Raw genomic sequence first — 57,671 nt, 5'->3', positions numbered from 1 at the left:
GCCGCGCAGCGACAGGTAGTTGTCGGCCATCACTTCAATAAAGGGCAGCGACAATTGCCGCTGCAGGATCTGTTGCAAATGGGGCTCGCGCACGCTGAAGCTCACAGCCTGCGCCGCCACCTGTGGTAAAGCGGTCATTAAGATTTATCCACCCCTTTGGCTGGCTTTACTTTGGCCACTTTACCGCCCAACTTTTTACAGGTGCCTTGGGGCACATACACCCACTCGTTGGGGCTGTTATCGCTCGTGGCGTAGCCCGCACAGCCGTGGCTGCCATCCAGCGAGCCACAATCGTTCATCCCTTTTTGGGCCACACCGGCGCATTTTTCCCACGCCTTCGGTTGATCCGGCACAGCTTGAGCGCTGCCAGCAGCCAGCAGTAAGCCTACTGAGATCAAGCCAGCGATACTTTTATTAACGGTTTTACCTTGGTCCATGTTGCTCTCCAATGGTGACAATAAGCCGAGTTCAATCCGTAATGGATTGCAGTAAAAGAAAGGCAAAGAGGCCATTGGCTTTCTGGTTTACTTGGATCGTTCGCTTCCATCGATAGTGCAAAGGGTTCTGAAAGAACTGCTGGGAAGTGATGTTAAGGGATGCGGAGAACGCTCACCTTTTGAAACACTTCTCTAACATCTGCGGCTAAGTGTCTGGTTATACTTGCCGCAAAAAATAGCTGGCCGTTGCGATGAACCTAACCCGCACCTCATTAAAGAACCCCGCCGCTGTCTTGGTGATCGTGGCCTTGATCCTCGTATTTGGGCTGCTTAGCGTCTTTAAGCTGCCGATCCAGCTCACTCCCGATATTGAACAACCCCAGATCACCATCTCGACCGGGTGGCGCAGCGCGGCACCGGAAGAGTTGGAATCGGTGATCATCGAGCCCCAAGAAAACGTAGTGAAAAACACCCGTGGGGTGGTGGACGTAACGACCTCGATCAACAGTGGTTTTGGCAACATCACTCTGACCTTTGATGTTGGCACCGACATGCAGCAAGCGATGTTGGATGTGATCAACAACCTAAACCAAGCGCCACCGCTGCCGTTGGACGCCTCAGAGCCACGGGTTGGGGTAGGCGGTGGCCGCGATGGCCCCAATGCGGCGTCATTGTTGGTGCGGGTGCTGCCGGATAACCCAGATCAAGAGATCGCCAATTACCAAAAGCTGATTGAAGATGTGGTGGAGCCACGGCTGGCGCGGATCCAAGGGGTTGGCCAAGTTAATTTGAATTCCCAACGCCCCCAAGAGCTGCGGATCAACTTTGATCCTTACAAAGCGGCAGCGATGGGGGTGACCGTTAACCAGATCAGCAGCACCATTGCGCGGGCTACGGACGTATCCGGTGGCTTTGCCGATGTGGGACGACGCCAATACACGGTGCGGTTTGTCGGCCAATATGATGCGCTGAACTTAGGCGAGATGATCATTGGTTATCACGGCGAACGGCCCATCTATTTGCACGATGTGGCCACCGTTGAGCAAACCTTGGTTGACCGCTCGGGGTTCAGTTTACGCAACGGCAGCCCCGCTTATTACATCACCTTAAGCCGAGGGGCCGACGCCAACACGGTGGCGTTGCTGGATGAGGTAAACCTTGCCATTAGCGAGTTAAACCAAGGGCCTTTGGCGCAAGCGGGGTTGGCGATTGACCTGAGCTTTGATTCCTCGGTACACATTAAAAACGCGCTTAAATTAGTGCAAAGCAATCTGGGCTTAGGAGTGCTGCTGGCACTGAGCATCTTATGGCTATTCTTGCGCGGCTTACGCACCACCTTAGTGATCGCCACCACCATTCCGATTTCGATCATGGTGGCGTTTTTAGGACTGAGCCTATTTGACCGCAGCCTGAATGTTATCTCGCTGGCGGGATTGGCGTTCTCCGTTGGTTTGGTGCTGGATGCCGCCATCATTGTGCAAGAGAACATCGAGCGGCTCAAAGCCAACGGCATCAATGGCCATCAGGCGGTGCTAAAAGGTGCGGTGCAGGTCAGTGGCGCCTTGTTCGCATCAACGGCAACCAGTGTCGCGATTTTTCTGCCCATCCTATTTATGGCTGGGATCGAAGGGCAGCTGTTTTCTGATTTGGCGTTAACCTTGGCCATCGCGGTGATCGCCTCCTTAGTGGCGGCCATTACCGTGCTGCCCATCGCCAGTAAATATTGGCTGAGTGCGACCCCAACAGCGGATCCCTTTGCCCATTATTGGCTGCGGCTAACCAATCTGGTGATGGCGCTGACCAACAACAACGCCAAGCGCATCGGCTGGATCGCGGCGTTGTTGGGCGGCTCGGTGTTGATCACCACGATGTTGTTGCCTAAAACCGATTTTATGCCGCGGGCACCAACCGATGGTTTCTTCTTTAACATCAGCTTACCGCCCGGTGGCAACTTGGCGTTTGTTGATAATGAGATGGCCACCTTGGTGCGACAACGCATTGAACCGCACCTCAGTGGCGACAAGTTGCCTAAGATCAAAAGCTACAACTTTTACTCCTTTGGGGCGGGCTTCAGCGGCGGCTTTATCTACGCCGATGATCCCACCGAAGTGGAAGCGTTGATGGCGTTGGTGCAGGAGCAGATCTTGGCGGATCTGCCCGACACCAATGTGTTTTTGTTTCGTGGCTCGATGATCAACGTGACCGGCGGTGGCAATGGCCGTTCGATCAGCATCAACATTCAGGGGCCCGAGCTGGAAGAGCTGATCGACACCGCCGAAGTGGGGCTGGCTGCCATTGGTGAGCATTTGCCTGGGGTCAGTGCTCGGCCGCAACCGGCCCTGTCGATAGCGGAGCCAGAGCTGCAGCTTATTCCCAACGATCGCCGCATCACCCAAGCGGGTTTTAATCGCCGCGAGTTGGCCAATACGGTGCGGGCTTATACCGATGGGCTGTTTGTCAGTGAGTACTTTGACGGTAACGAGCGGATGAACGTGATCTTACGTGGCAGCGCTTGGGCGACCCCAGATGAGCTGGCGGCACTGCCGCTGCACACGCCTCTGGCTGGCATTCAAACGGTGGGTGAACTGACCGAAGTGGTGCGTACCGTTGGCCCAACCCAGCTGCGCCGAGTGGACGGTGAGCGCACCATCACCTTGGAGATCTCACCGCCGGCGAGTCTGTCGATGGAGGAAGCCTTAACGGTGTTGCAGCAGCAAATTTTGCCGCAGATGCAGGCGGTGTTGCCGCCACAGGCTTCAATTAAGCTGTCGGGTAACGCCAATAAGATGGCCGCGGCCATCAACGACATGATGGTTAATTTTGGCTTAGCGTTACTGATCTTATTTCTGTTGATGACCGCCTTGTTTAAATCCGCCAAAGACAGCGCCTTGGTGCTGCTGGTGATGCCACTGGCGGTGGGGGGCGGGGTGCTGTCGCTGGCGTTGTTGAATCTGGTCAGCGTTCAGTCACTGGATCTGTTGACCATGATCGGCTTTATCATTTTGTTGGGGTTGGTGGTGAACAACGCCATATTGCTGGTGGATCAAACCCGGCAGGCCGAGCGACAAGGGCTGGACCGAATTGCCGCTGTTACCCAAGCGGTACGCATCCGTGCGCGACCGGTGTACATGAGCACCCTCACCAGTTTGTTTGGCATGTTGCCATTGATGTTGATGCCCGGCGTTGGCGCTGAAATCTATCGCGGTCTGGCCACGGTCATTGTTGGCGGCATGGGGATCAGCGCGCTGTTTACGCTGATATTACTGCCCAGTTTGTTGCAGCTTGGCGCCACTGTTTCGTCATCCCAATCACACCGTGAAGTAGTGACGCCACTGCTGGTTAATCAATAGGACGGAACCATGAAAAAGTATCCCTTAGCCGCTTTGGCGCTGCTGTTAAGCAGTACTGTGTTGGCGGCCGATGAGCCGCTTAAACCGGTGCAGATCGCGGCGGTAACCAGCACCATCATCGCGCCCACGGTAAAGCTGTTGGGCACCGTAGAGAGCCGCAGCGAAGTGGCGATCACCGCTGGGGTGAATGGCCAGCTGACCTGGGTGGTTGAGCCGGGGCGTTTTGTTGCAGCGGGGGAAACCTTGGTGACGATGGACACCTTTCCGCTGGAGCTGGCGCAACTCGAACAGCAAGCCAAGATCAAACGAGAGCGGATCAACCTGCGCTTTTTGAAACGGGAATTAGAACGTTTAGAAACCCTGCAAGCGGACAACAACGCAGCGGAATATCAGCTGGATGAGAATCGAGCCAAGTTTGAACTGGCCAGCGCCGATCTGGAAATTGCCCAGTTGAAGCTGAAACAGATTAACGATGAGCTGGCTCGAGCCAACGTCAAAGCGCCCTTTGCTGGGGTGATCACCGAACGGCTGCACCGGGCTGGTACCGATGTGAACCGCGCCGAAACCTTGCTGCGGTTGTTGGATACCGAACACCTCGAAGTGCACCTGTTTGTGCCAGTAAAATACCTTAGCAAGATCCGCAAGGGCGAAGCGTTGTTGGTACTGGGGGAGCAGTATCAAGCCGAGGCAGCCATCAGCGCGGTGATCCCGGCGGCGGATCGGCGCTCACAAACCTTCGAGCTGCGGCTCAGCCTTGATGATCGCGCCATTGCCCATTGGACCAGTGGCCAGCTTGTGAAGGTGGCGATCCCAGTGAACGACGCCAGCCAAGCGTTAACGGTGCCGCGAGATGCGCTGATTTTACGCCGCCAAGGTGCCTTTGTGATGCGGATCGACAGCGATAACATCGCCCACAAATTGCCGGTGACGGTGGGGGATGGCCAAGGCGATCGCATTGCCATCAGTGGCGAGCTGCAAGAGGGGGACAGCGTGGCCATTCGTGGTGCCGAGCGATTAAAAGATGGGCAGAAGGTTACGGTGCAGGGGGCAAGCTAAACCTTAGTTGAGATCGGCGTAAGCAAAGCGGTTACGACCTTGTTTTTTGGCCTGGTACAGCGCTAAATCCGCCGCTTTGAACAGCTGCGCTTGCTCCAAATCGGGTTGTGGGATCTGGGTTGCAACGCCAATGCTAACGGTAACGATGGGATCGGGGCCAACGTCTTGGTGGGGGATCTGCAGCTTATTGACCGCCTCGACTAACTTTTCCGCAATGCGCTGGGCGGCGCTTGCGGGGGTGTTGGCTAATACCAGCACAAACTCTTCGCCGCCGTAGCGTGCCATTAAATCACCGGGACGTTGGGCAAATTGGCTCAACAGGCCGGCGATCTGCTGTAAGCAGCGATCCCCCTGTTGGTGGCCATAGCTGTCGTTGTACCATTTGAATCGGTCGATATCGAGCAGCAACAGCGACAGCGGCTGCTGCTGGCGGGCACCACGCCGCCACTCTTGGTCAAAAAACTGGGTAAAGTGACGGCGGTTGGGCAAGGTGGTTAGGCTGTCCTGCAGAGTGAGCTCGCGCACCTGCTGTTCGGTATTTTTTTGGGCGGTGATGTCGCAATGGCTTACCAGCACCAAGCGTTGCCCTTGCCACTCCATCGGGTTGGCGGTCAGCAGATACCAGCGCTGTTGCTGCTCGCTGTGAAAACAGTATTCGTGCTGAAATTGCTCCTGTTCCCCCGCCAACAAGCGCTGCAATTGCGGCACCACCACTTCATTGTTGTTGAATAATTTCCAGTAACTGTACCCCAGCCAGTGATGCTGTTCATTGATGCTATCGGCAAACTGGATCCACGCTTGATTGACAAAGCGGATGGTGCCGTTGTGATCAATGATGGCGATGTGATGCTCTATCGCATCTAACGCCTTGCGGTAAAATGGTTCCGTGGTCGGCACTGGGTATGGATCCCTAATGAGTTGGTTACAAGCAACAGTGTTTAACATATTGCCGGAACGGAATAGGTAACTGCACTGATATGAATCACTTTTTTTATAGTAGTCAATAATTTTGTGAACACCGACAGTGGTATTCGATAGAGTTTGGCGCTTTTGCGGTACACTTGCGCTGATTTTTTTGGAGGGTTTACGTGCAACAACATCAACGATGGATGGCCCATGCCATGGCCTTGGCGGCCAAAGCGGAACAGTTGGGCGAGGTACCTTGCGGCGCAGTATTGGTGTTGGGTGAGCAGATCATTGCTGAAGGCTACAACCGCTGTATTACTGATAACGATCCCACCGCGCATGCAGAGATCCAAGTGCTGCGCCAAGCTGGCAAGGTGCTGGATAATTATCGCCTGCTGGATACCACGTTATACATCACCTTAGAGCCATGCCCGATGTGCGCCGGTGCGATTGTGCACGGCCGTGTTGGCAAGGTGGTCTTTGGGGCGCCGGATCTCAAAACTGGGGCGGCGGGCACAGTGATGAATTTGCTGGATGATCCACGCTTAAATCATTGGCCAGAAGTGATTGGTGGGGTGATGCAGGCTGAATGTGGGGAACAGTTAAGTGCCTTTTTCCGCCGCAGAAGAGCGGAAAAGAAGGCACTGAAACAGGCTCAAAGATCCGGGCTAGGATCGGAATCTTCAAACTCGTAGCTGCTATTAAACAGCTTGCTGCGGTGCACCACGCGTAAATGGGTGCGCTTGCGGCACTGGCGGCGTCGCTCGCTCAAACTTGTGCTTGCTAATCGTTTGCGTCTATTTCGCATTATCAACAAACCTCCTTTTCAATTATCGTCTTGGCTAAGACGCGATCCTGCCGAGTCCATATGACAGTGCAGGTCGTAACTCATGACACCTCGATGACATCCGTCAAAGTGATGCAATTATGAGACCATGCTCGTAATTTTGCCGCTGTGGGTCAAGGTAAATTGCTAAAAATACAGCGAATATCGTGATCGGCTCAGGCGATTCTGCTGGTTGCATTGAAACTTGCCCCGATGTTGTGATGGGGCTCACGCGCGCCAATGCGATGGGTTTGATGGCAGCAGTCCAGTGGCGACAAACCGTTCACCCCGTTGAGGCGGATTCACGCGTAGCTGACGCGAACGTCAGCTACTGAGTGTAGCCCGGTGATGGCGTTATTGTGGTGCTAATGAGGTAGCTGCAGCGGGAGACAGTTCAGCCGGTTGTGGCGGGGTGTCGGGCTGCTGCTGGGCATCTAGCCACACTAAGGTGTCGTAATAACGACGAATGTTTTCAACATAATGGGTGGCTTCGTCACCGCGAGCGTAGCCGTATTTACTGCGTTGGTAATACTTCTTTTGGCGCAGCAACGGCAGGTGCTTCTTCACGTCGCGCCAGCTGTTGGGATCTTGCCCTTGGCGTTGAGTCAGTACCCGTGCATCCTCGAGGTGGCCTAGGCCAATATTGTAAGCGGCTAAGGCAAACCAGATCTGCTCATCCTGTGGAATGTTGCGGGGCAAGCGGGTCAGCAACTGCTGCAGGTAATCGCTGCCGCCACGAATGCTTTGCTCTGGATCCAGCCGATTGCTGACTTTCATCCGCTTGGCTGTTGGTAAGGTCAGCATCATCATCCCGCGTACCCCAGTGGGCGATTTTGCTTTGGGATCCCAATGGGACTCTTGATAAGCCACCGCCGCCAACTGGCGCCAGTCTTGCTCACCAGCGTGGCGCTTAAATAGCGCTTTATAGCGTGGCAGCACGTTATCTACCGCGCGCATAAAGGCCACGGTATCAACGTAATCAAAGCGTTGTACGTGGCTGAAGTATTTGTCTTCTAATCGTTGCAGCCGCCCTGATTTTAGCTCGCTGTCCCAAAAGTCCAGCATGGCGCTCAGCAGCCAGCCGTTGCGCGCTTGATCCAAGGCCCAGCCTACCGGTTGTGCTGGGCCAATGCTCAGCCCTTGTCGTAACGAGGGGTAGTAGCGTTGGGCTAATGCCAGCGCGGTGGAATCGGCGATGGTGTAATCCAAGCTGCCATCGGCCACTAACCCCATTAACTCTTGGCTGTCGTACTCTGCCGATTGGCGCCAGTGTATCTCTGGGTTTTGGCGGCTCAGTTGCCGCAGTTTTTCAGCGTGGCTGGAATCCTTGACCACCAACAGCTCGCCGCGAATTTTGCTGAGGCTTTTAGGCGGTCGTTGGCCTTGGCGATACACCAGTACCGGAGTGACCTGATACAGCGGCGGGCTGAAGATCCACTGCTGTTGGCGCAGGCTTGTGCGGGTTAATCCCGCCGCCATGATGTCGATATCGCCGCTCTGATAGGCTTGAAACAGTGTTTCCAGTGATGAGAACGGCGTGATTTTTATCGGTGTATTAATGAATTGACCGAACTGAGTGGCCAATTCGTAATCAATGCCCACGGGCCCTTGGCCGCGCACTTGATAGCTGGCGGGGCCGGATAAGGTGCCAAAACGTACCACCACGGGCTTTTCCGCTGCGTTAGTGCTGGCTGGCGCGCGGTTATCGCCACAACCAACAAGCATGGCGAGGGTGATTAAGGCAGCAACCTGAGCAAATACGGTGCTGATTTTTTTACAGTTTAGAATTTTTGTGATCTCGTCATCAGTTTGCCTAAGGGTGTTATGGCAAAGGCTTTTCCCTATAATACCGCCACCTCAACCCCTACCTTGCATCATAACTATATAAAGGTGAATTGACGTGATTGAGATCCTACGCGGTGCGCCGGCTTTATCGGCGTTTCGGATCACCAAGCTAATGGACGCTTGCCGAGACGCGAACCTGCCAGTAACTGACCTCTACGCTGAACATTACCACTTCGCACACCTGTCTGCCCCTTTGTCCGGCGCCCAAGCCGAGCAACTTGCCAAGATCTTAACCTACGGCCCTAAGCTAGAAGAGCATGAACCTGCAGGCAAACTGCTGCTGGTTGTGCCTCGCCCTGGCACCATTTCGCCGTGGGCATCTAAGGCAACCGACATCGCCCACAACTGTGGGTTGGCGTCGGTACAACGTCTTGAGCGTGGCTTAGCATGGTATGTCGAACTGACGGCAGAGCTGAACGAACAACAACAAAAACAGCTGCTTGGTTTAATTCACGATCGCATGGTGGAAGCGGTATTGCCGAGCTTCGACGCTGCCGCGGTATTGTTTGAGCAAGCGCAGCCAAAACCGGTGTCGTCAGTCGATATCTTAGCCGGTGGCCGCGATGCGCTGGCACAGGCAAACGTAACGCTGGGTTTAGCACTGGCAGAGGATGAGATCGACTACTTGGTGGAAAACTTCCGCAAGCTGGGTCGCAATCCCAACGACATCGAACTGTACATGTTCGCTCAGGCCAACTCTGAGCACTGTCGGCACAAGATCTTCAACGCCGATTGGACCATCGACGGCGAACAGCAGCCTAAATCGCTGTTTAAGATGATCAAAAACACCTTTGAGTCCAACCCTGAGCAGGTGTTGTCGGCTTATAAAGACAACGCTGCAGTGATGGTTGGCTCCAACGGTGGCCGCTTCTTCGCTGATAGCGATGGCAGCTACCGCTACCACCAAGAGCCGGTCCACATTCTGATGAAAGTGGAAACCCACAACCACCCGACGGCGATCTCGCCATACCCTGGGGCCGCGACTGGTTCTGGCGGCGAAATTCGCGATGAAGGCGCCACCGGTCGCGGTTCTAAGCCTAAAGCGGGCTTAACCGGTTTTACCGTTTCCAACCTCAATATCCCTGGTTATCAACAACCGTGGGAGCAACATGACTCGATCAAGGGGTACGGCAAGCCAGAGCGGATTGTGTCGGCGCTGGACATCATGACCGAAGGCCCTCTTGGCGGCGCAGCGTTTAACAACGAATTTGGCCGTCCGGCGCTGAACGGTTACTTCCGTACCTACGAACAGCAGGTGGAAAGCTTTAACGGCAACGAAGTGCGCGGTTACCACAAGCCAATTATGTTGGCTGGCGGCTTTGGCAACATTCGTGAAGATCATGTGCAAAAAGGCGAGATCCCGGTTGGCGCTAAGCTGATTGTATTGGGTGGCCCGGCGATGAACATTGGCCTGGGTGGCGGGGCGGCTTCGTCTATCGCCTCTGGCCAGCAAGCGGAGGATCTCGACTTTGCTTCGGTGCAGCGGGAAAACCCAGAGATTGAACGCCGCTGCCAAGAGGTGATCGATCGCTGTTGGCAGCTGGGGGATGACAACCCCATCGCCTTCATTCACGATGTGGGCGCGGGCGGCTTATCCAACGCCATGCCAGAGCTGGTGGATGATGGTGGCCGTGGCGGCAAGTTCCAGCTGCGGGATGTGCTGTCTGATGAAGCGGGCATGTCGCCACTGGAGTTATGGTGTAACGAATCGCAAGAGCGTTACGTGATGGCGGTGGCACCGGAAAATCTGGCCACCTTTGAAGCAATTTGTCAGCGGGAACGAGCGCCGTTTGCGGTCATTGGTGAAGCGATTGAAGAGCGCCACCTGACCGTGGCAGACAGCCATTTCGACAACACCCCAATCGACATGCCGATGGACGTGTTGCTGGGCAAAGCGCCGAAGATGCACCGCGATGTGCGTTCCGCCAGCGCCAATAGCCCCGCGTTGGACTTAAGCGGCGTCAGCGTCGCCGATGCGATTCGTCGAGTCTTACGCTTACCGGCTGTGGCAGAGAAAACCTTCTTGATCACCATTGGTGACCGTTCGGTTACCGGCATGGTGGCACGGGATCAAATGGTGGGACCGTGGCAGATCCCAGTGGCCAACTGTGCCCTGACGACCGCGACCTTAGACAGCTACCACGGTGAAGCGATGTCGATGGGTGAACGCACCCCATTGGCGTTGATCAACCACGGCGCGTCAGCGCGGATGGCGGTGGGTGAATCCCTAACCAACATGGCTGGCGCGCAAATTGGCAGCCTTGAGCACGTTAAGCTGTCCGCCAACTGGATGGCCGCAGCGGGTCACCCCGGTGAAGACGCGGGTCTGTACGAAGCGGTAAAAGCGGTTGGCGAAGAGTTATGTCCCGCCTTGGGTTTGACCATTCCGGTGGGCAAAGACTCGATGTCGATGAAGACCTCGTGGCAGCAAGATGGCCAGCAGAAGTCGGTAACTTCGCCGCTGAGCTTGGTGATCACCGCCTTTGGCCGGGTCGAAGACGTTCGCACTAACGTTACCCCGCAGCTGCGCACCGACGCCGGTGACACCATGCTGCTGTACGTTGATGTGGCCGCAGGTCAGCAGCGCTTGGGCGGTTCCGCCTTGGCGCAGGTGTACAACCAGCTGGGCAACCAAGCGCCGGACGTTGATGATGCTGCGCGCTTAAAAGGCTTCTGGTTGTTGATGCAGCAGTTGGTGGCCAATCAGCAATTGTTGGCCTACCACGATAAGGGCGATGGCGGCTTGCTGGTGACGCTGGCGGAGATGGCCTTTGCTGGCAACATTGGGATGGATGTGGACTTAGAAGGCCTAGGCGCCGATCCGCTGGCCCTGCTGTTTAACGAAGAGTTGGGCGCGGTGATTCAGATCCGCAAGCAAGACTTTGAAGCGGTGATCTCTGCGGCCATCGTCCATGGCTTAGACAACTGCATTCACGCCATTGGTCAGCCGCAGCCGGGTAACGAGATTGTGATCCGTCAAGGCGAGCAGGAACTGCTGCGGGAAGCGCGCACCGAGCTGCGTACCATCTGGGGGGAAACCACCTACCAGATGCAGGCGCTGCGGGATAACCCCGAGTGCGCCAAAGAGGAGTTTGAGGCCAAGCACAACCCGAACGATCCTGGATTATCGGCCAAGCTGAGCTTCAACCCAAGCGAAGACGTGGCAGCGCCATACATCGCGAAGGGCAGTGCACCGAAAGTGGCGATTTTGCGTGAGCAGGGGGTTAACTCCCACGTTGAGATGGCGGCGGCGTTTGATCGCGCTGGCTTTGATGCCATCGACGTACACATGAGCGACATCCTTGAAGGTCGGCTGACCTTAGAGCAGTTCCAAGCGTTAGTGGCCTGTGGTGGTTTCTCTTACGGGGACGTGCTGGGTGCTGGTGAAGGCTGGGCGAAATCAATTCTGTTCAACCCTCGTGCTCGTGAGCAGTTCCAAGGCTTCTTCGAGCGCAACGACACGCTCTCTTTGGGGGTGTGTAACGGTTGTCAGATGTTGTCGAACTTGAAACAGATCATTCCAGGTACGGATCTGTGGCCGCACTTTGTGCGTAACCGCTCGGAGCGCTTTGAAGCGCGGTTCTCGCTGGTGGAAGTGCAAGATAATCCATCGAAGTTCTTGGCGGGCATGGCCGGCAGTGTGATGCCAATTGCGGTATCCCACGGTGAAGGCCGTGCCGAGTTCGCTGATTCGGCGGCATTCCAAGCCACCGATAGCTCGGGCACCGTGGCGCTGCGTTACCTCAATAATCAGGGCCAGATCGCCTCGGCATACCCGGCTAACCCGAACGGTTCGCCCGCGGGCATTACCGGCTTAACCAGCCGTGATGGTCGCACCACGATTATGATGCCGCACCCAGAGCGGGTGTTCCGCACCGTAACTAACTCGTGGCACCCACAAGAGTGGGGCGAGGACAGCCCGTGGATGCGGATGTTCCGTAACGCTCGGGTTGAGTTGGGCTGATCTAACGTTACTCCATCGTGAGTTTGCTAAAACACCGCTTCGGCGGTGTTTTTTTATTTTTATTAGTAAAATGATTGCCTTGCGTCAATTTTCAGTGGTGGCTTGAGATAAACTGAGCTCCCCTACTGTTTACGAGTTTTGCCATCATGAGCCTGTTTTCGGCCCTGTTTCGCTGGCTAGCCCCTTCGACTCAAGCTGAAGTGCCACCGCCGTTGAATCACACCGCCACTGACGACCCTTTTTTGCAAGACAGCAATTATCGGCCTAGCGCAGCGGCGCTGAATGACCCCGCGGTGGTGAGCGGCGGCAATGTTGCGCCAATCGAAACGGATCCGATTGAAGATATCTGGGCCGATCTTGGCAGTAGCAGTGCTGACATGGGCAGTGATGAGCCGCTGTTGATGGGCTCAATGGGCATTAGCGACAACGAGATGAGCATTAACCCGAGTACGGGGCTGCCGATGCTGGATGGGATCGGCAGTGTGGATGTTGGCGGCAATGCCTTTGGTTGCGGCAGCGATATTGGTGTGAGTGACGGCATGGGCATTGGCATCGATGATGGCTTTAGCGCAAGCGATTGTTCCAGTAGCGACCTATTTTCTTCCGATTTTGGCAGTTCAGACTTTGGTGACTCCGATATTGGCGGCTTTGATGACAGTTTCTCCAGTTCGGATCCTTGGTAATGGTTGCATTGGGGTAAAAAATAAGCGGGCGGCAAATTGGTGGATTGAAGCCGCTTGTCGCCACTCTTCGGCCATGACACATTTGGCCTAACTAGCAGAGATAAAGGATGATCCTTAAGTGATTAGCTTGGCATCACGCTGATCATTAGGACGTAGTTTCATTTATGGGAAGTATTGAAGTTGCGGTGCGACAAGCCAAACAGATTGAAGCACAGTTAGAACGCCACTTTGGCGCGGAAGGACGAGGCTTGCATGAAAAGCTCTCCAGCTGTGAATCGAAGTTACCGTCAGTGTTGGTGCGGCAAATTCGTTGGATAGCGACGCTGCGTAACAAAGCGGTGCACGAAGATGGGTTTGAACTGGATGATGTGGCCGAATTTGAGCGGCGCTGTACTCACGTATTACAGCAGCTGCAACAGCTGAAAGCGCCAGAGCCATCGGTTGCGGCGTCATCAGCAGCATCGGCAGAGGCATCAGCAAAGGCATGGGCGGCGGCACGCGGTGACACCAACCCGCCACGACAGCCGAGCAAGCTAAAGCGGGTTATTGGCGCGGTGCTGTTGTTGCTGCTGTTGGTGGTTGCCAATAACCAATGGCAGCAGCACCAACGCGCAGAAGCGCGGGCTGAAGCGCGTTATCAAGCACGGTTGGATGCCAGAGTTGCCGCGGCCAAAAAAGCCAAAGCCGAAAAGGCGGAGAAAGCAGCGCAAGCGGCGCGGGCAGCCGAAGCTGCGACCGCTAACAGCAATACCAACAGCAACGTGGCGTTGGCGGCGAAGCCACAAGGCAGCAATAACGGCCGGGTATCGGTGGCGCTTAATGGCGGCAGTTTGGCGGAGAAGGCAGAGCAGGCACGCAATGAAGTGCGTGATGCCAAGCAGCAATTGCAGCAACAGCTGCAGCAAACGTTGGTGGATGGCACCCAGTTAACCTTGGGGGAGTTAGCGATAAAGCCGAACGCCGATGGCAGCGTGGACTTGTGGTTGCCACTGCAATGGCAATCCAACCCGAAGGCGCTGTTGGCAGAGCTGAATCGCTATTTCTGGGATTATAAGAAGCGCACCATCAACGGCGGCAAGGTCGATTTTTCTGATCACATGGGCAACGACAGCGTTGGCATTAAGATCCTGTCGATGTGGAATCGAAAAGACAACGTTAAGCGCCCTTATAGCGAGGATCTCTTCAGCTGGTTAACTCAGCACCAAGTAAAATTGGTTGCCTCTGTTGCCGGTAAACAAGGGCAGATTGTGCTCGCTACTGGGCGGCGTTGCAGTGTTTCTTGCAGCGGTGTTGGCGATGATCAATTTCAGATCCACACCAGCAGCAGTAAAAATGGGCCGCTGATCATGCGGAAGGACAGCAATCCGCTGGTGATCAAATCGATCCCCAAAGCGGCGTTACTGCAGGCGAAACAACTGCAAGTGCAGTTGGTGCTGAGCCACAACAACAACGTGGTGGCCAGCAGCAACCAGCCCCTAGTGCGATCGCTGGCGGCGGAGGAGATGAACACCTTGGTGGGCAACAGCGAGCAAGCCTTTGCCACCGGACAGCAGCAGATCACCAAGCTGCAGCAATTGATGCTGAACCAAACCCAGTTGGAGTTGGGCGAGATAGCCATCAAACCCGCCAAAGCCGGCTTTTCGGATGTGGTGGTGCCACTAAGCTGGCGCATGCAGCACAAGCCAATCTTAGCCATCCTCAATCAATATTTTCATGGTTACAAAGGCGCTGCTTTCAGGTACAGCAAGGTCGATTTCTCTGATCATATGGGCAGTAAAAGCTGGGGCGTGAAAGTGGTGGAATACCAAAATCGCGATGAAGCGCAAAAGCAGCCGTTCAGTGCGCGCTTGTTGCAGCAGTTAATGCAGCAGCAAGTGGTGGCCACGGTGTCTATCGGTAATCACCAAGCGCAAATCACCTTGGCGTCAGGCATGCGCTGCAGCGTCTCTTGCAGCCTTGGGGGCGATGACCAATACCACATCCAATTTCAAGCTAAGCCCGGCGAGAAAGGGCGTTTATCCAGCTACCGCGAAAACAACCCATTGGTGATCAAAAACGTGCCCAACGAGTTGCTGCAGCAAGCCAGTTCGGTTGATGCTGCGCTGGCATTGGTTCCGCTGCGATAACTGAAGCAAAGTCGTGGTTCGCATTAGCGTGAACGTGAACGCCTGCGGCAGCTAACGTCGACTGGTTAACTGCTGCTGACTACAGCCCACCAAACCCTCTACATAAGGGGTTTGCTGGGCTGTTTTTTTGTGTCGGTTTCAGCGTCATTGTTCCCTAAACTTCCTTGGTCTTACTCCAAATAAATCGTTTGTGTCTAGGCTTATAGCGAGAAAAAAGCCACAAGGATGTGAGTGATGGAGCAAGTGATTGTCAGCCGTGTTGATGGCGATGCCTTTTTTATTGAGCAAGCCAGTGGCGAGCTGCACCCGCTACGAGCTGGGGCGGTATTAAGCCAAGGGGATCTATTGATGACCAGTGCCAACGCCGAAGTGGTGTTGGTGCAATCGGATCAACCACCGTTGTTGATAGGCCCAAACCAGCACCTGCCGATTGCTCTGCCCGAGAGTCAACGCCCGTTGACGTTGGCCGAACTGATGGCCACGGAACTCACTGTAGAACAGGTGCAGCAAGCGCTGCTGGCGGGTAATGATCCTTCCAATATTATTGCGCCTCCTGCCGCCATTGAGCTCTTGTTAGCCAGTGCCCACAACAGTGGTTTAAGCGTTGGCCGCGACGGTAAATCCACCTTAGCGCAAGCGGGGCACGACACCCGCTATGGCCGCACGGAGCCGAACAACGATGAACGTGATGGGGCGGATCCGGCTGGAGCCAGTGCCAGTACGGCCAGCATTAAGCCGCTGCAGTTTCAATTGGTTGAAGGGAACCGCAGCCAAGGCAACTTGAATGCAGATACCGGCGCGAAAGGGGCGGGCTACGATCAGCTAATAACGGTTGCCGGTAAGCCGCTGGTGGAGTGGCCATTGGTGACGGATGGTGAATTTATTGGCGCGCGCTTGGTTGATCTGCCAACCGGTGAGTTATTTATCTACCCCGATGGCAGCTACTTTTTTGTGGCATTTGATAGCAGTGACCACACCCTGAACGATGCCTTACAGCAGACGCCGATTGAGCTGCAGTTTCAAGATGGCTTTGGCAGCATTGCCACCACCACCTTAATCATTACTGTGAATGACGGGGTGGATCCCCAAGGAGACAGCATCGTCCTGAGCGTGGATGACGACGGCGAGCAGCACAGTGAGCAAACGCTGTTGATCCAGCAAGGGGCGGATCCCCTTGATCTAAACAGTTTCGGCTTCGATGTGGCGGCGCTGTTGCAGCAGCTGCAAGCCTTACCGCTGAGCAGCGCAGGGGTAGCGCTGGATCTGGATAACATTGAGTCGGTGGGCAATGTCATCACGCTGTTTGATCTGCAGGGCAATCCGCTACTGAGCCTGTCGATTGTGCAGCAAGCCATCGTTAATGGGGGGGATTTAGCCATTACGATTGCATTGGATCTGCATGCCCCCTTAGATCACCCCAACGGCAGCGATGCCATCGACTTTAATGTGGTGATCAGTGGTACCGATATCGATGGTGATCCCGTCAGTGCCACAGTCGCGATGACCTTGCTGGATGCGATGCCAGAAGCCGCCGATGTCAGTGCCGCAGTAATAGAGGCTGAAGGCGGCAACAGCGTCAGCGGTAATTTGTTGGCTAACACCAACTTCAGCGCCGACGGTGCCGCCGCGGCAGGGGGCGTTACCGTGGTGAGCGGGGTGGTGTTAGCGGAGCAAACCCCGCTTGCCTCTGGCGCTTACGCTGGCTTTATTGAAGTGGCGGTGGATAACGGCACCCTGTACGTCAAAACCGACGGAAGCTACCTGTTTGTGGCTGATGACAACCTGGATCACGGCAGCGTTGATACCGACATTAACTTTGATGTGCCGTTTACCGTGGAAGACTTCGATGGTGACGAGTCCAGCGCCAACCTCAACCTGACCATCGTTGATGGTGCTGCGCCGACCGCGGAAACCGTTGCTGCGACGGTCAGTGACAGCGGCAGCAGCGCTCGTTCTGAAGATCTGGTCGAACTGCGAATTGAGCGCGGCTCTGATGAACTGGATGTTGCCAGCTTTGAGTTTGATACCGGTGCCATTTCTGCTGCCATTGCGGCGCTGAATTTAACCTCCGGCGGTGTTGCAGTGGATGGCAGTAACTTCACCTTAGTCGGCAGCATCCTAACCATTCTCGATGCCAACGGTGCGCCAGTGTTAGAGCTTGTGCTGGGCTCGCCCACCGATGATGGCGGCGACTTAGTCTTCCCCGTTATCGTTACCTCATTAGCGCCGCTGGATCACGACGGCGACCGCCTCACTTTGCCAACCTTCATTGCTGGGCAAGACACGGATAACGATCCGGTGCAGGCGCAAATTGACATTACCGTTACCGATACCGCGCCTATTGCCGCTGATGTCAGTGCTTCCGTGGTTGAAGCGGAAGGCGGCAACAGCGTCAGCGGTAATTTATTGGCTAACACCAACTTCAGCGCCGACGGTGCCGCTGCGGCAGGGGGCGTTACTGTGGTCAACGGCGTGGTATTGGCCGAACAAACACCTATTAGCTCTGGCACTTACGCTGGCTACATCGAAGTGGCGGTAGACAACGGTACCCTGTACGTCAAAACTGATGGCAGCTACCTGTTTGTGGCTGATGACAACCTTGATCACGGCAGCGTTGATACTGACATCACCTTTGATGTGCCCTTTATCGTGGAAGACTTTGATGGTGACGAGTCCAGCGCCAATCTCAATCTGACCATTGTTGATGGCGAGGCGCCGACCGCCGCGACCGTTGCTGCGACCGTCAGTGACAGCGGCAGCAGCGCTCGTTCTGAAGATCTGGTCGAACTGCGAATTGAGCGCGGCTCTGATGAATTGGATGCTGCCAGCTTTGAGTTTGATACCGGTGCCATTTCTGCTGCCATTGCGGCGCTGAATTTAACCTCCGGCGCGGTGGCCGTTGATGGCAGTAATTTCACCTTAGTCGGCTCAACCTTAACCATTCTCGACGCCAACGGTACGCCAGTGTTAGAGCTGGTATTGGGCTCGCCCACCGATGATGGCGGCGATTTACTGTTCCCGATCACCATCACCTCATTAGCGCCGCTGGATCACGAAGGCGACAGCCTCACTTTGCCAATCTTCATTGCTGGGCAAGACAGCGATAACGATCCGGTGCAGGCGCAAATTGACATCACCGTTACCGATACGGCTCCAGAAGCCGCTGATGTCAGTGCCTCCGTGGTTGAAGCGGAAGGCGGCAACAGCGTCAGCGGTAATCTGCTCAGCGATGGGGTATTAGCCACTAACTTCAGCGCCGACGGTGCCGCTGCGGCAGGGGGCGTGACCGTGGTCAACGGCCTGGTATTGGCCGAACAAACCCCGCTTGTCTCTGGCCCTTACGCAGGTTACATCGAAGTGGCGGTAGACAACGGCACCCTGTACGTCAAAACCGACGGCAGCTACCTGTTTGTGGCTGACGACAATCTGGATCACGGCAGCGTCGATACCGACATCACCTTTGATGTGCCGTTTACCGTGGAAGACTTTGATGGAGATGAATCCAGCGCCAACCTCAATTTGACTATTGTTGATGGTGCGGCCCCGACCGCCGCCACCGTTGCTGCGATCGTCAGTGACAGCGGCAGCAGCGCTCATTCTGAAGATCTGGTCGAACTGCGAATTGAGCGCGGCTCTGATGAACTGGATGCTGCCAGCTTTGAGTTTGATACCGGTGCCATTTCTGCTGCCATTGCGGCGCTGAATTTAACCTCCGGCGGGGTGGCCGTTGACGGCAGTAATTTCACTCTTGTCGGCTCAACCTTAACCATTCTCGATGCCAGCGGTACGCCAGTGTTAGAGCTGGTGCTTGGCTCCCCCGCCGACGACAACGGCGATTTACTGTTCCCGATCACCGTTAACTCATTAGCGCCGCTGGATCACGACGGCGACAGTCTCACTTTGCCAATCTTCATTGCTGGGCAAGACACGGATAATGATCCTGTGCAGGCGCAAATTGACATCACCGTTACCGATACCGCGCCTATTGCCGCTGATGTCAGTGCCTCCGTGATTGAAGCGGAAGGCGGCAACAGCGTCAGCGGTAATCTGCTCAGCGATGGGGTATTAGCCACCAACTTCAGCGCCGACGGTGCCGCTGCGGCAGGGGGCGTGACCGTGGTCAACGGCCTGGTATTGGCCGAACAAACCCCGCTTGTCTCTGGCCCTTACGCCGGTTACATCGAAGTGGCGGTAGACAACGGCACCCTGTACGTCAAAACCGACGGCAGCTATGTGTTTGTGGCTGACGACAACCTGGATCACGGCAGCGTCGATACCGACATCAACTTCGATGTGCCCTTTACCGTGGAAGACTTCGATGGTGACGAGTCCAGCGCCAACCTCAATCTGACCATCGTTGATGGTGCGGCCCCGACCGCCGCCACCGTTGCTGCGATCGTCAGTGACAGCGGCAGCAGCGCTCATTCTGAAGATCTGGTCGAACTGCGAATTGAGCGCGGCTCTGATGAACTTGATGTTGCCAGCTTTGAGTTTGATATCGGTGCCATTTCTGCTGCCATTGCGGCGCTGAATTTAACCTCCGGCGGGGTGGCGGTGGATGGCAGTAATTTCACTCTTGTCGGCTCAACCTTAACCATTCTCGATGCCAGCGGTACGCCAGCGTTAGAGCTTGTGCTGGGCTCGCCCACCGATGATGGCGGCGACTTAGTCTTCCCCGTTACCGTTACCTCATTAGCGCCGCTGGATCACGACGGCGACAGCCTCACTTTGCCAATCTTCATTGCTGGGCAAGACAGCGATAACGATCCGGTGCAGGCGCAAATTGACATTACCGTTACCGATACGGCTCCAGAAGCCGCTGATGTCAGTGCCTCCGTGGTTGAAGCGGAAGGCGGCAACAGCGTCAGTGGTAATCTGTTGGCTAACACCAACTTCAGCGCCGACGGAGCTGCGACCGCCGGTGGCGTTACTGTGGTCAATGGCGTGGTGTTGTCCGAACAAACCCCGCTTGTCTCTGGCCCTTACGCCGGTTACATCGAAGTGGCGGTGGATAACGGCACCCTGTACGTCAAAACCGACGGCAGCTACCTGTTTGTGGCTGACGAAAACCTGGATCACGGCAGCGTTGATACCGACATCAACTTTGATGTGCCGTTTACCGTGGAAGACTTTGATGGCGATGAATCCAGCGCCAACCTTAATCTGACCATTGTTGATGGTGCTGCGCCGACCGCCGCCACCGTTGCTGCGACCGTCAGTGACAGCGGCAGCAGCGCTCGTTCTGAAGATCTGGTCGAACTGCGAATTGAGCGCGGCTCTGATGAACTGGATGCTGCCAGCTTTGAGTTTGATACCGGTGCTATCACCAGTGCCATTGCGGCGCTTGGGTTAACCAGCGGCGGGGTGGCCGTTGATGGCAGTAACTTTATCCTGATCGGTTCAACTTTAACCATTCTTGATGCCAACGGCACGCCAGTGCTGGAATTGGTATTGGGCTCGCCCACCGATGATGGCGGCGACTTAGTCTTCCCCGTTATCGTTACCTCATTAGCGCCGCTGGATCACGACGGCGACAGCCTCACTTTGCCAATCTTCATTGCTGGGCAAGACAGAGATAACGATCCGGTGCAGGCGCAAATTGACATCACCGTTACTGATACCGCGCCCGTTGCTGCCGATGTCAGTGCCTCCGTGATTGAAGCGGAAGGCGGCAACAGCGTCAGCGGTAATCTGCTCAGCGATGGGGTATTAGCCACCAACTTCAGCGCCGACGGTGCCGCTGCGGCAGGGAGCGTGACCGTGGTCAACGGCGTGGTATTGGCCGAACAAACCCCGCTTGTCTCTGGCCCTTACGCCGGTTACATCGAAGTGGCGGTGGATAACGGCACCCTGTACGTCAAAACCGACGGCAGCTACCTGTTTGTGGCTGACGACAACCTGGATCACGGCAGCGTCGATACCGACATCACCTTTGATGTGCCGTTTACGGTGGAAGACTTTGATGGCGACTCCAGTGGCGCCAACTTAAACCTGACCATCGTTGATGGCGACGGCCCCACCGTGGCGGCTGCCAGTGTCAGCGTTGATGAAGCCGACAGCGGCGCGCAAGTGGCGCTGCGCTTTGAGCGCGGCTCTGATCAACTCGACGCCAGCAGTGTTGAATTTGATACCGCCGCCATCAGCGCTGCCATTGCGGCGCTGGGGTTAACTTCCGGCGGGGTGGCGGTTGATGGCAGCAACTTCAGCCTTAACGGCAATGTGCTCACCATCAACGATGCCAACGGCAATGGCGTATTGCAGCTGACCCTTGGCACTGTGGTGGATGATAACGGCGATCTGCTGGTGCCGATCACGGTGCAGTCACTGGCCCCACAGGATCACTCTGCCGCAATCGAATTGCCGATTTTCGTTACCGCAGGCGATACCGACAACGATCAAACCCAAGGGCAGATCACCGTTACCATCAACGACGATGGGGTGGTGGCCGAAGACGTGTCCAACAGCGTTACCGAAGGCCAAAGCGTCGGCGGCAATCTGCTGACCGATGGCAGCCTTGGCACCGACTTTGGTGCCGACGGCAGCGGCGGCGTTACCGTGGTCAACGGCGTGGTATTGGCCGAACAAACACCTATTAGCTCTGGCACTTACGCGGGCTACATCGAAGTGGCCTTGGACAACGGCACCTTGTACGTCAAAACCGACGGCAGCTATCTGTTTGTGGCGGATGATAATCTTAATCACAGCGGCGGCGACATCCGCTTTGAGGTGCCATTCACCGTTGAGGACAGCGACGGCAGCAGCGATGACGCGACCTTAAGTTTGACCGTCAGTGACGGTGCCGATCCGACCGCTGCAATCGCCACCGCCAACGTCAGTGACGACGTCAGCAGCGCCAGTTCTAATGATCAGCTTGAACTGCGAATTGAGCGTGGCTCTGATGAACTTGATGTTGCCAGCTTTGAGTTTGATACCGCCGCCATCACCAGTGCCATTGCTGCGCTGGGGTTAACCAGCGGCGCTGTGGCCGTTGATGGCAGTAACTTCATCTTAGTCGGCAGCACTCTGACCATTCTCGATGGCAACGATAATCCAGTGCTGGAGATCATTCTTGGGGATCCCGCCGACGACAACGGCGATTTACTGTTCCCGATCACCGTTAACCCTCTAGCGCCGCTGGATCACAATGGCGACAGCCTCACTGTGCCGATATTTATCGCCGGGCAAGACAGCGACGGCGATGGCGTGCAAGCGCAGGTTGATGTGATTATCGCCGACGTTGCCCCTGAAGCGGCAGATGTCAGTAACAGTGTGATCGAGCAAGAGGCGGGTGGCATTGTCGCTGGTGATCTGCTGGCCGCTACCGACTTTGGCAGCGATGGCGCCGGACAGGTGGTTGAAGTGGCGGGGCTGGTGTTGGCAGAGCAAACCCCGTTGGCCTCAGGCCCGTTCGCGGGCTACATCGAAATCGTGCTGGATAACGGCGTGCTTTACGTTAAGCCCGACGGCAGCTACCAGTTCGATTCTGCCGACGATCTCGATCATGGCGATCCGGAAACGGACATCAGCTTCAGTGTGCCGTTTACCGTTGAAGACAGTGACGGCAGTCGCGATGACGCCAACCTCAACCTCACCATCGTTGATGGTACCGCCCCAACTGCCGAGGTAGTGGCTGCACAGTTGGATGATGGCAGCGACAGCACCAGCGTCGAACTGCGCTTCGAGCGCGGCTCCGATGGCATCGATCGCAGCACCATCGAATTTGACGTGGCAGCGATCAGCAGCGCCCTTGCAACCCTTGGCCTCAGCAGCGCCGGTGTGCCGCTCGATTTTGCCAATTTGGTGGTTAGCGGCAACACCCTCACCATCAATGACAGCAACGGCAATCCGGTGATCCAACTTGAATTGGGCACCGCCACCAAACCCAGTGGCGATCTGCTGCAGCCAATCACCATTACCCTTTTACAGCCGCTGGATCACCGCGGTAATGCCGCAATCGAATTGCCGATCTTCGTTACCGCAGGCGATACCGACAACGACCAAACCCAAGGGCAGATCTCCGTCACCATCAACGACGATGGGGTGGTAGCCGAAGACGTGTCTAACAGCGTTACTGAAGGTCAAAGCGTCAGCGGCAATCTGCTGACCGATGGCACCGCTGCCACTGATTTTGGCGCGGATGGGGCGGCTGCAAGTGGTGGCGTCACCGTGGTTAATGGCGTGATCTTAGCCGAGCAAACCCCGTTAACCAGCGGCGCTTACGCGGGCTACATCGAAGTGGCGGTAGATAACGGCACCTTGTACGTCAAAGCTGATGGTAGCTATGTGTTTGTGGCGGATGACAATCTTAATCACAGCGGCGGCGACATTCGCTTTGAGGTGCCATTCACCGTTGAGGACAGCGACGGCAGCAGCGATGACGCGACCTTAAGTTTGACCGTCAGTGACGGTGCCGATCCGACTGCCGCAATCGCCACCGCCAACGTCAGTGACGACGGCAGCAACGCCAGTTCTAATGATCAGCTTGAACTGCGAATTGAGCGCGGCTCTGATGAACTTGATGTTGTCAGCTTTGAGTTTGATACCGCTGCCATCACCCGTGCCATTGCCGCGCTGGGGTTAACCAGCGGCGCTGTGGCCGTTGATGGCAGTAACTTCATCTTAGTCGGCAGCACTCTGACCATCCTTGATAGCAATAACAACCCAGTCTTAGAGTTGATCCTTGGCGATCCAGCCGACGACAACGGCGATTTACTGTTCCCGATCACCGTTAACCCATTAGCGCCGCTGGATCACGACGGCGACAGCCTCACTGTGCCGATATTTATCGCTGGGCAAGACAGCGACGGCGATGGCGTGCAAGCGCAAATTAATGTGTTGGTTGCGGATACTGGTGTTGCAGCGGCAGATGTCAGTAACAGCGTGGTCGAGGCCGAAGGGGGCAGCAGCGTCAGCGGTAATTTGCTGACCGATGGGGTATTAGCCACCAATTTCAGCGCCGACGGTGCTGCAGCCGCCGGTGGCGTGACCGTGGTCAACGGGGTGGTATTGGCCGAGCAAACCCCGCTCAGCTCTGGTGCTTACGCAGGCTATATCGAAGTGGCGGTGGATAACGGCACCCTGTACGTCAAAGCCGACGGCAGCTACGTGTTTGTGGCTGACGACAACCTTGAGCACGGCAGCATCGATACCGACATCAATTTCGATGTGCCCTTTACCGTGGAAGACTTTGATGGAGATGAGTCCAGCGCCAACCTTAATCTGACCATCGTTGATGGCGAGGCGCCGACCGCCGCCACCGTTGCTGCGACCGTCAGTGACAGTGGCAGCAGCGATCAGGTCGAACTGCGAATTGAGCGCGGCTCGGATCAGTTAGAACCCAGCAGCTTTGAGTTTGATACCGATGCCATTAGCACCGCCATTGCTGCGCTGAATTTAACCTCCGGCGGGGTCGCCGTTGATGGCAGTAACTTCACCCTTGTCGGCTCAACCTTAACCATTCTCGATGCCAACGGTGCGCCAGTGTTAGAGCTGGTATTGGGCTCCCCCGCCGACGACAACGGCGATTTACTGTTCCCGATCACCATTACCTCATTAGCGCCGCTGGATCACGACGGCGATCGCCTCACTTTGCCGGTCTTCATCGCTGGGCAAGACAGCGATAACGATCCGGTGCAGGCGCAAATTGACATCACCGTTACTGATACCGCGCCCGTTGTTGCCGATGTCAGTGCCTCCGTGGTTGAAGCGGAAGGCGGCAACAGTGTCAGCGGTAATCTGCTCAACGATGGGGTATTAGCCACCAACTTCAGCGCCGACGGGGCCGCTGCGGCAGGGGGCGTTACCGTGGTCAACGGCGTGGTATTGGCCGAACAAACCCCGTTAACCAGCGGTGCTTACGCGGGCTACATCGAAGTGGCGGTGGACAACGGCACCCTGTACGTCAAAACCGACGGCAGCTATCTGTTTGTGGCTGACGACAACCTCGATCACGGCTCACCCGAAGCGGACCTCAATTTCGATGTGCCCTTTACCGTGGAAGACTTCGATGGTGACGAGTCCAGCGCCAATCTCAATCTCACCATTGTGGATGGCAGTGGCCCAACGCTCTCTGGGCTGAATTTAGCGGTGGATGAAAGCGGCGGAAGCAGCGATAGCGGTACCGTGTCGCTAAATCGTGGCTCGGATCAGCTCGATCTGAGCAAACTCGGCTTTGATGTGGCGGCCACCATTGCGGCACTGGACAGTGCTGGTTTGGCGGCAGTCAGTGGTGCCATTGATGCCGATGCCACCAGCGTTAGCGGCGGAGTGATGACCCTATATGATATTCACGGCACCGCAGTGATGACCATCACCCTGGGGCTGCCCAGTGTGGATAGCAACGGCGATGCCACGGTGCCCGTGTCGGTTAACTTATTGCAGCCATTCGATCACGATGACGACAGCCTAACGGTACCGGTGGTGTTGCAAGCTGGAGACAGCGACAGCGACAACGACATCGGCAATGCCACCATCAACATTGAAGTGACCGACGGCGAACCGTTGGTGCCTGTAACCGCAGTCGCCACCGTAGTGGAAGGGCAAAGCAGCACCGATGTCGATCTGCTCGCCAATGCCGAGTTGGGCATGGACGAAGGGGTGATCACCGCAGTTAATGGAGTGGCACTCAGCGCCAGCAACTTCATCAGTGACATTAGCGATCCTCACTTTGGTTATCATGGGATCGACACCCAATACGGCACCGTATACATCAAAGCGGACGGCAGTTATCACTTTGACGCGGATCCCGATTTAGACCACGGCAGTGCTGAACTGCTGCGCGAAACCATTGCCGTGACAGTGACCGACGGCGATGGCGATCCGGTAACCGTGAACTTAAGCCAAGCGATCAGCGATGGCGCTGCCCCCACCAGCACTGGCATCGCAGGCTCGGTCATGGTCAGCGAAACCACCGGCCTAACGGACACCAGCCAAACGCTGCGATTTGAGCGTGGCAGCGATCCCATTGCCGCAGTAAAGCTGGATCCAGTAGCAACCGCGGCCGCCATCGTGGCGCTGTTTGGTGGGGCAATCCCCACCAGCAATGGCTCCGAGCTGGATCTCGATAACATGACATTAAGTGCCGACGGCAGCCAATTGGTCATCAGCAATCTACTGGGCGAAGCGGTATTGCAGATCGATCTCAGCAGCGTCAGCGTAGACGGCGATGGCCACTGGGATCTCACCCTAACCACCACCTCGTTACAGGGGCTGGATCACATCAGCAGCGACGCCATTAACTTACCGGTGGTGATCACCGCGACCGATCAAGACAACGACAGCGTTAGCCAACAAGCGCAAGTGGTGGTGCTGGACTCTTCGCCAGTGCCCAGTGACGACAGCGACATCATCATCGAAGGTGAGATCAGCAGCGGCAATCTGTTGAGTAATGATCAGTTGGGCACCGATGGCGCGTTGATCAATGCCATTCGCATTGATGGTGCTGTGCTCGATCCAGCCCAAGCTGGAGTGCTTGAGTTTGCGGTGGGGGCCAGCCCATTAGTGCTGCAAACGATCTCGGGGGAATTGACGATTGCCGCCGATGGCAGCTGGAGCCTTAACACCCACGATAACCAATCCCACCCTGGCGATGTGGCTATCGACATTCCGTTCCAGTATCAGCTTACCGACAACGATGGCGACGCCAGTGAGTGGGCCGATGTGGATCTCAGTGTGGTGGATGGGGCAGTGCGGCTGGGCGGCGAAAGCGCCAGTCAAACCGTCACCGAAAAAGATCTGGCCAATAATGCTGGCAGCAGCACCTACCCACGCACTGTCACCACCAATCTGGCTATCGAGAACAGCGGCAGTGATCAACTCGATCACAGCACCTTTGGCATCGACATGGATCTGGCCAACCTTGCGGCCGAATTGCAGGCCGAGATCACCAGCTCAGGCAACAGTGTTACCGCCACGGTTACCGCCACCAGCATCAGCTTGGTGGATAATGTGACGGGCGAGGTGGTGCTTAGCATCAACTACAGCATAAGCGACGTGGCCGGGGTGCCAACGGTGCAAGTGACCACGGTGTTGAGTGCGCCGCTGGATCACATCAAAGCCAACGACAGCAGCAACGGCGCGGTAACCATCAGCGGCAGCAACATCGCCATTGATGTGCCGTTGCAGCTGGAAGACGGCGACGGTGATCCGCTGCAGCAACCGATAGCGATCACCACCAACATCAAAGATGGCAGCAAGCCCGCCATCAGCTTAACCGAACGTGCCGAGCTGGATGAATCCGACCTGTCTGCCGGAGTAAGCAGCATCAGCGATACCGGCACCGTGTTGATTAAAGTGAACAGCGATCAACTGAATACCGATTCGCTGCGCTTTAAAACCAACGGCCACACCACCCTCTACTCCAATGGCGAAAAAGTGGTTTATAGCCTCGATCCGGCGGATCCCAGCGGACGCACGTTGTTAGGAAAAGTGGGCGACACCCTCGTGCTGAGTGTCGAGATGACCACCCCGTTAGCGGCGGACGGCAACACCGCCGTCAGTTACACCGTTACCCAGTATCAACCGCTGGATCAGGGCAGCAGCCAAACCGCCAACTTTAAAATCAAAGTGTCCGATGTCGATGGTGATACCCGCGGCGGCACCATTAAGGCCGACTTTAGTGATGGCGATGGCAGCAACTTAAGCCTGAGCAGCAACAGCCATCAACTGAGCGAACACGACATTGGCGATGACGCCCAGCAGATCAATGCGGACAACAGCGGCGAGTTAGGCAACAGCGGCACCTTAACCCTAACCACCGATACCGATGCGGTCAGCAACCTCTATTTTGATTTCAGCGAAGGGCAAGTGCTGAGTGGCGTTAGCCATGATGGCCAGCCAGTGCAGCTGTTTCAGGTTGATGGCGTATGGCAAGCGTGGAGCATGGATGGCGCCAGCCAAGATACCTTAATCTTCACCTTAGAATCCCCCATGGCGCTAGACGATGGTTTTGAAGTGGCCGCCAACAGCACCGCGCAGGTGCCTTATCAGATCAACTGGCACAGCTTTATTGATCAACCGCCGGGCAGCAACAGCGTAAGCATTAACTTACCGGTGGTGGCGGTTGACGCCGATGGCGACAGCAGCAGGGCCAACATTACCTTAACGGTGTTGGATGGCGCGGATCCGAGCGCCAGTGCCGGAGTGGATCCCGCCGCCGTTACTGAAGTCAATGGCGGTGGCAGCGTCGACATCAGCGGCGCGGTTTTGCCCAGCCAAGGATCAGACTTTATCCGCTACGAAGTGGATACCGCCGCCCTGCAAACCAGTTTGGATGGCCTCAGCAGCGACAACAAGCCCCTTACCGTGGCCCTAGTGAATGGGGAATATCTGGTCACCCGGCCCGATGGTAATGGCGGCACCGAGACGGTGATGATCATCACCTTCAATGGCCGTGGCGGCTATAACATCGAGCTGTTGGACAACCTTGATCACGATGGCGCAGGTAACGACGCCAGCCTGAGCTTTGGCCTGCCGATCCGCTTGGTCGACTCCGATGGCGACAGCACCACCGTAACGCCGCAGATCACCATTAACGATACGGTCGCCATCAGCGCGGATGACAGCCTAAGCCTGGATGAAGGCGACAGCGTCAGCATCAACGCCGCCCAAGGCTTATTAAGCAACGATGATTTAGGCAGCGATGCCGATGGCGCCCAGATCACCACCATTCGCTACGATGGCATCGAGCACCCCTTAATCGGCGGCACCGTTACCATCACCACCGATTTGGGCAACCTAACCGTGAACAGCGATGGCAGCTGGTCGTTCAGCGCCAGTGCTGGCCTTGATCATGGCGGCGGCAGCACCCTAGTCGATCAATTTGATTATCTGCTGGAAGATGGCGACGGCGATGCCGATTGGGGTAACGCCAGCATCCGCGTGGATGACGACAGTGTGCAGCTAACCGCCAACGGTGGCCAAGGTGTCGAGGATGCCGCCAGCATCGCCTTAAGTGTGGCGATCTACCTTGGCGATGTTGATCAAAACGATCTGGTGGGCGATGTGTTGATCGACGCCCCCGATCCGGCAGCGGGAACGTTGTACCTCAATGGCGTTGCTCTAACCATCAATAGCGATGGTCAGGTATTGATCCCCAGTAGCGCCCTGAACACCAGCGTTAGCGCCGATGGCAGCACGCTGAGTGTCAACGGCCTGACCTTTGTGCCCGTGGCGGATTACGCCGACAACAGCGCTGGTGGCCCCTTGACTTTGGGGGTAAGCGTTGCAGTAACCAACGACATTGATGGCACCGTTACCCTAACCGACAACCTGACCATCTCGGTGCTGGCCGAAGCCGATGAGATCACCTGGTTCGACCGCGATCTGCAAATCAACGAGGATCCCGGTGGCGACGGCGAGCTGTTATTTCAAAGTGCCGCCAACCCCGATGGCATTGCCGCGGGTGGCAACGACGACGACGGCTCTGAGGTGCTCAGCTATCGCATCGATTCCATTCCCGATGGTTTTAGCCTGTTTCTCGATGGCGAGTTAGTGCTCGCTGGCACCGAACTGACCGAGGCACAAACCTTACGGGTAACGGTAAAAGCCGATGAACACGATGCCGGCCAATACACCATTGGCATTACCGCCATCAGCACCGAGCAAGGCAGTGGCGATCAGATCAATGTGCAAACCCGAGAGCACAGTGCCGACATCACCGTTGATGTAGTGCCCGTGGTTGATACCCCAACACTCAGCTTTGCCGTGGCGGGGGCCGGTGGCAACGAACGAACCATTAAAAGCGATGAAGATCAGCTGATCAGCTTTGGGCAGTACCTGAACTTCTCTAGCCCAGACAGCAACGAAATCACCTACCTGCGGGTTGAGGAACTCACCAGCGATGGCGACAAAGGCTTAATCTGCATGAAGCAGGGCGACACCTATGTGTCGTTGAGTGATCTGGTGGCCACGGGGCAGCCTCTGCCCGATGGCATTCACTGGGATGGCAGCGGCTTTATCATTCGTGCTGACGTGCTGGACGACATCGGCTACCAGCCCGACGAAGATCGTAACTCCGCGAACTTCGATGATGTGCGCTTGGCCTTTACCGTGATCAGCGAAGAGATCAGCCAAGATGGCATCGATCCTCTCGATGGCTTTAGCACCGCCACCAGCGCCGAAACCCTGTATCTGAACTTTGATATTCAAGGGGTTGCTGATCAAACCGAATTAACCGACGGCGACGGTTATCGCAACCAGCTGGATGAGGACGGCCAGCCCACCGGCACCTTCTTAAGTGATACCGATGAGGATCAGCCGCTCAGCATTAACCTGAATCTAAGCAGTGGCGATGGCGATGGCTCGGAAGTACTGAACTTCTTGCTGCGGCAGATCCCGCCCGATTTTGTTATCGCCGACAGCAGCGGCAATCCACCGCCGATAGCGGGCTTTGAAACCATCGAATACAACGGCGTTACCGTTACGGTACCGATCTACCAAATCACCGCGGCGCAGATGGAGGCCGGCACCTATCAGATCACCCCCCCGGCCGATTTTGGCGGTGACGTGGCGTTGCTGCTTACCTCGCTGGTAACCGAAACCGACGGCGACGCCCAAGAGTTTGATAACCCCCTGATCTGGACCATCACCCCAACCGTCGACAGCAGCGACACCAGCGTCAATGTCTCCGGTCGTGAAGTGGTGCTGGATGACGACGGCGACTACTTGTCAGGCGGGATAAGTGTGGTGAAATCCAACCGTTGGTTGGGGGACCGCGACGGTTCAGAACGGATTGACGATGTTGCCATCAGCGTGCCAGACGGCTTCGCCATCTGGTACAACGGCGCGCTCTATACGGAAATTGCCTCGGTAGCCGCGCTCATTGGTGGCGACAGCAGCGATGTGAACGCGCTGCTGGATAGCGGTGGCCTAGTGGTGGTACCGGTATTGGATGATGGCGGCAGCTTAGTGATCGATACTGATGCGCCCACCCCCAGCGATGGCGCCAGCATCCTATTGCTGACGCTCATGATCACCGACGAACAGAACGGCCACAGCAGCGACAGCGCCGTGGCGGTTGATGTGAGCCTGACGATGAACTGGTCGGGGGAAGTGGATGGCGAAAGCCTCAGCGGCGACGACAGCAACAGCGAGGAAAATACCGGCTTAGTCAGCCCTGCCGATACCGTAGTCAACGTCGGTGGGCTGCTGCAACTGGGCGATCTCATCAGCTTTGTCAGCACCGATGTGGATGGCTCCGAACAGGTAGAAAAATACCGAATTGAACTGCCCGATGGCGACAACTGGTCGCTGCAGGATGCCGATGGCAACCCCATCGGCGTGCATGCGGGCGATGGCGTGTGGTTACTGGCTCAAAGTGATCTTGCCGGAGTGGTGCTGCAAGGCCACAGCGACGGCAGCTTCGACATCACCGTAACCGCCTTGATCAGTGACCAAGGGGATCTGGAAGCACGACAAACCACCTTTACCGCCGAGCTGAGCGATACCGTGGCACAAAACAGCGGCAGCAGTGGCGATGGGGTGGTTGGGGCGATACTTGGCGAGCTGTTTCTTACGCCGGTTGATGGCGCCGAGGATGGCGTTGATGCCGATGGCAACCCACAGCCCGCCGGTTGGCTCGGCCATGTTGATGTGAGCGCCCACGGCGATGGCAATGACGTGGTTAACTACCGCATCGACATAGCTGATCTGCCCGCCGGTGCCAGTCTCAGCGGCAACGTTACCGAGATCTGGGGCAGCGGCGGCGAGCTGCTCGGTTATGTCATTAATCAAAGTGACCTCAACAGCGTTGCGATTGACTTGGCCGCACATCAGTCGGGGGAGTTTGCTATCCCAATCACCGTGGTGATCACCGATCCCCTGAGCGGCGACACCTACCACGATGCCGAAGGCAATCTGCCCGTGGCCACCTTGAACTTACAGATCGCCGCGGTTGCCGATGGGGTAACCATTGGCGTGAACGGCCAGGGGATTGAAACCGAAGATGTGGCCGACGCTGATCGCTTTAACTTAGGCTTAACCCTTAACCAGCACGATAACGACGGCTCAGAAACCATCACCCAGGTGCTGTTAACGCCTCAAGCGGGATTAACCCTGTTTGGCGATGGTTTGCAGTTAACCGATGCCGGTTATCTGCTGGAACGCGGCGCCGATGAAACCGACGCCGAATTCCAAGCCCGCATCGATTCCATTCAATTCCACAGCGAAGCGGGGTTAACCCATAACCTGGATATTGGCGTGCAAGTCACCACCATTGATGAAAACAGCCTCGGCAGCGACACCATTACCCAGCAGGCGGATCTGTCGGTGTTTGTTGCCCCCATCAACAACGGCGTGGTGTTGTCGGTGGCCGACGCCAGCACCAGCGAAGATAACGAGTTTGTGTTAACGGGGCTGGCTGCAGTGTTAACGGACAGCGCCGAAACCATGTCGTTGCTGCTTGAGGGGGTGCCAGCGGGCAGTTTCTTATGGATCAACGGCACAGCGGTGCCCCATAACGGCGACGGTGTCTGGCAGATCCCGGTGGCGTGGCTGAATGCCGATGGCAGCGTGCCAGACATTACCGTGCGACCACCGGATGACGTATCGGGGGAGTTCACGCTCACCCTGCGTGCCATTAGCCGCGACGACGAAGTAAGCGAGTTTGCCGAAGACAGCGCCAGCTTTACCGTAACCATCAACCCAGCAGCGGATGACATTGCCCTGCTGGCAGACAGCGCAGTGAGCGGGGCCGAAGGGGAGCTGATCGACATCGGCTTTGATCTGCAAACCAGCGATCTGGCCAGCAGCGACAGCGACAGCGCCGAAGCGGTGTTGTTAACCTTCAGTCTGGATCCCAGTTCCGATCCCAGCCTTAGTGGCGGTGATGGCACTCCGCCAAGCGTGATTGTCGATGGGGTTGAATACCCCTTGGTGCTGCAAGAGGGGATCTGGCAAGTGCAGGTTGAAGTGGCGGGCAGTGCCGATAATCAACTGCTTGAGGGCATCGTCTTCAACAGCGGCGACGGCTTTGGCAGCGGCCGCTTGAACGTCAGCGCCGAAGCGATTGACCGTACCACCGGCCTGCCCAGTGACAGCGGTGATCCCATCAGCACCAGCATTGATGTCAGCATCACCCCCACGGCGGATCTGCCGCAACTTATCGTGCCAACCAACTTGGTCAGCGACGGCAGCGCCATTGCACTGGCCATTGCGGTCAGCGTGGTTAACCCCGCAGCGGGGGAAGTGACCGTGGTGATTAGCGGCATCGATTCCGGTCAGTTGCAAGACGCCGCTGGCAACCCGCTGGGCATCGTGTTGGCGAACGGCGATGTGCAGTTGGATGCCACCGAGCTGGCGGGGTTGCAATGGGTTGGCGCCGCTGATGGCAGCCACAACCTCGGCGTTACCGCAACGTCAGCCATTGATGGCGCGGGAGCCAGCAGCAGCGGCATGATCACCGTTGACGTGGATGCCAGCGATGGCGGTGCCGCAGGCATTGGCGTGATGGACGCGGGGTTAATGTTTGATAGCGAGGACGATCTCGACAGTACCGTGATGAGCGAGCGGCCAACAACGGCAGTCGACACCAGCGGCTTTGAACTGCAAACCATCGATTTGGGCGAGCTGTTCCAGCATCCAGACGAGGAGCAAACCTTAGAAAACTTGCTGCAAAACGCCGAGCTTTCAGTGGGTGAAGCCGATGAAAATGGCTTGGTCGATATTGTCGTTGCGCTGCCTACGGGCGAGGATTCTTTGGTGCTCAATGATGTTGATATTAAAGAGTGGGAGGTCAGCGTGGACGATCCCGATGGCTTCATGGATAAATTTGTTGAAGAGTTCAACCAGCGTCTGCAAAACGGCGAGTAATCGCATATTTCGCCAGCCGCTGGACGAGCTTCGATTGGCTGCAGCCGTAAGCGAGCGCTGGCGAATAGCGATGGGCTGTCAGGTTACGCCAAGAGCGGCTAACGTGACCGACGAGGCTTAGATGCACTTGCATTTCCGCTTGCGTAGGTGCGATTAGCCGCAGCCGTAATCGAATCGATTGAACAAATGTGAGTGAGCAATTACACGCTACGCCAACGCATCTTGGGTTGATGCAAGCGGCTCAGCAGCCAGCCCCACAGCAGCAGGCAAGCGGCGAGCCAGTACAGCGGCCTTTGCCCATATTGAGCAAAAGGCGTGCGGCCTTGCACTAACGCCACCTCGGTACGCAGTACCCCAGCAACAAATTGCGGGATCTGGGCGCTGATCTGGCCATCCGCCCCCACTACGGCAGTAACGCCATTGTTGGTTACTCGCAGCAGCGGTTTCCCCAACTCTAACGCCCGCATTTGGGCAATGGCCATGTGCTGCAGTGGCCCGATGGAGTGACCAAACCAAGCGTCGTTGGAGATGGTCAGTAGCACATCGGTTTGGCTGTCTACGGCGCCGCGTACCAGCTCTGGAAAGGCGATTTCGTAACAGATGGCTGGCGCAATGTTCACCCCACCCGCGTGCAGGTTGGGCTGCACTTCCGCGCCCCGGCTGAAGCTCGACATCGGCAAGTTAAACAGTGGCGCAATTGGACGCAGCAGCGCTTGAAACGGCACAAATTCGCCAATCGGCAGCAGCTGATGCTTATGGTAACGGTTGGGATCTGTCGGGCTATAGGGCAGTACGCGCTCGGGGTTGTTTAATACCAAGATGGAGTTATAAAACTGGCGCTGTTGATCGGCGCTGATGATGCCGGTAACCAGCTCGGTGCCCTCTTGGGTGAGCCCTCGCTCTAGCTGCTGCAGAAAATCGCTTAATACCTCTTCCGGTGCCGGTACTGCGGCTTCTGGCCAAACGATCAGATCCGCATCCAGATGGTCTCGGCTGAGATCCTGATACTTGGTTAAGGTGGGCCACAACTGTTCCGGTTGCCACTTCATGCTTTGTTCGATGTTGCCCTGCACCAGCGCCACATCCAGCTGCTTGCCGGTTGGGCTGATCCATTGCGTGTTGCTGAAGCCAAAAGGCAGGGCGGCAAGCGCCACCAGCAGCGGCAGATAACGCCAGCGCTGGTGCGCGACCGAAGCCAGTGCCGCAGCGATGACGCTCAGCAGTAAGCCAACCCCTAAGCTGCCTACCACGGGGATTAAGCTGGCCATGGGGCCATTTAATTGGCTGTAACCAGACCACAACCACGGGAAACCGGTCATGACCGTACCACGCAGCACCTCAGCGCCCAGCCACAGGGCGGGAAACGCCAAGAGGCGGCTAAGGTGGCTGTGATGGCACCACCGGTTCAGGGCGTAGATCACTAAGGCGGGGTAGAGCGCTAAATACAGCGCCAGCAGAGCGATCAGGGTCAGCGATGCCACCAGTGGCAGGCCACCAAACTCGGCGATGGAGACATGCACCCAGCGCAGGCCAAAAATAAACTGGCCAAAGCCCCAGGCTAAGCCGAGGAAAAAGCCCTGCTTTGGGGTTTTGTTGTGGCTGAATAACAGCAGTGAGGCTAATGCGGGGGGCAGCAGGTACCACAGATCGTAGGGGGCAAAAGCAAGGTGGGACAGGGCGCCAGCGGCAAAGGCCAGCAGATAAAAAACAGCGGAGCTTAGCCCCGCTGTATTCGATTGGTATGGATTCACGCCGCGCTGGTTTCCTTATCCGGCTGAGACTTGGCTTGGCGTACCTGCAATTGCACAAGGCGGCGGGTATCGGCGCTAACCACTTTAAATTCAAATCCGTTCAACTCGATGCTTTCACCGCGCTCTGGCAGATGGCCAAAGGCGTGGCTGATCAAGCCGCCAACGGTGTCGTACTCTTCGTCAGAGAAACTCACCGTAAAGTGGTCGTTAAACTCGTCGATCGGGGTTAACGCTGCCACAGACCACGTTTGCCGACTGATGCGGCGAATGTTGTCTTGGCTGTCCTCTTCAACGTCGGTTTCATCTTCGATGTCACCCACAATCGCTTCAAGGATATCTTCAATGGTGATAAGCCCGGACACGCCGCCGTACTCATCCACCACCATGGCCATGTGGTAGCGCTCTTGGCGAAACTCTTTCAGCAGTACGTCAACCCGCTTGCTCTCTGGCACCACAACCGCAGGACGGAGGATCTTTTCCAGATTGCGCTCTTCTTGGCCAGTAAAGCCCCACGCCAACATATCTTTGGCCAGCAAAATGCCTTCAATATGGTCTTTGTCGCGGTCAATCACTGGAAAGCGACTGTGAGCGGATTCAATCACGGTTGGCAGAAACTCATCAACGGTTTGGTTCTTTTCGATGGCGATGATCTGCGAACGTGGGATCATCAGATCGCGAACTCGCAGCTCGGCAACTTCAAGTACCCCGTTGATCATCTCTTTGGTGTCGGCGTCAATCAATGCACGGTCTTCCGCGTCTTGGATCACGTCAACCAATTCTTGGCGGTTTTGCGGCTCTCCGGTAAAGAGCTGGGTTATTTTGTCGAGTAAACCCGGCTTCGGTTTATTACCGGCGCCGTTACTCGACGGAGGGTGATCGTCGTGCATATAGTCTCGTTTGCTTAGGGATCTGAGGTCAGATTAACGCTCTTGATAGGGATCGGCAATGCCAATTTTTGCTAGCATTTCCGTCTCTAGTGATTCCATCTCATCGGCTTCTTCATCGATGATGTGATCGTAACCACACAGATGCAAACAACCGTGGATCACCATGTGTGCCCAATGGTGATGCAGCGGTTTTTGCTGCTCTTGGGCTTCACGGGCAACCACTTCGGCACAGATGATCAGATCCCCCAGCAGGGGCAATTCCACCCCCGGTGGTGCTTCAAACGGAAACGACAGCACGTTGGTTGGTTTATCTTTGCCACGGTAATCGCGGTTCAGCTGCTGGCTCTCTTCGCTGCTGGTGATGCGAATGGTCAGTTCCGCTTCATCCATTTTTGCTAACACCAATTCCACCCAGCTTTGCAGCTGTGCTTCGGTTGGCAGGCTGGCGTCTTCAATCGCCAGCTGTAGATCAAGAGTTACCATTATCAGCCTCGTTGGCAGCAACGCTATCGAGCGCGGCTTTGGCGGCGTCGATTTCGTTTTTGCGCTGTTTGTCTTTTTCTAACTTTTTGGCGTGTTCAACCCGCTCAAACTTCTCGTAGGCTTCCACCACGCGGGCGACCACAGGGTGACGTACCACATCTTGGGCGGCGAACATGCTAAAGGCGATGGTATCAACATCACGCAGCACTTCGATGGCGTGGCGCAAGCCAGAGCGAGTGCCCCGGGGCAGATCCACCTGCGTAATATCGCCGGTGATCACCGCGCGGCTGTTAAAGCCGATGCGCGTTAGGAACATCTTCATCTGTTCAACGCTGGTGTTCTGGGCTTCGTCCAAAATCACAAAGGCGTCGTTCAAGGTACGGCCGCGCATGTAGGCCAGTGGCGCCACTTCAATCACGGCGCGTTCGATCAGGCGTTCGACCTTCTCAAAACCCATCATCTCAAACAGGGCGTCGTACAGTGGGCGCAGGTAAGGATCGACCTTTTGGCTGAGATCCCCAGGCAAAAAGCCCAGTTTTTCACCCGCTTCAACCGCAGGGCGAGTCAGCAAGATGCGGCGGATTTCGCCACGCTCTAACGCGTCGACTGCCGCTGCCACTGCGAGGTAGGTTTTGCCGGTACCCGCAGGGCCAATGCCAAAGCAGATGTCATGGGCAACAATGTTGCGAATGTACTGCGCTTGGTTAGGGTTGCGGGGTTTCAGCACACCGCGCTTGGTTTTGAAAAACACTTCGTCGCCCATGGCGCTGGTGTCTTCCGCTTCCAAGGCGATCAGCTCTTGAATGGCGATGTGTACCTGCTCGGGTTCCAGATCCGGTTGCTTGCCTTTAAGTGGTTGGGTATCCACGTACAGCTCTTTAAGCAACTCCACCACGCCTTTGGCTTGCACCGGTTGGCCAACCACGGTGAAGTGGTTGTTTTGGTGGCTGATCTCTACGCCTAAGCGGCGCTCGATTTGACGCAGGTTATCGTCAAAAGGCCCGCACAGAGCCGCCAATCTGGCGTTCTGGGCGGGCTCTAAAAAGACCTCTAGGGTCAGTAATTTGTTGCTCACGATTGTCCTTAAGGTTGGAACGTCGCTACGCCTAATTCGTCAGGCTGGCCATTGGGGCGTTTGGCTAAGATGTCTGATGGGCGCAAAGAACGGCGCAGATCCATCTCGTCTTCGGTACGTACCAACGTAGCACGCAGCGAGTTCGGGAACACCTCGGTGATCTCAACATCGGCAAAGGTGCCAATCAGTTCCACCGAACCTTCAAAGTTGACCACGCGGTTGTTCTCGGTCCGGCCACGCAGTTCCATGGCGTTTTTCTTCGACAAGCCTTCAACCAAGATGCGCTGTACGGTGCCTTGCATGCGGCGGCTGTACTGCATCGCTTGTTGGTTGATGCGATCCTGCAGAATGTACAGGCGCTGCTTCTTGGTTTCTTCGGTAACATCGTCAACCATGTCTGCCGCTGGGGTGCCTGGACGCGGTGAGTAGATGAACGAGAAGCTCATGTCGAAGTTGATCTGTTCAATCAGATCCATGGTCTTCTGGAAGTCCTCTTCGGTTTCGTTCGGGAAACCAACGATGAAGTCGGAAGAGACGTGGATGTCTGGGCGCACTTTACGCAGACGACGGATGATCGACTTAAATTCCAGCGCGGTGTGGTTGCGCTTCATCATGGTCAAAATGCGATCCGAACCGGCCTGTACTGGCAGGTGCAGGAAGTCCACCAGTTCAGGCACATCGGCGTAAGCGTCGATGATGTCTTGAGTGAATTCCACCGGGTGGCTGGTGGTAAAGCGCAACCGATCGATGCCGTCGATGCTGGCCACGTAGCGCAGCAGCTCGGCAAAGGTGCAGATCTCATCGTCGATGCCAGCGCCGCGGTAGGCGTTTACGTTCTGACCCAATAAGTTGATTTCACGTACGCCCTGTTCGGCCAATTGCGCCACTTCGTACAGGATGTCGTCCATTGGGCGCGACACTTCTTCGCCACGGGTGTACGGCACCACGCAGAAGGTACAGTACTTGTTACAGCCTTCCATGATGGAGACAAACGCGGTGGCGCCTTCAGCGCGAGGCTCTGGCAGGCGATCGAATTTTTCGATCTCTGGGAAAGACACGTCTACCACGCCAGACTCGCCGTTGGCCAGTTTGGTGAGCATCTCTGGGATGCGGTGCAGGGTTTGCGGGCCAAACACCATATCAACAAACGGTGCACGAGCACGGATGGCATCGCCTTCTTGCGAGGCAACACAGCCGCCTACGCCAATAACCACGTTCGGGTTGGCTTCCTTCAGCGGACGCCAGCGACCCAGTTGGTGGAATACTTTTTCCTGCGCTTTTTCACGGATGGAACAGGTGTTCAGCAGCAGTACGTCTGCTTCTTCCGCGTTGTCGGTCAGGGAGTAGCCGCCATTCTCGTCGAGCAGATCAGCCATTTTGGCGGAATCGTACTCGTTCATCTGACAGCCCCAGGTCTTAATGTGCAGCTTTTTGCTCATCAATCAGCGTCGCTCAAGTTGGTGTTTGGGAAAAATTTTAGCGGCGTATTTTAACCGCGAACGAGCCGATGTACCAGCAATAGCGGCAATGGCACTGCGGCGGAGGATCTTTGGCTGCGCTAAGCAACTCATTTACGGTAAAAAGCCAACTGTGGTCTGTGCCACAAAGTTTTCTGCATAAGTGAGGTAAGGCTGAACTTCGTTGCGGCTTTGACATAAACTGGCGCCAGCATTTTTAGGATGATGAAGACGATGATGGAAAACCACTTTGATGTGCTGATTGTTGGGGCCGGTATGGTGGGGGCGGCCGCAGCCGTGGCCTTGGGGCAACAAGGCTGGCGAGTGGGCTTGGTGGAAGCCAAGGCCCCAGCCGAGTTTGATCCCCAGCAGCCGATGGATCTGCGGGTGAGCGCCATCAGCGCGGCCTCGGAACGGCTGTTGGCTGAGCTGGATTCGTGGCCGGGGGTGCTGGCGATGCGCGCTGCGCCTTACGACACCTTGGCAACGTGGGAAAACCCCAACAACGAAGTGAGTTTTTGCGCCACCGATCTGCAACACGATCACCTTGGCCACATTGTGGAAAACCGCGTAGTGCAATTGGCGTTATGGCAGCAGGTTGCTGCGCTGGATAACGTTGAACTGCTGTTGGGGCATTACCCCAGCGACCTCAGCCAAGACGCCGAGCACGCCAGATTGACTCTCAATGGCCAACCATACCGTGCCAAGCTGTTGTTGGGTTGTGATGGCGCCCAATCGAAAGTCCGCCAAGCGGCTAAGATTGGCGTAAGCGGTTGGAACTATCGTCACCACTGCATGCTGATCAACATCAGCACCGAGCTGCCACAACAGCGGATCACTTGGCAGCAATTTTACCCCAGTGGCCCGCGCGCCTTTTTGCCGTTGGTGGGGCAGCAAGGGTCGTTGGTGTGGTACGACAGCCCAGAACGCATCGCCGAGCTGAAGCGGTTGCCCAAGGCGGAGCTCAAAGCGCAGATCCAAGGCGCGTTCCCAAGCCGCTTGGGCGAGTTCGAAGTGCTTAACTGCGCTTCGTTCCCACTCACGCGGCAGCATGCCCAGCACTATTATTGTCAGCGCATGGTGTTGCTGGGCGACAGCGCCCACACCATCAACCCGTTGGCGGGGCAGGGGGTCAACCTTGGCTTTAAAGACGTGGCGGCGCTGGCCGAGGTACTGGCGGGCGCCACTCCGGAGGCGCTGGCCAGCGATCCGGCGCCGTTGTTGGCGCAATACCAGCGCAAACGCCGTGCCGACAACCTGATGATGCAAGGGGCGATGGATCTGTTCTACACCACCTTCTCTAACGACCTGTTGCCGCTGAAGCTGGCGCGCAATTTAGGATTTAAACTGGCGCAAAACGCCGGACCAATTAAGCATCAAGTGATGCGTTATGCCATGGGGCTTTAATTAACCAATGCTACGCCGTTTTTGGATCAACCCTTACATCAACTTTTCACTGCGCTTAACCAGCGGCTTAATGCTGTTTTTGCTGGCTGCGTGGCTGCTGGGCATTTTACAGCAAGGGGTGATCGCCATGTTGGTGATGCCCGCGTTGTTGATTGGTGGCATCGATTTGCCATCACGCCAATGGGCGTGGCGGGCAGGCTTAGGGGCGATCGGGTTTGGTGCCATTGCTGGGGTAACAGCGTGGATCAGTTTGGCGGCGCCAGCGTGGTTAACGCTGTGGTTTGCCAGCATCGCCTTTTTACTGACCAGCTGCGGCGCGTTTGGCACCTTAGCGGCGCGCTTAGCCATGGGCACCTTAACCATGGCGGTGATCGGCATGGCCACGGCCTCGCTTTATCCCCTTTGGGAACTGACGTTAGGTTACTTCTTGGCCACCGTATGGCTGCTGCTGTACAGCGCCGCATGGTATCGGCTGACCGGCCACATGCCGCTGCGCCAAGCCCTAGCGGCCACCTATCGGCGCTTGGCCGTGATTGTGATCGAACGCCCAGAGCAACTGCTGGATCATAAACTGCCGGTGCACTTTGACGAGGCCCTAGGAATTGAGCTGGGCAATTGTCGCCGCTTACTGGGTTCCTTAGGCAACCCCAACACCAAGGGGCCATTGAAAAATGCCTTTGTGGCCGCGGTGGATCTGCAAGAGCGCTTACAGGCGGTACCCGAGCCAGCGATCGCCAGCGAAGTGCTCACCACCGATGGCATGTACCCGCTGTACAAACAGTGGACTCGAGCCATTGCCGCACGCTTGCATCGCATTGCCCGAGATCTCGAGCGAGGCCGAGATCTGAGCCGCAGCGATTCGGTCGAGCTGTTCACCGAGCGGTTGGTGGAAGCCCTAGCAGAGAAAACCGAACGGGCAGATCGGGTTGGTTTGGTGGCCAACTACATGGCAACCAATGCCCGCCAAATTGACCGCTTAGTGCAGCGGGTATCGCCGCTGTATCAGCGTCATGTTCGGGCAGAAAAAACCGACTCACCGTGGCAAAAATGGCGGCAGATGATGGTGTGGTCGAATCCGGTGATGCGCGGCAGCGTGCGGATGTCGCTGCTGTTGGCGCTGGCGTCAGAGATCGGCAGCTTGATGCCGTTGGATAACGGCTACTGGATCTTATCTACGGTGGTGGTGGTGTGGCAATCGAGCTTTGTGGCCATTCGCAGCCGCGCTTGGCAGCGCGCCGGGGGCACCTTCGTGGGCTTATTGCTGGCGCTGTTGGCATTGAATGTCGGCATTGTGGATGAAAGCGCGTTGCTGCTGGCGTTGCTCTTAGTGCCCTTTACCATCGCCATTGTGACTAAGCATCACGGCTACACCACCGTTGGCGTTACCCTGATCATCATGCTGGCGTTTGAGTATTATGGCTTAGCCTCGAACGAGGTGTTGCTGGCGCGGATGGTTGATACCCTGATTGGCTGCTTGTTGGTGTTGGGGGGCTATCGCTACCTGTGGCCCCAATGGCAAGGCGGACGGCAAGCGCAGTTGCGCGGCGATGCGCTGGCCAGCTTAAGCCATTACATTGAGCTGATCTTGAAAAGCTTTGCTGGGGAAACCGTGGAGCCAGTGGTGTTGGCGCGGGCACGGCGGGCTGCGTACGAACAAGGGATCGCCTTGAACAGCAGCCTAAGCCAAATGAAGCAAGAGCCGGGGTTTGGCCACAATGTACACAACAGTGCGGCGCTGTTGGCGTTGTACAAAGGGGCCATGAGCCACATGAACGCCATTGTGCCGCAAGTACACAAAGGGTTGCGTTTACCCAGCGATGACATCCATGAGCTAAAGCAGATTTTCTCGCAGCTGCAACAGATCACGTTGCAGGCTTGCAACGACAGCCCGCAGCCGTGGCCAGACAGCTTCAAACATCGTGAGCAGTGGTTATTCCAACGGGTTGAACAAGCCAATGCCGACCGCTGTGGCTTTGTGATCTACCAGCTATCACTCGTGTTGCAGCGTTTTCACGGCATCCATCAAATCTTGCTGCAACCGGCGCCTTCCCCCAAAGCCAAATTGCACCAGTAAGCGGCGATAAACAAAGGGCAGCGACGGTGTCGATGCCCTTTGTTGTGGCGGTGTCATTGTGCGTCGCTTTAACCGCTTTTTATGCAGTAGCGCGCTGCAGTAGGTATGCGTGGTTGCAGGCTTCCACCTTGCCTTTCAAACCGCCTTCGATCGGCTCTGGCGGCAACTGAACGATTTTATAGTGCTCATCGTAGTAGTGGTTTACTTGGTTGAGTGGCACGGCAAACGGTGGCCCCGCAAGCAGGCTTTGCTCATAATCCACCGTCAGCAGCAGTTGCGGTGCAGCGGCGCTGAGATTAAGCAGCTGAGTGGCGTAGCGGCCACGGAGCTCGGGTGGCAGGGCAATCAGCGCGGCACGATCGTACACCCCATCAATGTGGCCAAGCAGCGCTGGCGTTAACGCGAAGATGTCGGCTACCCACACTTCTAACTGCTGACAATGGTAGCGATCGCCGGCGGGCTGTTTGTCCACGGTTGGGGTGAGCCCCAGCTGTTCAAATAGCTGCACGACGGCCAGTTCGCTTAGCTCGATCCCCACCACGTGATAGCCTGTTTCAAGCAAGTAACCGAGATCGCGGCTTTTGCCACACAGCGGCACCAATACCCGTGCTCCTTGCCCCAGCTTAAGCTGATGAAAGTAAGCCAGCAGTTGAGTGTTGTAGTCGGCTTGGTGAAAACCGATGTCGTTATTCTGCCATTTCTGGTGCCAGAAACTCGCTTCCATAGATTAACTGGGCCTCGCTGCGTGTTATTTAAAATAAGAAGTTTAATTAATTATAAGCACTGCACTTTACCTTGAATACTCTTTTAATCGCGGCAGTGGGCAGCCATAAATCTGTTTTTTACACAGTAAAAGGGATCGAGAAAAGGCCTTGGACTTGGTTGATACGGCCACGGATCTTGCGAGCGCACCACCCGCTTAACATCGGGTGGCCGAAGCACAAGGCCATGGCTGTTAGGGCAGCTAACGCTCGGTGGCGACAGCCGCTATGGTGGCGGTTAATACCGGCGCCGCGGCACTGGCCAACCCATTACGGCTAAGCCGGTGTCGAGCGTAACAAACATAAAAACGCCCGCGATAAAGGCGGGCGTTAACGGGCAAGCGGCGATGCTGGCCGCTTAAAACACAATCTGGGCGCGACAACCACCTTGGGGCAGATCGACCAAGCTGAACTGCCAAGCGTAGCGTTCACACACGTCGGTGACGATCATCAAGCCAAGGCCGTGGCCATCTTTGCTTTTCTCGCCCAAACCACTGCCATCATCGTCGATGTACAGCAACGACTCGGTCATGTGCACCTGAATGTTGCCATTGATGCTGGCGCCAATGGCGTTACGCAGCAGGTTGCCAAACACCATCGCCAGCAGCGGTTGGCTGGCGCGAATGGACGGGTTGCCATCCACTTGCAACGACACCGTGATTGGGTTGCCCAACGCCGGCGGCTTGTTGTTGTCGATCAGCAGTTCAATCTCATCCTGTTCAATGCGGCGCAAAGGCTCTTCGTGGTGGTGACGCTCGTTACGCACCAAACTCAGCAGTGCCTCAACGGTTTCCTCCATCTGATTCGCGGCGTTGCCGATCCGCGCTTGCTGTCGCTGTTGAAATTTGGCTTCGCTGTTGGCGCTGAGCAAGCTATTGGCGCCTTTAATGATGGTTAACGGGGTACGCAACTCATGGCTGGTGTAGCGGGCAAACGCTTGTTCTCGCTTCAGTAACAGCTGGGTTTCGGTACGGTAAAGGTTCAGTTGCTGAACCAAGCCTTGAAACTCCGAAGTGGCGTTACTGGGCAGATCAAATTCAATGTCCGGATCGCCTTTGTAGGTACGCAGCTGCTGATTGATCAGATCCATTGGCTGGATCAAGCGGCGGAAGGTGATCAACAGGCTTAGCCCTAACACCAGCATAAGTAAACTGATCACCAGCAAAACGAAAAGGTTAGCGTAGTTGCCTTCCACTTCTCTGAGCTCCACTCGGTCGGCACTGCTTAGCAGGAATATCGGGTGACGTTGACCTTGGCGGACAAACTCCGATGCCAGATAGAAATATTCGCCGCTTGCGAGCTCGATCTCTTCCAATACGTGGCCACGGCGATAACGGTTGGGCACAAAATCGGGCAGATCGGTGGGGTTATCGTACGCGGTGGTGATGCTGTCCATCTGCAACGGCCCTTGCGCGCCTGTCATGTACTGGGCGATGGCGTATTCACGGTTGGCTTCTAGGTGGCGCAGGGCAACGGAGTCTTCGGCCCACAACACGGTTTCCCGCACTAAAAACGACAACAGCAACGCCAGCACCAGCGCAAACGACGTAAACGCCAGCGCCAAACGGGTGACTAAAGAGCGAGCGGAACGATGGCTCATGCGCCGCTGCTCAACTGGAAACCGATTTTCGGAATGGTGTGCAGCATCGCGCTTTCAAACGGTCGGTCTAGCTGGTTGCGAAGCTGGTAGATGTGGCTACGCAGGGCTTCGTTGTTGGGCTCGCTGTCTGGCCATAGGTGTTGGCACAGGGCATCTCGGGTGACCATTTCGGGGGCGCTGCGCGCCAACTTGAGCAAAATTTTAAAGGTGGTTGGGGTGAGCGCCAATGGCACGCCCGCTCGGCTGGCGCTGTGGCTGCCCGGTTCAATCTTCAGATCGCCAACCACCACCACATTGCTGGACACATTGCCGCGGTAACGGCGGGTGAGCGCGGTGAGGTGAGCTTGCAATATCGACAGATCAAACGGCTTGCTGAGGTAATCATCGGCGCCGCAATTGTAGCCCGTTAGGGTGTCTTGTTGATCCGACAAGGCGGTTAGCATCAGTACCGGGGTGGCGCAGCCTTGCTCACGCAGGTGGCGACAGACGGTAAGGCCATCCATGCGGGGCATCATCAGATCCAGCACAATCACATCGAAATCGTGTTCCAGTGCCAGTTTCAGCCCCAATTCGCCGTTGTCGGCGTAGTCAATTTCAACCCCTTGGCATTCAAAGTGATCGAAGATGATGCCAGCGACATCGCGGTTGTCTTCAACCAGCAGCATTTTTTTAATCATTGGGGCAGTCATCGTGAGGTTAGGTCGCCATAGCTTCGCCGTTTCGCTGTGAAAGAAACGTCAAATTGAATCAATGGTGACAGTGTGGCGTGAAATCGTGATGAAAAACATCGACTGAGACAAAAAAGACGCCCTGTTTGATGGGGTTGAGCGCGGCTGAGCGGCAGGAAGCCTGCTCAGCCGCATTCGTGGTGGCCAACGTTAGGGCTAGGCGTCGCGGCCGGCCAATTGCGCTGGCGGTTTAAGCCGGTGGCGCAGCGCCCGCGCAACCGCATCGACCAGCAGGTTCAGCAGCGCGGCTGCGATAATCAGCACCAAGGCTCGGTCAAAACGCAGCTCTTCAAAGGCGGAATCGACGTAGAAGCCTAAGGTGGTGATCCCCAGTACCCCTAAGATGGCGGTTTCTCGCTGGATGATCTCCCACCGATACAGCAGCCAGGTAATGAACTGCGGGTACACCCGTGGCAGCAGCTGGTAGCAGTAGAAACTGATCCGCCCCAGTGGCTGCGGCACATCGTCTAAGCGCAGTTTCAGTTCGTTGCTGTAGCCACCACACAGGTGAGCAATGATGGCGCCGTTGTGCAGCCCCAATGCCAACACCGCAGGCAATAAACTTGGCCCCAGTAGCAGCAAGCCAACAAAGGCCAGCACAAATTCAGGGGTAGAGCGGCTGATCACCAACCACAGATTGCCGACAGCACGACCAGGGCGGTTCAACAGCACCTTGTTACGCAGCGGAAACCACAGCAGCGCCAGCAGGGCGGTCAGCAGCAGCGACAGCTGGCTGAGCACTAAGGTATCGATGGTGCCAGGCAGGATCATTTCGGCCCACAGCATCTGTAGCCACGGCCACAGGCGTTCGCTGACGAGCGCCCAGCTAAGGGGATCGTGTCGCAGTGGCGCGGGCACCAAGTCGTAGCTGAGAAACTCCCACACCAGCGCCCAATCCACGCTGGCAACCGGCGGTAAGGCGATAAAGGCGATCAGCAGATACAGTGGGATCAGCGCCGAACGCAGCCACCAGCGCATGGTGGCGATCAGGCCATAAAACAGATACAGCAGGGCGGCGGCTTCGCTGTAGTTGCCTTGGCGAAAGGCGCTTTCTAGGTGAAAGCCTAAGGTGGGTAAGCCCACAAAGCCGAGCACAATCGAGCTGCGCATGCCGCATTCAAAGCGGTAGCGGCCGTAGCTGACGATGTGTGGCCACGCTTGGGGCAGCTGGGCATACAGACGCTGACTGAAACTGCCCCCAGCATCGGTGCTGCGGGTGTGTGGCAGGGCGTGCATCGGTGCGGGATCGATCTCTTCTAAGATCTCGCCAAACACCTTGGTAAAAATGCCGCTGTATGGGATCCACAATGCCAGTACGGCGGTCAGCGACGATAAGCCAAACACTTGCAGAAACAGCAGCGCCCAGAACAGCTCGTGCACGCTGCGCAGTGCGGCGGCGATAAGACGCACACTGCGGTGGCGATAAAACAGCGCCGCGCTGAAACCGGTAATGGCGGCTAAGCCGATCCCTTGCAGGGCAAAGGCGATGGTGTGGCCAATCGCTTGCCACAGCTGTTCGGTGGCGCTGAAATCCGGCCGCAAGGCGCCATCGATGATCCGTTGCAGAATTTGCCACGGCGACAGCTGCACCATCGCTAAATCGGCGATGGGAATGCACAGCAGCGCCGTTAGCGCGATCAGGGCGCTGATGTGACGAAAGCGTTGGGCACGGTTCATTGCGGGCGGCCGCTGGGGTAGAGCTTAAGCAGATCGGCAGGGGTTAAGTCAGCGCTTGGGGCATCCAGCACGATGCGCCCTTGCTGCATGCCAATGATGCGATCGCAGCTGTGCAGGGCAAGCTCCACATCGTGCAGCGCCAGCACCACGGTGTCGTGGGCGGCTTTGATCTGCGCGATAACGGTTTGGGCGTGCAGTTCGTCGATGGCAGAAACCGGTTCGTCGCCAAGGAAGATGGGGCGGCGTTGGTACAGGGCGCGGGCGATGCCGATCCGCTGTTGTTCACCACCGGAAAAACGTTCGGCGGATTGATGCAGCCGCGCCGGATCGCCGTTTAACAGCTCCAGCATGGTGGCCAGTTCGGTGATCGCCTGTTGATCGGCGCGATGGGGTTTGAACAGATTACGCAGGTTGCGCCAAGCGCTGCGTTGATGCAGCTGCCCCATGTAGACGTTGTGGTACAGGCTAAGCATGGGCACTAAGGCGGGCGCCTGAGGGCACCAAGCCACGTGATCGGGGTGGTAATGACGCAGCTGCGCCAGCAAGGTGGACTTGCCCGCGCCACTTTCCCCAACCAAAGCCACCGTTTCACCGGTGGCGATGGTTAGGCTGATCTGCGCCAAAATCGCTTTGTGGTTGCGCTCAACGGTGAGGTTGTTGAGCGCCAGAGCGGTTTGAGTTGGCATGGTAAATCAGTCGATCAGGCCGATCTTTTGCGCGGTGGCTTTGATCGCTTGGTAATCGTCGTTGCTGGCTTCAACAAACTTGCTGCGGGGGAAGGCGTTCAGCAGTTTGGGTTGGTCGATGTTCAGCAGGGCTTGTTGCACCTTGGCGCTGAAACCGGCACCGAAACGGGCATCGGCGTCGCCGCGAATGGTCCATTGGTAATCGGTGTATTCTGGGGTGGTCCAGATCACGTTGACTTTGCTGGTGTCGACTTTGCCTTCGCTTAATGCCCGTTCCCACACTTTGTAGTTCAGTGCGCCCACTTGGTAGCTGCCCGCTTGCACCAGTTCGATGGTGCGGTTGTGATCGCCACTGAAGCCGACTTTATCAAACACCTTGTTTGGCGCTTGGCCAAACTGTTCGCGCAGGTAGAATTCTGGCATTAAACGACCGGAGGTCGAGCCTTTAGAGCCGAAGGTAAAGGTCATCCCTTGCAGTTGCTCTGGCAACACTTCAGCGGCAGTTAAGCCGGTGCTGCTGTGGGCAATAAAGTAGCTTTTGAAGAACTGATCTTCGTAGCCTTGGGCGATGGCAATGGAGCCCTTTACGCGTTGGCGCGCTTGCACACCAGACAAGCCGCCGAACCACGCCAGCTGCACTTGGTCGTTACGAAAGGCGGTGATGGCCGCAGCGTAAGACTTAACCGGAACGTATTTTACTTCAACGCCCAATTCCGCCGACAGGTATTCGGCCACTTGGTCGAAACGGCTGCGCAGGTTGCTTTCATCTTGATCCGGAATGGCGGTAAAAGTGAAGGTGTCGGCCATAGCCAACGGGCTCAGCAGCAGAAGCAGTGAGCAGATAAACGGACGCATGTGGATTCCTTGGTTCAATAGCAAAGATTCGTTGTAAGGGAGGCGCTGATTGCGCGGCCGCTAGTCTAACGATAACCGTCTTACAGCGTTAGTGTTATTTGCCGCTTTTGATCTTGATTCAAGCACAAAAACGCCATCAAGGCTGATGGCGATGGAGAGCGGGGCATTAACGAGGCCAAGGGTGGTGATGCAGAGCCCCGCTGGGATCGTCGTAACGGCGGAAACGGTGGCCACCAAAGTGATCGCGCATCCCTTGCAGCAAATTGGCCGGGCTGTCGGCGCAGCGCAGGCCATCGACGTAGGCCAGCGCGCTGCTGAACACCGGCAGGGCCACACCCGCACTTATTCCCGCTAGCAGGGTACGGCGCCACAGTGGCAACGTGGGGTTCAGCCGCTGTTGAATCTTGCGGTCTTCCAGCAAGTGTGCGTCGGGATCGCAGGCCAGCGCCTGCGCCATGGTTTGCAGTAACGGGGTGCGGATGATGCAGCCCGCCCGCCACAGCTGAGCGATGGCCGCCAGATCCAGTGGCCACTGCTGTTGCTGCGCTTGGCTGGCGATCACCTCAAACCCTTGGGCGTAGTTGATCAGCGTGGCCCCCAGCAGCGCTTGTTCCAGTGCGCTGTGTAACCCTTGCAGCTCAACGGCGGAGAGAGCCGCTTGGCTGCTGCTGGCCAGTTGCTGTGAAAGTTGTTGGCGCAAGGCTTTTTGGCTGCTGATGGCCCGTGCGGCCACGGCGCTGTGCACACTGGGCGCCGCGACGCCCAGCGCTAGGCTGGCTTTGGCGGTCCAGGTGCCGGTGCCTTTTTGTCCGGCGGCATCGACGATCAGCGGCAGTAACGGCGTGTCGGTAACCTCATCAATGGCCTCCAACACGGCGATGGTGCAATCCAGTAGATAGCTTTGCAGCGGCCCCAGCTGCCACTGTTTAAAGAGGGCGGCGATGGCGTTGTTGCTCATTTGGCCGTGCTGCTTGAGCAGCTGGTAGGCTTCGGCCCACAACTGCATTTGGGCGTATTCGATGCCGTTGTGGATGGTTTTAACGAAATGGCCGCTGCCATCGGGGCCAACGTAACCGGCACACGGAACCGCATTGGGGTTGTCGCTAACCGTGGGCAGCGGTTGGCCGTTCCGGTTATCCGCCTTGGCAGCAATGGTGTGCCACAGTGGCGCTATCTGTTGCCACGCTAAAAAGCTGCCGCTGATCATCAGCGATGGGCCGTGGCGGGCGCCCACTTCGCCGCCAGAAATGGCGGAGGCGAGAAATCGCAGTTTGCCTTGGTAACGCTGCTGGCGGGCAAGGGTGTCATCCCAGTGGCAGTTACCGCTGTCGATCACCAAGTCCTCGCGATCGAGCCCGGCTTCGAGCAGTGCATCGCAGCTGGCATCAATGGCGTTGCCCGCAGGCAGAGACAGCACAATTGCTCGGGGAGGAGGCAACTGGGTTAATAGGTCGCAAAGGGAGTCGGCGCCGAGAATGGTGCCATCCAGTGATTGGCTTAGCGCGACGCTGTGTTCAACGTGGTTGGGGTTAAGATCGAACACGCTGAGGTTGATGCCGTGGCTGGCAAAATTAAGGGCAAGGTTCTGCCCCATTACCCCTTGGCCGATGATGGCCAGACTGACGGTAGCGGTGGGCATGTTGGCTCCTTGGTGCTTGCCGCAGCACAGTGGCGACAAGGTGCAATGGGGGGCCGCCACGGGGGCGGCCAGAATCGACACTTACTTGGTGTTCACCAGCTTGTCGGCACGCTGGGCCGGATCCGACCAAAAGTTGATGTTGAATTGGGCGTCATCGGAGACCTCAATTTTGTGCCAATACTGCGGTGGGCTGGTGGCAAACTTACCGGCTTCGATCACGACGGTGAGCTCGGGCTCGGTGGCGTTCTCATCGGCAAAACCAAAATAGGTGACGGTGCCTCGCATCACCACCAGTTGCCCAAACACCCCCGCGGCGGTGTTGTGATGACTCAACAAAGAGGCGGGTACGGTGTCTTTGCTGAAAAACGGGGTAGAGCGCTGGATGGTCCAGCTTGGATCAATCAATTGATGGCTCATGGGATGGTCCTTTACATGTGGGTTAGTAACGCAGGGCATTGTCTAAGGCGTAGTTAATATCAATCACATCGCTGCAGCAGGGGCTCTGTTCCAGCTCGCAGTGATGGCACTGGTGGCAGCGGGCAAGCCGCATTGACCAACGCTGTGTGATGCGAGCAAAGAATGTGCTGATGTTCATGGTTGTCTCTCCCGTGCCGAGTGGGGTGGCGAATGCAACCGCGTTACAGCGGTTGGCTGATCTGCCGCAGCAGTGGCAGTAAGGCATGCTGGCGCTGCTCGGTTGCGATGGCGCCAACCAACTGCTCGCCGTTAAAGGCTTTGGCCACCAAGCCGCTGCCATCCAGTTCAATCTGCCATTGGCTGTGTTCGTCGGTGGTGGTGCCCGCTAAGGTGATTGGCAGCCACGGGGTTTTTACCTTCACCAACATGGTGGGTTGCATGACGTTGCTCGCTTGCCCCAGCAAGGTTTTGGCCAGTGCGTTGGCGCCAAGTAATGCCGGTTGCAAGAACGGCTGCACCTTATCGTTCATTTCCGCGCAGTCGCCGATGGCAAACACATTGGCGTCGCTGCTGCGTAGCTGCTGATCCACCACGATGCCGCGGTTAATGTGCAGCCCCGCTTGCTGCGCCAGCTGGGTGTTCGGGCGCAAGCCGATGGCGCTGATCAGCGCATCCACCTGATAACTGGCGCCGTTCGCCAGCTGCACCTGCAAGCCGTTTGGCTGCTGATTGACCGCTGTTACGCTGGTGCCAAGGGCAAAGTCGATCTGCCCCTGTTCAGATTGGGCCATTCGCTGTTGCAGTTGGCTGCTGACAAAGGGCGGCAACAAAGCGGGCAGCAGGCGCTTGGCTAAATCCACCAACACCACTTGGCGATTGCTGCTGGCGATGTCCATCGCCAGTTCGGTGCCGATCAGGCCAGCCCCCAGCACCAACACGCGTTTGGCCTGCTGCAACTTGGCCTCGGCCTGTTGATACTGCTGCAGGCTGTTGAGCGTCAGCACTTGTGCAACCGCATCCCCGGCCATGGGCGGCACCATTGCACTGGCGCCGGTGGCGAGCACTAACTTGCTGTAGTCAAACCAGTGGCCGTTGGCGCAAACGCGCTGGCTGGCTCGGTCGATTTCGCTGACGCGGTGTTCGCTGTGCAGGGTGATCTGCTGTTGTTGGGCAAATTCATCGGCGTGCTGTTTAATCAGCTCGCTGGCGCTTTGGCTGCGGCTGATGACGTGGCTCAGCTCGGGTTTGTTGTAGTCATGACCCGCGTCGGCGCACAGCACGGTGATGGGCTGATTGCTGTCTTGCTTACGCAAGGTTTTCACCAGTTGGTACGCGGCAAAGCCGCTGCCAATGATAACAATAGGGGCAGTCATGGTTTATGCCTCGCCTGCAATCGGTTCGAACACCTCTTTACCTAGGCCACAATCGGGACACAGGAAGTAATCTGGTACGTCGCTCCAGACGGTGCCTGGTGCAACCGCTTGGTTTGGCTCGCCCTGGGCGGGATCGTATACCCACTGGCACACGTTACAGAGCATCTTTTGTTGGCGGCTGCCACGGCAGGCAACGGTTGGGGCTGGGCTTGCTTCAACTGGCACTGCGGCTGTTGTGGGCTGCGACTTTGCTGTTTCGGCCGGCGCTGTTGGGGTTGGGGCAGGCGCAGTGGCGCTGCGAGCCCATTGCTTGACGAGTTCTTGGCCGTGCTGACGACACTGAGCCATGGCGTTGCCATCGGGCTTCCACTTCACTTTGACGCTGTTGGCCATGGCAAACCCAGCGTCGGTCAAACGGGTGTGGATCCGATCAACGGCACCGCCGTTCCAACCGAAGCTGCCAAAGGCGGCGGCGTGTTTATTCTTAAAGCGCAGGCCGGTGATCTCTTCCAGCATCGCGGCGATTTTAGGCATCATCACGTTGTTCATGGTCGAGGAGCCAACCAACAACGCCTTGGAGCGAAACACGTTTGACAGGATCTCGTTCTTATCGGCGCGCGAGGTGTTAAACACCTTAACCGCCACCTTAGGATCGATGTCGTGAATGCCTTGGGCGATGGCATCGGCCATCATCCGAGTGTTACCAGACATGGAGTCGTAGAAGATGGTGATCCGATCCTCTTGGTAATCTTCGGCCCACTCTAAGTATTTGTGGATGATCTGGGTTGGGTTATCGCGCCAGACGATGCCGTGGCTGGTGGCGATCATGTCGACGGGTAAGTTGAAGCTCAGTACCTCTTTAATTTTGGCGGTAACCAAGGCGCTGAATGGGGTCAGGATGTTGGCGTAGTAACGCAGGCACTGTTCGTACAGCTCGTTTTGATCCACTTCATCGTTAAACAGACGCTCGTCGCAGTAGTGTTGGCCAAAGGCGTCGTTAGAAAACAGCACCGCATCACCGGTTAAGTAGGTCATCATGCTGTCTGGCCAGTGCAGCATCGGCGCTTCAATAAACACCAACTGTTTGCCATTACCAATGTCTAAACTGTCGCCGGTTTTAACGGGGTTGAAGTTCCAATCTGGGCGATGGTGATGGCCGGTGATGGAATCAATGGCGTTCTCGCTGCAGTAGATAGGGGTGCCAGGGATCTTTTCCAGCAGGGCAGCCAAGGCCCCGGCGTGATCTTCTTCGGCGTGGTTGATAACAATGTAATCAATCAGATTTAGATCGATCTCTTGTTCTAAGTTACGCACAAATTCATGGCTAAAGCGGTGATCAACGGTGTCGATTAGCACGTTTTTTTGTTCGCGGATCAGGTAGCTGTTGTAGCTGGTGCCGCGGGTCATTTTGTATTCGGTGCCGTGGAAATCTTGCACTTCCCAATCGCGCTGACCTACCCAGTGGATGTTGTTCTTAACGTGAATAGCCATGCTGTACCTCAGAGAAAAAATTCTTAAATTCTGTTCTGACTATTACAAGTGGCGTGCCAACTTTTAACCTGTTGATTTTTATAGGTACTGCATCTGAGCACTGTTAATTTGACACTGCCCTTTGATTGTCGAATTGACAGTTAAGTGTCACAATGACACTCATGAATTCCCACGGGAGCCACCATGCTGGCCATTAACGACATTACTAATTTGGCGCGAGATCTGACCCTGGGTTTGTCGGATCAAGACCGTTTCGAACGCCTACTGACGACGGTGCGTACCTTGCTGAATTGCGATGCATCGGCGCTGCTGCTGTATCAAGATCAGCGTTTTACGCCACTGGCGATCAACGGTTTGGCCACCGAAGTGTTGGGGCGCCGCTTTGCTTTAGCGGATCACCCACGGCTGGAAGCGATCGCGCGGGCTGGGGATGTGGTGCGGTTTCCCGCCGACAGCGATCTGCCTGATCCTTACGATGGTCTGATCCCCTCGTTGCAAGGCGAGCTTAAAGTGCACGCCTGCATCGGCTTGCCGCTGCTGGTAGAGCAGCGCTTAATTGGTGCGGTAACCATTGATGGTTTCGATGCCGAGCAGTTTGCGAACTTTAGTGATGATGAATTACGCATTGTTACCGCGCTGGCGGCGGCCAGCTTGAACCACGGTTTGCAACTGCAAGCGTTAGAGCGGGCAGGGCGGATCGGCACGGCCAGTCGGCAGCTGTCGGGGCTATCACACCAAAGCGAAATGATTGGCCGTTGTGATGCCATGGTGGCGTTGAAACGCGATTTGGCGGTGGTCGGCAACAGCGATTTGAGTGTGTTGGTGTTGGGGGAAACCGGGGTGGGGAAAGAGCTGGTGGCGCAGCAGGTGCATCAATTGTCGAACCGTGCTGCTCAGCCGCTGGTGTACTTAAATTGTGCGGCTTTACCGGATTCTGTTGCAGAAAGTGAACTGTTTGGTCACGTTAAAGGCGCATTCACCGGTGCCATTAGCCATCGCCAAGGGAAGTTTGAACTGGCGGATAATGGCACCTTGTTTCTGGATGAAATTGGCGAATTGTCGTTGGATCTGCAGGCGAAATTACTGCGGGTGCTGCAACAGGGGGATGTGCAGCGCGTTGGGGAAGATAAGGCGGTTAAAGTGGATGTGCGGATCGTGGCCGCCACCAACCGCGACTTAAAAGCCGAGGTGAGCGCCGGTAATTTCCGAGCTGATCTGTACCACCGCTTAAGCGTGTTTCCAGTGCAAGTGCCGCCACTGCGGGAAAGAAATGACGACGTGACGCTGCTGGCGGGTTATTTCCTTGAGCGCAGCTGCGCCAAGTTGGGGCTGGATCAGTTGCGATTAAGTGCAGCCGCGTTAGGGCAGTTGCAGCGTTATTCGTGGCCGGGCAACGTGCGGGAGCTGGAGCACTGCATCAACCGAGCGGCGGTTTTAGCGCGAGCCGAGCGCAACCAGTTGGATGTGGTGATTGAACCGCACCATCTGGCGCTGCACAACATCGATGATCAGCACAGCAGTGCCGCTAAGCCGGTGGAAGCCGCAGTACCGCTGCAACCTAACGAAGGCTTTAAAGCGGCCACCGAACGCTACCAACGGCAGCTGATCCGCCAATCGTTAGAGCATAACGATGGCAACTGGGCTGCAGTCTCGCGGCAACTGCAATTAGACAGTGGCAATCTGCACCGTTTGGCCAAACGGTTGGCGCTGAAATAGGCTAATGTCGCCACGTTGAGTACCGAAACCGAGTTTAGACTCGGTTTTTTTATGGGGACGGATTGGTGTTTGCACAGAGGTTGGTGGCGGTGAACGGATTATTGCGCGATCCAGCTTGATTGAGTTAATAACTGCTGTTGGTGCCACAGGCTTAGGGTAAAGGGGCTGCCGGTGTTGATCTGCCCAACGCCAGCTGGGGTGCCGGTCATGATGATGTCGTTGTTGGCCAGCGGCAGTGCGTGTTTCACTTCGGTTAAGATCGCCGCAAGGCTGTGGATCATCAATGCGGGTTGGCCAGATTGCACCAGCTGATCGTTGATGTGCAGTTCAAATTTCAGCTGATCCAGATCCTGTGGCAATGGCACAAGATCGGTAAACAGGGCAGAACCGGCAAAGGCTTTGGCTCGCTCCCACGGCAGTTGCTGCTGTTTCAGCTGGTTTTGCAGTCGACGTTTGGTGAGATCCAGCCCCACGGCCACCGCAACGTATTGACCCTCTTGCACCAAAAAACTCAATTCCGCTTCAAAATGCAGCGGCTCTTGCTGCTGGGCTCGCAATGTGGTGCCAATGGCACTGCCCGGTTTGATGAACAGCACCATTTGATCCGCCACCGCGTTGCCTAATTCATTGATGTGATCAACAAAGTTACGGCCAACACAGAGGATCTTCTCTGGTTTGATGCTGTGCTGTTGAAATTGAATGGTCATGCTTACCTCCTGTAATACGCACCAGCGCCAGCTTAAGGTAAGCGTTGGTTAACAGCCAGTTACAGTGACATTTTGTTGGAACGATGCTGGGGAGCGCGCTTTACTACGGGCATAAAAACCGAGCCAAAGATCGGCTTGTATAAATGGGTGGGTTATCGGGGTTCGCGCCTGAGCGTGCACGGCGGGGTCAAAACTCACTTCTGCCTTAGCGCTTGGCGAACCTAGCCGCACGGCACTTTTCTACAGGCATAAAAAAACCGACCAAAAGGTCGGTATTTTTATATATGGCTGGGTTATCGGGGGTTCGAGCCTGAGCGTGCACGGCGGGGTCAAAATTCACTTCTGCCTTAGCGCTTGGCGAACCTAGTCGCACGGCACTTTTTGCAGGCATAAAAAAACCGACCAAAAGGTCGGTATTTTTATATATGGCTGGGTTATCGGGGTTCGAGCCTGAGCGTGCACGGCGGGGTCAAAATTCACTTCTGCCTTAGCGCTTGGCGAACCTAGCCGCACGGCACTTTTCTACAGGCATAAAAAAACCGACCAAAAGGTCGGTATTTTTATATATGGCTGGGCTATCAGGATTCGAACCTGAGAATGGCGGGATCAAAACCCGCTGCCTTACCGCTTGGCGATAGCCCAATAAAACAGGGTGCGATTACTCGCGAAATCATGGTGGCTATGGCGGGACTTGAACCTGCGACCCCGGCATTATGAGTGCCGTGCTCTAACCAGCTGAGCTACATAGCCACGAAAATCGTGTTGATTACCGAAGTAATCGGAGTAAGCGACGAATCGTTTACTCTAAAAATGGCTGGGCTATCAGGATTCGAACCTGAGAATGGCGGGATCAAAACCCGCTGCCTTACCGCTTGGCGATAGCCCAA

Annotated in this window: 31 protein-coding genes and 3 tRNA genes (1 of these 34 running past the window's edge); 10 read left to right on the top strand and 24 right to left on the bottom strand. The window is 56.4% G+C overall.

Annotation, left to right across the window (positions count from 1 at the left end; translation table 11 throughout):
- Nucleotides 1–138: the 5' end (the start) of a DUF692 domain-containing protein gene (locus Q0796_RS12965; protein WP_298443937.1), read on the bottom strand. It extends 687 nt beyond the left edge of the window; only the first 138 of its 825 coding nucleotides appear in the window; it begins with the start codon at nucleotides 136–138; its stop codon lies off the left edge, out of view.
- Nucleotides 138–437: a DUF2282 domain-containing protein gene (locus Q0796_RS12960; RefSeq protein WP_298443936.1), complete on the bottom strand. Its 300-nt coding sequence runs from the start codon at nucleotides 435–437 to the stop codon at nucleotides 138–140. The genes Q0796_RS12965 and Q0796_RS12960 overlap by 1 nt, the downstream gene beginning before the upstream one ends.
- 251 nt (nucleotides 438–688) lie before the next feature.
- Between Q0796_RS12960 and Q0796_RS12955 the strand changes: the two genes are divergently transcribed.
- Together Q0796_RS12955 and Q0796_RS12950 are read left to right on the top strand one after the other, a co-directional pair.
- Nucleotides 689–3,787 (top strand): efflux RND transporter permease subunit, encoded by a 3,099-nt coding sequence (locus tag Q0796_RS12955; protein WP_298443934.1) that lies wholly within the window; start codon nucleotides 689–691, stop codon nucleotides 3,785–3,787.
- Nucleotides 3,788–3,796: 9 nt separating this feature from the next.
- Nucleotides 3,797–4,843 carry an efflux RND transporter periplasmic adaptor subunit gene (locus Q0796_RS12950; RefSeq protein ID WP_298443932.1) on the top strand — a complete coding sequence of 349 codons (1,047 nt, stop codon included), beginning with the start codon at nucleotides 3,797–3,799 and terminating at the stop codon, nucleotides 4,841–4,843.
- Between the two features lie 3 nt (nucleotides 4,844–4,846).
- Here Q0796_RS12950 and Q0796_RS12945 read toward each other — a convergent pair whose 3' ends face one another.
- Complete coding sequence (locus tag Q0796_RS12945) at nucleotides 4,847–5,740, bottom strand: sensor domain-containing diguanylate cyclase (protein ID WP_298443930.1); 894 nt, start codon at nucleotides 5,738–5,740, stop codon at nucleotides 4,847–4,849.
- A gap of 191 nt (nucleotides 5,741–5,931) precedes the next feature.
- On the opposite strand from Q0796_RS12945, the gene tadA reads away from it, so the two are divergent.
- On the top strand, nucleotides 5,932–6,444 hold the full coding sequence (gene tadA, locus Q0796_RS12940; protein ID WP_298443928.1) for a tRNA adenosine(34) deaminase TadA: 513 nt from the start codon (nucleotides 5,932–5,934) through the stop codon (nucleotides 6,442–6,444).
- 485 nt (nucleotides 6,445–6,929) lie between these two features.
- Here the strand turns inward: tadA and mltF are convergent, their stop codons facing one another.
- A complete protein-coding gene (gene mltF / locus Q0796_RS12935; protein WP_298443957.1) occupies nucleotides 6,930–8,345 on the bottom strand; it encodes a membrane-bound lytic murein transglycosylase MltF in 1,416 nt (471 codons plus the stop codon).
- 133 nt (nucleotides 8,346–8,478) lie between these two features.
- Between mltF and purL the strand changes: the two genes are divergently transcribed.
- From purL to Q0796_RS12915, 4 genes are all read left to right on the top strand, one after another.
- Nucleotides 8,479–12,384, top strand: a complete 3,906-nt coding sequence (gene purL / locus Q0796_RS12930; RefSeq protein ID WP_298443955.1) for a phosphoribosylformylglycinamidine synthase — start codon at nucleotides 8,479–8,481, stop codon at nucleotides 12,382–12,384.
- 146 nt (nucleotides 12,385–12,530) lie between these two features.
- Nucleotides 12,531–13,067, top strand: a complete 537-nt coding sequence (locus tag Q0796_RS12925; RefSeq protein ID WP_298443926.1) for a hypothetical protein — start codon at nucleotides 12,531–12,533, stop codon at nucleotides 13,065–13,067.
- A gap of 164 nt (nucleotides 13,068–13,231) precedes the next feature.
- Nucleotides 13,232–15,193 (top strand): hypothetical protein, encoded by a 1,962-nt coding sequence (locus Q0796_RS12920; protein ID WP_298443925.1) that lies wholly within the window; start codon nucleotides 13,232–13,234, stop codon nucleotides 15,191–15,193.
- Between the two features lie 234 nt (nucleotides 15,194–15,427).
- Entirely contained in the window at nucleotides 15,428–34,000 is an 18,573-nt protein-coding gene (locus tag Q0796_RS12915; RefSeq protein ID WP_298443923.1) for a retention module-containing protein, read from the top strand.
- A gap of 200 nt (nucleotides 34,001–34,200) precedes the next feature.
- On the opposite strand, the gene lnt is transcribed toward Q0796_RS12915, so the two are convergent.
- Genes lnt through miaB form a run of 5 tightly spaced genes read right to left on the bottom strand, consistent with a single transcriptional unit; the run spans nucleotide 34,201 to nucleotide 39,635 of the window.
- On the bottom strand, nucleotides 34,201–35,751 hold the full coding sequence (gene lnt, locus Q0796_RS12910; protein ID WP_298443921.1) for an apolipoprotein N-acyltransferase: 1,551 nt from the start codon (nucleotides 35,749–35,751) through the stop codon (nucleotides 34,201–34,203).
- Nucleotides 35,748–36,638, bottom strand: a complete 891-nt coding sequence (gene corC, locus Q0796_RS12905; protein WP_298443920.1) for a CNNM family magnesium/cobalt transport protein CorC — start codon at nucleotides 36,636–36,638, stop codon at nucleotides 35,748–35,750. The genes lnt and corC overlap by 4 nt, the downstream gene beginning before the upstream one ends.
- A gap of 33 nt (nucleotides 36,639–36,671) precedes the next feature.
- A complete protein-coding gene (gene ybeY / locus Q0796_RS12900; RefSeq protein WP_298443919.1) occupies nucleotides 36,672–37,121 on the bottom strand; it encodes an rRNA maturation RNase YbeY in 450 nt (149 codons plus the stop codon).
- Nucleotides 37,108–38,196 (bottom strand): PhoH family protein, encoded by a 1,089-nt coding sequence (locus Q0796_RS12895; protein WP_298443917.1) that lies wholly within the window; start codon nucleotides 38,194–38,196, stop codon nucleotides 37,108–37,110. The genes ybeY and Q0796_RS12895 overlap by 14 nt, the downstream gene beginning before the upstream one ends.
- Nucleotides 38,197–38,204: 8 nt before the next feature.
- Entirely contained in the window at nucleotides 38,205–39,635 is a 1,431-nt protein-coding gene (miaB, locus tag Q0796_RS12890; protein ID WP_298443915.1) for a tRNA (N6-isopentenyl adenosine(37)-C2)-methylthiotransferase MiaB, read from the bottom strand.
- Between the two features lie 240 nt (nucleotides 39,636–39,875).
- Here miaB and Q0796_RS12885 point away from each other — a divergent pair, with 240 nt between their 5' ends.
- Entirely contained in the window at nucleotides 39,876–41,060 is a 1,185-nt protein-coding gene (locus tag Q0796_RS12885; RefSeq protein ID WP_298443913.1) for an FAD-dependent monooxygenase, read from the top strand.
- Nucleotides 41,061–41,067: 7 nt separating this feature from the next.
- Complete coding sequence (locus Q0796_RS12880; RefSeq protein WP_298443911.1) at nucleotides 41,068–43,134, top strand: FUSC family protein; 2,067 nt, start codon at nucleotides 41,068–41,070, stop codon at nucleotides 43,132–43,134.
- A gap of 79 nt (nucleotides 43,135–43,213) precedes the next feature.
- On the opposite strand, the gene tmpT is transcribed toward Q0796_RS12880, so the two are convergent.
- The 11 genes from tmpT to norV all read right to left on the bottom strand — a co-directional run bounded on the left by tmpT (nucleotide 43,214) and on the right by norV (nucleotide 54,361).
- Complete coding sequence (gene tmpT, locus Q0796_RS12875) at nucleotides 43,214–43,858, bottom strand: thiopurine S-methyltransferase (RefSeq protein WP_298443909.1); 645 nt, start codon at nucleotides 43,856–43,858, stop codon at nucleotides 43,214–43,216.
- A gap of 395 nt (nucleotides 43,859–44,253) precedes the next feature.
- The gene (locus Q0796_RS12870) at nucleotides 44,254–45,495 is read right to left on the bottom strand and encodes a HAMP domain-containing sensor histidine kinase (RefSeq protein ID WP_298443908.1); all 1,242 of its coding nucleotides are present in this window, start codon (nucleotides 45,493–45,495) and stop codon (nucleotides 44,254–44,256) included.
- Entirely contained in the window at nucleotides 45,492–46,172 is a 681-nt protein-coding gene (locus Q0796_RS12865) for a response regulator transcription factor (RefSeq protein WP_298443907.1), read from the bottom strand. The genes Q0796_RS12870 and Q0796_RS12865 overlap by 4 nt, the downstream gene beginning before the upstream one ends.
- 207 nt (nucleotides 46,173–46,379) lie before the next feature.
- Nucleotides 46,380–47,900 carry an ABC transporter permease gene (locus Q0796_RS12860; RefSeq protein WP_298443906.1) on the bottom strand — a complete coding sequence of 507 codons (1,521 nt, stop codon included), beginning with the start codon at nucleotides 47,898–47,900 and terminating at the stop codon, nucleotides 46,380–46,382.
- Nucleotides 47,897–48,586: an ATP-binding cassette domain-containing protein gene (locus Q0796_RS12855; RefSeq protein WP_298443905.1), complete on the bottom strand. Its 690-nt coding sequence runs from the start codon at nucleotides 48,584–48,586 to the stop codon at nucleotides 47,897–47,899. Before Q0796_RS12855 ends, Q0796_RS12860 begins: the two co-directional genes overlap by 4 nt.
- Nucleotides 48,587–48,592: 6 nt before the next feature.
- Entirely contained in the window at nucleotides 48,593–49,441 is an 849-nt protein-coding gene (locus Q0796_RS12850; RefSeq protein WP_298443904.1) for a putative selenate ABC transporter substrate-binding protein, read from the bottom strand.
- A 166-nt stretch (nucleotides 49,442–49,607) separates the two neighbouring features.
- A complete protein-coding gene (gene gndA / locus Q0796_RS12845) occupies nucleotides 49,608–51,080 on the bottom strand; it encodes an NADP-dependent phosphogluconate dehydrogenase (protein ID WP_298443902.1) in 1,473 nt (490 codons plus the stop codon).
- 81 nt (nucleotides 51,081–51,161) lie between these two features.
- Nucleotides 51,162–51,497, bottom strand: a complete 336-nt coding sequence (locus tag Q0796_RS12840) for a DUF1971 domain-containing protein (protein WP_298443900.1) — start codon at nucleotides 51,495–51,497, stop codon at nucleotides 51,162–51,164.
- A 22-nt stretch (nucleotides 51,498–51,519) separates the two neighbouring features.
- On the bottom strand, nucleotides 51,520–51,675 hold the full coding sequence (locus Q0796_RS12835) for a hypothetical protein (RefSeq protein ID WP_298443899.1): 156 nt from the start codon (nucleotides 51,673–51,675) through the stop codon (nucleotides 51,520–51,522).
- A 43-nt stretch (nucleotides 51,676–51,718) separates the two neighbouring features.
- The gene (gene norW / locus Q0796_RS12830; protein ID WP_298443898.1) at nucleotides 51,719–52,870 is read right to left on the bottom strand and encodes an NADH:flavorubredoxin reductase NorW; all 1,152 of its coding nucleotides are present in this window, start codon (nucleotides 52,868–52,870) and stop codon (nucleotides 51,719–51,721) included.
- A gap of 3 nt (nucleotides 52,871–52,873) precedes the next feature.
- Entirely contained in the window at nucleotides 52,874–54,361 is a 1,488-nt protein-coding gene (norV, locus tag Q0796_RS12825; protein ID WP_298443897.1) for an anaerobic nitric oxide reductase flavorubredoxin, read from the bottom strand.
- 183 nt (nucleotides 54,362–54,544) lie between these two features.
- On the opposite strand from norV, the gene norR reads away from it, so the two are divergent.
- Entirely contained in the window at nucleotides 54,545–56,077 is a 1,533-nt protein-coding gene (norR, locus tag Q0796_RS12820) for a nitric oxide reductase transcriptional regulator NorR (RefSeq protein WP_298443896.1), read from the top strand.
- Nucleotides 56,078–56,175: 98 nt separating this feature from the next.
- On the opposite strand, the gene Q0796_RS12815 is transcribed toward norR, so the two are convergent.
- The 4 genes from Q0796_RS12815 to Q0796_RS12800 all read right to left on the bottom strand — a co-directional run bounded on the left by Q0796_RS12815 (nucleotide 56,176) and on the right by Q0796_RS12800 (nucleotide 57,670).
- Nucleotides 56,176–56,784, bottom strand: coding sequence for a fumarylacetoacetate hydrolase family protein (locus tag Q0796_RS12815; protein WP_298443895.1), 609 nt, complete (start codon nucleotides 56,782–56,784; stop codon nucleotides 56,176–56,178).
- Between the two features lie 567 nt (nucleotides 56,785–57,351).
- Nucleotides 57,352–57,426: transfer RNA gene (locus Q0796_RS12810), tRNA-Gln, on the bottom strand.
- A 31-nt stretch (nucleotides 57,427–57,457) separates the two neighbouring features.
- Nucleotides 57,458–57,534: transfer RNA gene (locus Q0796_RS12805), tRNA-Met, on the bottom strand.
- A gap of 61 nt (nucleotides 57,535–57,595) precedes the next feature.
- Nucleotides 57,596–57,670: transfer RNA gene (locus tag Q0796_RS12800), tRNA-Gln, on the bottom strand.
- Nucleotide 57,671 lies beyond the last annotated feature (1 nt).

Source organism: uncultured Ferrimonas sp. (assembly GCF_947489035.1).
Classification (GTDB): Bacteria; Pseudomonadota; Gammaproteobacteria; order Enterobacterales; family Shewanellaceae; genus Ferrimonas.
This window is presented reverse-complemented; position numbering and strand designations above follow the sequence as displayed.

What these genes read in the sequence shown, in the direction of transcription:
- Q0796_RS12915 (WP_298443923.1), top strand. Translation starts at nt 15,428, where the DNA reads ATGGAGCAAGTGATTGTCAGCCGTGTTGATGGCGATGCCTTTTTTATT.
- Q0796_RS12870 (WP_298443908.1), bottom strand. Translation starts at nt 45,495, where the DNA reads ATGAGCCATCGTTCCGCTCGCTCTTTAGTCACCCGTTTGGCGCTGGCG.
- Q0796_RS12955 (WP_298443934.1), top strand. Translation starts at nt 689, where the DNA reads ATGAACCTAACCCGCACCTCATTAAAGAACCCCGCCGCTGTCTTGGTG.
- Q0796_RS12850 (WP_298443904.1), bottom strand. Translation starts at nt 49,441, where the DNA reads ATGCGTCCGTTTATCTGCTCACTGCTTCTGCTGCTGAGCCCGTTGGCT.
- Q0796_RS12815 (WP_298443895.1), bottom strand. Translation starts at nt 56,784, where the DNA reads ATGACCATTCAATTTCAACAGCACAGCATCAAACCAGAGAAGATCCTC.
- Q0796_RS12835 (WP_298443899.1), bottom strand. Translation starts at nt 51,675, where the DNA reads ATGAACATCAGCACATTCTTTGCTCGCATCACACAGCGTTGGTCAATG.
- Q0796_RS12925 (WP_298443926.1), top strand. Translation starts at nt 12,531, where the DNA reads ATGAGCCTGTTTTCGGCCCTGTTTCGCTGGCTAGCCCCTTCGACTCAA.
- Q0796_RS12860 (WP_298443906.1), bottom strand. Translation starts at nt 47,900, where the DNA reads ATGAACCGTGCCCAACGCTTTCGTCACATCAGCGCCCTGATCGCGCTA.
- norW (WP_298443898.1), bottom strand. Translation starts at nt 52,870, where the DNA reads ATGACTGCCCCTATTGTTATCATTGGCAGCGGCTTTGCCGCGTACCAA.
- norV (WP_298443897.1), bottom strand. Translation starts at nt 54,361, where the DNA reads ATGGCTATTCACGTTAAGAACAACATCCACTGGGTAGGTCAGCGCGAT.
- tmpT (WP_298443909.1), bottom strand. Translation starts at nt 43,858, where the DNA reads ATGGAAGCGAGTTTCTGGCACCAGAAATGGCAGAATAACGACATCGGT.
- ybeY (WP_298443919.1), bottom strand. Translation starts at nt 37,121, where the DNA reads ATGGTAACTCTTGATCTACAGCTGGCGATTGAAGACGCCAGCCTGCCA.
- Q0796_RS12865 (WP_298443907.1), bottom strand. Translation starts at nt 46,172, where the DNA reads ATGATTAAAAAAATGCTGCTGGTTGAAGACAACCGCGATGTCGCTGGC.
- corC (WP_298443920.1), bottom strand. Translation starts at nt 36,638, where the DNA reads ATGCACGACGATCACCCTCCGTCGAGTAACGGCGCCGGTAATAAACCG.
- Q0796_RS12885 (WP_298443913.1), top strand. Translation starts at nt 39,876, where the DNA reads ATGATGAAGACGATGATGGAAAACCACTTTGATGTGCTGATTGTTGGG.
- miaB (WP_298443915.1), bottom strand. Translation starts at nt 39,635, where the DNA reads ATGAGCAAAAAGCTGCACATTAAGACCTGGGGCTGTCAGATGAACGAG.
- Q0796_RS12840 (WP_298443900.1), bottom strand. Translation starts at nt 51,497, where the DNA reads ATGAGCCATCAATTGATTGATCCAAGCTGGACCATCCAGCGCTCTACC.
- gndA (WP_298443902.1), bottom strand. Translation starts at nt 51,080, where the DNA reads ATGCCCACCGCTACCGTCAGTCTGGCCATCATCGGCCAAGGGGTAATG.
- Q0796_RS12960 (WP_298443936.1), bottom strand. Translation starts at nt 437, where the DNA reads ATGGACCAAGGTAAAACCGTTAATAAAAGTATCGCTGGCTTGATCTCA.
- Q0796_RS12950 (WP_298443932.1), top strand. Translation starts at nt 3,797, where the DNA reads ATGAAAAAGTATCCCTTAGCCGCTTTGGCGCTGCTGTTAAGCAGTACT.
- norR (WP_298443896.1), top strand. Translation starts at nt 54,545, where the DNA reads ATGCTGGCCATTAACGACATTACTAATTTGGCGCGAGATCTGACCCTG.
- Q0796_RS12880 (WP_298443911.1), top strand. Translation starts at nt 41,068, where the DNA reads ATGCTACGCCGTTTTTGGATCAACCCTTACATCAACTTTTCACTGCGC.
- Q0796_RS12920 (WP_298443925.1), top strand. Translation starts at nt 13,232, where the DNA reads ATGGGAAGTATTGAAGTTGCGGTGCGACAAGCCAAACAGATTGAAGCA.
- Q0796_RS12855 (WP_298443905.1), bottom strand. Translation starts at nt 48,586, where the DNA reads ATGCCAACTCAAACCGCTCTGGCGCTCAACAACCTCACCGTTGAGCGC.